This window comes from Nocardioides sp. Arc9.136 (genome assembly GCF_030506255.1).
In the GTDB taxonomy this organism is placed as follows: Bacteria; Actinomycetota; Actinomycetes; order Propionibacteriales; family Nocardioidaceae; genus Nocardioides.
This window is the reverse complement of sequence record NZ_CP113431.1, coordinates 3433926-3490882: the sequence shown is the minus strand read 5'-3', so window position 1 is coordinate 3490882 and position 56957 is coordinate 3433926. Positions and strand designations below refer to the sequence as shown.

Here is a 56957-nt window from a genome sequence, read left to right as displayed (position 1 = left end):
GTGCCATGCCGAGGCGCGCGGCGGCGCGGCCGAAGTGCAGCTCCTCGGCGACCGCGACGAAGTAGCGCAGCTCCCGGGTCTCCACCGGGCTGAGCGTAGTCGCGCGCCCGTGGCATCGATACCGCTCGGGTATCGCCGGTGACCCGGACGGTGTTGGACCGCCCGCTCCACGCCGCGGACGATCGAGGACATGGCAGAGCACAGCGAAGACAGCAGGACCGCCCTGGTCACGGGCGCGAACAAGGGCATCGGCTACGAGATCGCGGCGGGCCTCGGCGCCCTCGGCTGGCAGGTCGGGGTAGGCGCCCGGGACGCCGGTCGACGCGAGCAGGCGGTGACGCGGCTGCGTGCGGCGGGCGTCGACGCGTTCGGGGTGCCCCTCGACGTCACCGACGACGACAGCGTCGCCTCGGCCGCCCGGCTGCTGGAGGAGCGGGCCGGCCGGCTCGACGCCCTGGTCAACAATGCCGGCATCACCGGGGGCCCCGCCCAGCAGCCGTCCACCGCCGACCTCGACGTCATCCGGACCGTCGTGGAGACCAACGTCATCGGCGTCGTCCGGGTCACCAACGCGATGCTCCCGCTGCTGCGGCGCTCCTCCGCCCCGCGGATCGTGAACATGTCCAGCGGCGTGGGCTCGCTCGAGCGGCAGTCGGGCCCGGGCGGGGAGCTCACCACCGGCCCGGTCGCGGTGGCGTACGCGCCGTCGAAGACGTTCCTCAACGCGGTGACGCTGCAGTACGTCAAGGAGCTCGGCGAGACCGGCATCAAGATCAACTGCGCGTGCCCGGGCTTCGTCGCCACCGACCTCAACGGGTTCCGCGGCGTCCGGACCCCGCAGGAGGGCGCCCGGACGGCGATCCGCCTGGCCACGCTCCCGGACGACGGACCTACCGGTGGCTTCTTCGAGGACGCCGGCGTCGTGCCGTGGTGACCGGACGGCCGGGGCGCTGAGCCACGCTGCCGATGCCGGCCCCGGGCACGCCGGTCGACATCAGCCGGGCGCCGCCGTCCGCGATCCACCTGCACGAGCAGGGCCTGCTCAGCCGGCCGAGGTGTTGCTGCGGGTCCGTCGCCGCGTCCGGGCCGAGCGTGGTGGTGCTGAGCGCATGTGCTCACGCGCGGGCTCGAGCACGGCGAAGAGGTCCTCGACCTGCCGGCGCGACAAGGGCTGCAGCAGGAGGTCCTTGATGACCTCGACGTGTCCCGGCAGCACCTGCGCGACGCGCTCGCGTCCGGTGTCGGTGATCGTGACGGTCACCCCGCGCTCGTCGTCGGCGGCAGGGGCGCGCGTGACCAGGCCGGCCTTCTCGAGCAGCCCGGCCTGGTAGGTCATCCCGCTGCGGCTGTAGACGACGCCGTCCGCGAGGTCGGTCATCCGCTCGCTGCCGGTCGCCGAGTCCAGCCCGAGCCGCGCCAGCAGCTGGAACTGGACGTAGCTGAGGTCGCCCTCCTCGCGCAGCTGCTGCTCCACGGCGTGCCGCAGGAGCCCTGCCACCTCGATCAGGGCGAAGTACGCCCCCAGCTCCACCCGGTCGAGGGGCGGGGGCGCACTGGTCGTGCCGTCAGTCGTCATGGCGAACACGCTACTTCACCTTCGAACCACTTGTTTCGAATTCGAAGCGCTGCTACGGTCGCCCTGTACTTCAGATTCGAAGCAACCATCCACAGAGGGAGACCAGTCATGAAGGCGATCGTGTTCCACCAGTACGGCGACCCGGGCGTCCTGCAGTACGAGGACGTCCAGACGCCGACCCCCGGACCCGGCCAGGTCCGCGTGCGGGTCGCTGCGACGACGTTCAACGGCGTCGACGGCAACATCCGCGCCGGCCTGATGCAGGGGCCGATGCCCCTCGAGCTGCCGCACGTGCTCGGCCTGGACGTCGCCGGGACCGTCGACGTCGTCGGCGACGGTGTCGACGGCCTCGCGGTCGGCGACCGGGTCGTGGGCTTCCTGCCGTTCGTCGCCGACGGTGCCGCGGCCGAGCACGTCGTCGTCTCCGCCGAGGCGCTGGCTCCCGCGCCGACCAGCATCCCGCTCACCGACGCCGCCGCCCTGCCGGTCGTGGGGCTCACCGCGTGGCAGGCGCTGTTCGACCACGCCGGCCTGGCCGCGGGCCAGCGGGTCCTCGTGAACGGTGCCAGCGGTGCCGTCGGCGGGTACGCCGTCCAGCTGGCCAGCGCTGCCGGGGCCCACGTGATCGCGACCGGGAGCCCCCGCAGTCGGGACCGGCTCACGGCGCAGGGGGCCGCGGAGGTCGTCGACCACACCGCCACCTCCGTCGCCGATGCCCTCGAGGAGCCGGTCGACGTGCTGCTCAACCTCGCCCCCGTCGACCCGGACGTGCTCACCTCGTTCACCGGGCTCGTCCGCGACGGTGGCGTCGTGGTCAACACCACCGTCTGGATGCCCGCGCCCAGCGACGAGCAGCGCGGTGTGCGCGGCATCGACCTCTACGTCCGCAGCGACGCCGCGCAGCTCGCCGAGCTCGTCGCGCGCGTCGACCGCGGCGAGCTGGCGATCGACATCGCCGAGCGCGTCCCGCTCGCCGACCTGGGCTCGGTCCACGCCCGGGCCGCGACGGGCGCCCTCAGCGGCAAGGTCGTCGTCCTCGCCCCCGGAGCCTGACCCGGCCGCACGACCCCGGTGACCCGCAAGCGACTCCGGGAGCGGCGATCAGCCGACCCCGTGGCGCGCGCCCGGGCCGACGTGCACGCCGGCCAGGAACTCGACCATGGCGTTGAGGTCCCAGCCGGTCCCCGACGGGTACTGGATGCGCACGACGCCCTCGGGGTCCCCGGGTCGTGACCGGGTCGCGACCGTCGTGTGGCCGGCGTCGTCGGTGATCCAGAAGCGGCGTCCGTCGCGGTCGAGGACCCGGCCGTCCGGCGGGTTCGCGTCGAAGAGGATGACGAGCTTGCCGCGGAAGTCGTCGGGCTCCTCGGAGACCGACCCGTCGTCCGGCGCGATCGTCACGGCGGTCGGCTGCTGTGCCTGCACCGACCACCCCGCGGGCGCGAGGTCGAAGGTGTACGGCGCGGCCTCGAACGGCTCGGCCACCAGCTCCACGCCGACGGCGCGCGTGGTCGCGGGACGGGCGGGCCCGCCGTCGCCCTGGAGCACCGTGCCGGCGCCCACGGCGAGCACCGCTGCGGTCGTCGCGCCGCTCAGGGCGAGCCGGAGCCGGCGTCGTGACCGGGCCCGGGCGGCGGAGCGTGCGCGAGCCAGGTCGGCAGCGGGGTCGGCCGCGGGCCGTTCGCCGTCGGCGACGGTCAGCAATGCGCGCTTGAGGTCATCGGTGGACATCAGGACACCCCCAGGGGCAGGTCGAGGCCGGACAGGTGGGCGCGGAGGTGGGCCAGGGCGCGGGCGTTCTGGGACTTCACGGTGCCGGGGGAGCAGCCCAGCACCCGGGCCGTCTCGGCGACGTCCAGGTCGTGCCAGTGCCGCAGCACCACGACCGCGCGTTGCCGTGGGCCGAGCGAGGCCAGGGCGGCCAGCACCAGCTCGCGGAGCTCCGGGTCGCCCGACGGGGCCGCCTGCTCGTCGCCGAGGGAGTCGATCGGCTCGGACACGGTCCGCTCGCGCCGTCGGTGGGCGCGGCGGGTCTCGTCGACGAAGACGTGGGTGAGGCTGCGCCGGGCGTAGGCGAGCGGGCTGTCGGCCCGTCGTACGCGCGCCCACGCGAGGTACAGCCGGGTCAGCGTCGTCTGGACGACGTCCTCGGCGTACGCCTCGTCACCGGCGCACAGCAGCACCGCCGTCCGGACCAGGTCAGCGCGGTGGGCGCTCGTGAACGCCACGAACTCCGCGGCCCTCTCGTCGTCGCGCACATCGCCCCCTCTCGTCCCGTTGACGGGTGCGGCCCGCCGGGAGGTTGCATGCAACCGCACGGACCGCCGGCACCCGTCAACCAGGCGTGAGGACCAAGGTCGCGCTGGGTGCCTGGAGCATCGTCCTGCTCGTGTCGGCGTGCGCCGCCCCGACCGCCCCCACGGCCCGGGACGCCCCGCCGGCACCAGGGTGGGGCGTCGCCGGGTCCCCGGGCCCAGCGGTCGCCGGGACCGGTGCCCTCGACCTCACGCGTCGGTCGACGACCGACCCCGGGAGCACCTGGGTCGTCGTCAACAAGTCGCACCCGCTGCCTGCCGGCTTCCGGCCGGAGCTGGGCCTGGTGCGCGGCTACCAGGTCGCCCTGCCGGCAGTCGGCCCGCTCACCCGGCTGCTCGACGACGGCGACGCGCGCGGCCTGGGCTTCAAGATCGCCAGCGCGTTCCGCTCCTTCGGCTACCAGGAGCAGCTGTACGCCGGCATCGTCTCCAGGAGCGGTCGGGCCGCCGCCGACCGGGTGTCGGCCCGGCCCGGACACAGTGAGCACCAGACCGGGCTGGCGGTCGACCTGGTGACCCCGGCCGACCCCTCCTGCGACCTCGACCCGTGCTTCGCCGGCACCCCCGGCGGTCGCTGGTTGGCGCGCGCAGCGTGGCGCCACGGATTCGTCGTCCGGTACCAGCCGGGCACGGAGGCGATCACGGGCTACCGGGCCGAGCCGTGGCACCTGCGCTACGTCGGCCGCCCCGTGGTCGCTGAGCTGCACCGCACCGGCGTCGCCACCCTGGAAGAGCTCTTCGGGGTGCCCGGCGGCGGCTACCGCTGACCGCGCGGCCGACGCCGCGGAGCGCCGCTGCTCAGCCCCCGAGGGCGGCGAAGATCTGCTCGTACCGCGCCTGCGGGTCGAGGTTGAGGCCGGACTTGACGAGCCTCGCCCACTCGTCCGCCAGCACCTCCTGCGCACCGGACTCGATGGCGTCGAGTGCGGCACGGGCCAGGTCCGACGGTGCGATCTTCGGCGCCTGCACGCCCTTGGCCATGTCGGTGTCGACCAGTCCCATGTGCACGCCGACCACGTGGGTGCCCTGGGCGGCGAGCTCGAGCCGCGTGCTGTCGGTCAGCGCCCAGGCCGCGGCCTTCGACGCGGCGTACGCGCCGGCGGTCGGCGAGGTGAACCACGACAGTGCCGAGATGACGTTGAGGATCGCGCCGCCGCCGTTGGCGCCCAGGACGGGGGCGAAGGCACGGGTCATGCGCAGCGGGCCGTAGAAGTTCGTGTCCATCTCCCGGCGGATCTCGGCCTCGTCGCCCGCGACGAGCGGCGTCCCGGTGGAGATGCCGGCGTTGTTGATGAGCACCTGGACGTCACCCGCCGCGGCGGCGGCCGCCGCGACCTGGCCCGCGTCCGTGATGTCCAGCTCGAGCGCGTCCACGCCCGTGGTGCGGATCGTCGCGGCGTCGCGTGCGGCGGCGTAGACCTTGGCCGCTCCGCGCTCCTTCAGCTGCTCGACGAGCTCGGCGCCGATGCCCCGGTTCGCCCCGGTGACGAGCACCACCGCATTCCTCAGGTCCATGACCCATCCATTCTGTAGCGATCGCTATTGATTGACTCGAGGACCGTAGCACATTCCATAGCGATCGATACGTTATGCTGTGCGGCATGGCTGGCCGACCGCGGAGCTTCGATCGCGACGCCGCTCTGCGCGCGGCTGTCGAGCAGTTCTGGCGCACGGGCTACGAGGAGACCTCCGTCGCGATGCTGACCTCGGCCATGGGGGTGACGCCGCCCAGCCTGTACGCGGCGTTCGGCGACAAGCGCCGCCTGTTCGAGGAGGCCTCGGCGGTCTACTTCGCGCGCACGTGCGAGGAGGTCGACCGGGCCGCCGGGCTTCCGACCGTGCACGAGGCCGTCGCCCGGATGCTGGACGACACCGCACGCGCCCACACGGACCCGGCCACGCCGGCGGGGTGCCTGATGCTGACCGAGCCGCGGCTCGAGGCGCAGCGCGAGGTCCTCCGCCGACGGCTCCAGGAGCGGCTCGACCAGGGCGTGCGGGACCGCGACCTCCCGGCCACGACGGACACCGGTCACCTCGCCTCGTTCCTCGTGGCCGTCATGCGTGGCATGTCCGGCTGCGCCCGCGACGGAGCCACCGCCGAGGACCTCCTGGGCATCGCCGGGACCGCGATGGCCGCCCTCCCCGCGCCGCCGCGCTAGCCGGCGCCCGGGACGGGAGGGCCCGCGCCGGACGTGCGGCGCGGACCCCGCGGCCTACGCCCCGGCCCGCGCCCTCCGGACCCGGTAGACGACCCGGTTGGTCGCCACGTTCCCGGCCGCGTCGGTGGCGGTGGCGGTGACGACCACGCGCGTGCCGCCCGCGGTCCTGGTCGCCCGGTGCCTCAGCCGGCAGGAGTCGAGGCCCGAGAGGCGGTCGGAGGCCCGGCAACGGGCCCGGGGCAGGTCTCCGCGGCGATACGTCGCGCCGTCGCGGACACCCGTGACGGCGACCTTCGGGCCGGTGCCGTCGATGTCGACGCCGCCCACCCGCACGGTGGCCCGCCCGCCGTCCGTGGCCGTGACCGTGCGGCTCACCCCCTGGTCGGCACCGTCGCCGCGGAGGGTGACCGGTGCGGGGCAGCGACCGGCGAGCGGCGCGCTCCCCGGGGCGCAGGTGAACGTCACGGTCACCGGGCCGGTCCACCACCCCGAGGCCGGCCGGGCCGACGAGAGCCGGGCGGCGATCCTCGGGTCGGTGACGACGACGGCGGCGGCGGAGCCGGTCGATCCGGTGAAGTCGCCGTCGCCGGCGTACGTCGCGGTCACGGTCGTCGTGCCGGCGGGCGCCGCACGGTCGAGGGTGGCCACCCCGCCGTCCAGCGCGGCGGTGCCGAGCGGGGCGCCGCCGGCGGTGAAGGTGACCGTGCCGGTGGGTGTCCCGGCGCCCGGGGCGACCGGGAGGACGGTCGCGCGCTGCCTGGTCGCGCCGGTGGTCACCGTGGTCGTCGTGGCCGCCCGGGTGACCGTGACCGTGCGCGTCGCGGAGCCCGGTGCGTACGACGCGGTGCCGGCCTGCCGTGCGGTGACCGTGCAGGTGCCCGGGTCGGTGAAGGTGACCGTCGTACCGGTCACCGTGCAGGTGCCGCCGGCGGCCAGCGTCACCGGGGCGCCCGAGGCGCCGCCCTGGGTCGTGACCGCCCAGGTCTGGCCGACGACCGGGGCGGCCGGCGGCTCGGAGGTGAAGGTCACCGTCTGCGGCTGCGGCGCCGGCGGGGTGGTCGGCGGGGTGGTCGGGGGAGTCGTCGGCGGGGTCGCGACGGTGCAGTCGATCGCGCCGCGGCGCAGCGAGTGCCCGTCGGTGTCGCCGTCGTCGGCCCACAGGACCTCCTTGCGGCCGTCCACGCAGCGCGACTGCGGGGCGATCGCGAAGCCCTCGTTGTTGAGGTTGGGCATCCCGACCGGCCGGTCGTGGGCGGAGTCGACGACGAAGCTGCCCGTGTCGTCGATCGCCAGCTGCGAGGTCCGGCCGTCGTGGGTGTCGTCGGTGACCGCCCACACGCGGCCGCGCTCGGGGTCGAAGGCGACGTCGGCGAGGTGCTCGAAGCCGCTGTCGATGGTGGCGACCTTGTGCGAGGTGGTGCCGTCGCTGTCGAGGGCGAACGCGATGAGGTCGCCGGTGTCCTCGACTGCGACGAACCACAGGCCGCTGCCGTGGGTGGGGTACGTCGCGGGGTCGTACGTCGCGCCGGTGCTCTGGTCCCGGAAGCCGTGGGCGGTCAGGTAGGAGTCCGGCACGAACGCGACGCCCTCGAGCCCGAGGTTGGCGCCGGCGGCCGGGATCTGACGGGTCAGGTCCCACTCGGCGGTGGCGCGGATGGTGGTGCCGGTCGCGGCCGGGTCGTAGCGCAGGATCGACATCCGGCTCACCCCGCTGGCGGCGTTGTTGCGCTCCGAGGCGAGGTAGACGAAGCCGTCGGGGCCGATGGCGATCCCCTCGGTGTCCGGGGCGCCGGTGCCGTCGACGTACACGGGGGTCTTCGGCCAGCCGGACGCCGGCACGAGCTCGGTGCCGCTGCGGGTGAGCTTGAACAGGGTGCCGAGCTTGTTCTGGGCCGCCCACAGCACGTCGGGGTCGGCGGGGTCGAAGGCGAGGCCGGAGAGGTCCTGGGCGAAGGTGCCCGCGAGGTCGGCCGTGGTGACCGTCTGGGCGCCCGGCCACGGGGTGGTGTCCAGGCCCGGGCAGGAGTTGACCGCCCCCTTCGTCGGGGCCTCGGCGTCCCGGAAGTCGCCCAGGCCGTCCTTGCAGCGCGCCCAGGTCCGGGTGGCGGGGGCGGTCCAGGCGTGCTGCTCGACGAGCGTGGTGCCGTCGGCGGCGTACAGGCGCACCGCGTCGGCGTCGTCGAGACCGAACCCGAGGGTGCTCTCCTCGAGCACCAGGTGGCCCTTGGCGGCGATGCTGGTCGAGGCCGGCAGGACGTAGGCGTGCGCCTCGTCGGCGTCCTTGACGACGTAGCCGGAGACGTCGACCGTCGCGGTCGAGATGTTCACCAGCTCGACCCAGTCGCCCGGCGTGCCGCCGGTGCTCTCGACCTCGTTGATGCGGACCGGGCTGCAGGCGTTGGGCAGGCCCCGGGTGGAGGCGGTGGTGTCGCGGAAGTCGCCGGTGCCGTCGGGGCAGCGGCCCCACGTGGTCGCGGCGTGCGCACCCCAGGTGGTGGTGTCGACCTGGGTGGTGCCGTCGGCGAGGAGCAGCGTGACGCTGTCACCGACGCCGAGCCCGAAACCGGGGCTCTGCGCGATCTCGGTGTAGACGGCGCGGTGGCCGCCCGCGGGGATGGTCGTGCCGGCGGGCACGACGACCGGGGTCGCGGCGTGGGCCGGGTCGCCGTCGAGGATCTTCCAGCCGGAGACGTCGACGGGGGAGGCGGAGCGGTTCTTCAGCTCGACCCAGTCGGCGACCTGGTCGCCGTTCGACTCGACCTCGTTGATCACCACGTCCGGCGGCCCGGCCGGGCCACCGCTGCAGGCGTTGGCCGCGCCGAGAGTGTCGGGCACCACGCCGAACGCGCCCGAGCCGTCGGGGCACCGGCCCCAGTTCGCGGCGTGCGTGTCGGCGGGGTACGTCGTGGAGTCGAGCAGGACCGCCCGGTTCGGCGGGTACAGCCGGACCGAGTCGCCCTTGCCCAGGCCGAAGGACGGGTCGACGTCGAAGGTCCGGTGGGCGTGCGCCTCGAGGACCGTGCCGGGCGGGACCGTGAAGACGTGGCTGTCGTCGTTGTCCTGGAGCACGTAGCCGGAGATGTCCACGGCCGCGTCGCCGACGTTCGTCAGCTCCACCAGGTCGCCGGGGTCGGACTGGACCTCGTTGACCTTGATGCTCTCCGCACCTGCCGGAGGGGCGCACCGGTTGGCCGCGCCCCGGGTCGCCGCGGCGGTGACCTCGAACGTCCCGGTGCCGCTCGGGCAGCGGCCCCAGCTCCTCCCGGCCGGCGGGTGCGAGGCGTAGGCGTGGGAGTCCACCGGCGTGGTCGGGTCGGTGTCGCTGAACAGCCGGACCGCGTCGCCTCCGCCCAGGCCGAACGCGAAGTCGACGCCCTCGCCGCTCAGGGTCAGGAGGGCGCCGGCGGCGATCGAGCTGCCGGCCGGGAACGTGTACGGGTTCTCCTCCTTGCTGTCCTTGAGGACCCAGCCCGAGAGGTCGACCGGGCCCGCCCCGGTGTTCACCAGCTCGACGAAGTCGGGGTTGTTCGAGGAGAGCTCGTCGATGCGCACCGCACTGTCGGGGGTGGTGCAGGCGTTCTCGGCGCCGGGAGTCGCGGGGACGACGACGAACGTGCCGCCGGTGACCGGGCAGCGGCTCCAGCTCGAGCCCGCGGCCGGGTGCGCGGCGTAGTCGTGGGCGTCGACCGGGCTCGCGAGGTCGCTGTCGCTGAAGAGCCGTACGGAGTCGCCGTTGCCCAGGCCGAAGGCGAAGTCGACCTTCTCGCCGCGCAGGAGCCGCGTCTCGCCGGCGGCGAGGGAGCTGCCGGCCGGGAACGTGTAGGAGTTGCTCTCGCTGTTGTCCTTGAGCACCCAGCCGGAGAGGTCGACCGCGCTGGCGCCGGTGTTGACCAGCTCGACGAAGTCGGGGTTGTTCGACGAGAGCTCGCTGATCCGCACGTCCGCGTCCGCGGCGTCCGCCGGGGCGGCCACCGTGACCAGGCCCGCGAGGGCGAACGTGACGGAGCCGAGCAGGGCGGTCGGACGGTGCCGGAATCTGGCCACGACGCTTCTTCCTCGAGTGCGCTGCCGAGCCAGCGACGGATGGGGGCGACCGGCAGCCTGGGGGAGGGTGGCGAAGCGGAGGTGAACGGCCCGCGGTGGGCCGCTGAACGTCAGGCTCCCGGTGGGCGCCGAGCGGACCGGCGGGCCGGGGCACGAGGTCAGCCGATCGCGTGGACCTCGCTCTCCCGGGCGCAGGCGGTGGGCCCGCCGAAGACGTGGGCGGCGCGGGCGGTGGCGGCCTCCGGTGTCAGCGTGGGGCCGACGTGGGTCACGAGGAGCCGGCCGGCGCCGGCGCGACGGGCCAGCGCTCCGGCGTCCTCCGGGGTGTGGTGGCCCTGCGGCGCGTCCGAGGTCCACCGGTCCGACTCCGCCTCGCACAGCAGGAGGTTCGCGAGGGAGCCCGGGCCGGCGTCGACCCACACCCGGGTGTCGCCGGCGGTCACGAGGTAGCCGGAGCAGGCCCGGTCGGGGAGGGGGTGCGGGGTGGCGGTCCCGAGCACGGTGAGCGTGAACACGGAACGAACCTGATGTATTGCTATGTGTCGCGCAGCATGGTTATCCAGTGTGGCGTCGTCCCGCGCATGGGACCGGCCGAAGAAGTGCGGCTCCGTCGGCGGGGGCACCGTCCGCCGGGGCCCGTCCGGCCGTACGGTCGACCCATGATCACCCCGCGGATGCTCGCGGACGAGCTCGGCGTCACCGACCGGACCATCCGGCGGTGGCTGCACGCCATGGGGTGGCAGATCACGCCGTACGCCTACTTCCGGCTCACCGAGGCGGAGGCCGAGAAGGTGCGGGCCTACGGGCGCGAGCGCCTCGCGCGGCGCGCGCGGGACTGAGCGGCCGCCACTCCCGCTGCGCGGGCGGCGGCGGAGTGCGTCAGCCGGCGAGGAGCAGGACGACGGTCTCGGCGACGCAGGCGGGCTTGGCCTCGCCCTCGATCTCGACGGTGTAGGCGATGACGGCCTGCTTGCCGGCGGGGATGTCGGTGACCTCGCCGAAGGCGACGTGCCCGCGGACCCGCTTGCCGACGAGCAGCGGGTTCGGGAAGCGGACCTTGTTCACGCCGTAGTTGAGCTTGGCGCCCGGGGTGTCGAGGGCGAAGACCTGGCTGCCCAGCCACGGCACCAGCGACAGGGTGAGGTAGCCGTGGGCGATGGTGCCGCCGAAGGGGCCGTCCTTCGCGCGCTCGACGTCGACGTGGATCCACTGGTGGTCGCCGGTGGCCTCGGCGAAGAGGTCGACGCGTGCCTGGTCGATCTCCACCCAGTCGGTCGAGCCGATGTCGGTACCGGCCGCCTCGGCGACCTCCTCGAAGCTGGAGAACGTGCGCATGGGGGCTCCTCGGGGACGCGTGCGGGAAGGCTGTGGGCGGGGGCTGCGGGGCTCGTGCGGGCTCGCACCAGGCGATGTGGAACTCGGTGACCGGGGTGCTTGGATGGTCGGCATGCAAGATAGTGCCCCCGTCACGCTGACCAGGGAACAGGTGCGCCGGGCGCCGAAGGTCCTCCTCCACGACCACCTCGACGGCGGGCTCCGCCCCCAGACCATCCTCGAGCTCGCCGCGGCGTGCGGCCACGAGCTGCCGGTCGCCGGCAACGCCGAGGAGCTCGGCCGCTGGTTCACCGAGGCGGCCGACTCGGGCTCCCTCGAGCGCTACCTCGAGACCTTCGACCACACCGTCGGCGTGATGCAGACCGCCGACGCGCTCACCCGCGTGGCCCGCGAGTGCGTGGAGGACCTGGCCGAGGACGGCGTGGTGTACGCCGAGATCCGCTACGCCCCCGAGCAGCACGTGCAGGAGGGCCTCAGCCTCGACGACGTGGTCGCCGCCGTGCAGCGGGGCTTCGACGAGGGCTGCTCGGCCGCGGGCGACCGGATCGTCGTCCGGCAGCTGCTCACCGCCATGCGACACCAGGCCCGCTCGATGGAGATCGCCGAGCTCGCGATCGCCTGGCGCGACCGCGGCGTGGCCGGCTTCGACATCGCCGGCGCGGAGGCGGGCTACCCGCCCACCCGCCACCTCGACGCCTTCGAGTACCTCCAGCGCGAGAACTCCCACTTCACCATCCACGCCGGCGAGGCGTTCGGGCTGCCGTCGATCTGGCAGGCCATCCAGTGGTGCGGCGCGGACCGGCTCGGGCACGGCGTCCGGATCATCGACGACATCACCGCGCACGAGGACGGCACCGTCGAGCTCGGCCGGCTGGCGGCGTACGTCCGGGACAAGCGGATCCCGCTCGAGATGTGCCCCGCCTCCAACATCCAGACCGGCGCCGCCGCGTCGATCGCCGAGCACCCGATCGGCCTGCTCAAGAGCCTGCGGTTCCGTGTCACCGTCAACACCGACAACCGGCTGATGAGCGGCACCTCGATGACCGACGAGATGTGGGCGTTGGTCGAGGCGTTCGGGTACGGCGTGCGCGACGTCGAGTGGTTCACGATCAACGCCATGAAGTCGGCGTTCCTGCCCTTCGACCAGCGCCTCGAGCTGATCTCCTCGGTGATCAAGCCCGCGTACGCCGCGCTGGCCGCCGAGCTGGGCGGCTGACCGACCCGGACGTCATGCGGAGGGAGCACCCGCTCCCACGCTCCGGATGACGTCCGCACGCGGGCCGGTTCCTGTCCACAGCGTCCCGCGGGGCGCCGGCGCCCCCAGGGCATCCGCGGAGCGATGGCCCGGGTCCGCCGCTCCGGGGAGCGTGCGTCCGTGCCCGCGACGACTCCCCACGACCTGCCCGTCCTCCTCGCCGCCCGGCGCCTCGCGGCCGACCAGGGCGGTGTGGTGTCGCGGCGGCAGCTCTACGCGCTGGGTGTCACCCGGTGGCAGGTGAGGGGACAGGTCGCCGGCGGCCGCTGGCGACTGGTGGGCGACCAGTCCGTGTGCCTGCACAACAGCACCCTCAGCGAGGCTGGCCACCACTGGGCGGCGGTGTTCCAGGGTGGGCCACGCGCGTGCCTGGACGGGGCGTCGGCCCTGGTGGCCGGCGGCCTGCAGCGGTACGTCGTGGACCGGGTCAGGGTGTCGGTCCCGCGCGGCGCGCGCGTGCGACGGAGCCCGCGGTACGACATCCGGCAGACCCGGCGGTGGAGCGCGACCGACGTCGTGCCGACCGGGGTGCCGCGGACCCGGCCCGCGACGGCGGCGGTCCGCGCGGCGCTGTGGGCCGCGACCGACCGCCAGGCGGCGTACCTGCTGACCCTGACCGTGCAGCAGGGCCTCGCCACCGCCGAGCAGGTGGGCGAGGAGGCGCTGCGCGTGCGGAGGGACCGGCGCCGTGCGCTGGTCCAGCAGGTGGTCGGTGAGCTGCTCGAGGGCGCCCGCACGTTGGACGAGGCGGCGATCGTGCGGGAGCTGGTGCGCCGGGGGCTCCCGGCGCCCGCGCGGCAGGTGGTGCGGCGCGGGCGCAACGGTCGGTACGTCCTGGACCTCTGCTGGCCCGAGCACCGGCTGGTCGTCGAGGTCGACGGCATCCAGCACGCCTGGGTGGACCACGTCGTCGGCGACGCGGTCCGGCAGAACGACCTGGTCCTGTCGGGCGACCGGGTGCTGCGGGTGCCGATGCTGGGGCTGCGGCTGCAGCCCGACACGTTCTACGGGCAGATCGAGCAGGCGCTCCTGCACCGGACGGGCCACGCCTCGGACGTCATGCGGGCCGAGCACCCGCTCCCACGCTCCGGATGACGTCCGGGACCACGGCGAACCACGGCCGGTCCCACCCGGCCACCCGCAGCCGCCCGGCCGCGAACGCCTCCCGGCGGACGACCACGACGTCTCCCCGGGCCGGGTCGTAGAGCCGCAGGCGGTCCGCCTCGACAGCCAGGACCAGCACCACGTGGCGCGGGAGGAGCCGGTTGCCGACGTAGAGCGCGCTGCGTCCCGGCGCCTCCTGCAGGGTCGACCAGCGGGCGCGCCGGACCCGGTGCCGCACACCGGTGACCAGCGCGAGCTCCCGGGCCACCGCCCACGGCGGCGTGCCGAGCGCACGCGGCCAGGGCAGCTGCGCGCGGCCGTCGCGGGACCGGTGGCCGGTCACCCGCCGGTGCAGCGCGAGCACCTCCGCCGGGAACGACGCGGCGGCTCTCGCGGCGTACTCCTCCTCGGCGAGCATCCGCGCGACCACCAGCACCGAGGCGCCGCAGGAGAGCGGGTCGGGCTGGCGCAGCGCGGCGCCCCAGGGGAGCAGGGTCACCCCCGAGTCATAGCAGCCGCCGGAAGCGGGCGCCGGGAGCCGTCGTCGGGACCCCGCGTCAGCGGGCCGCGTCGGCGGTCAGCCGCGCGACCTCGGCGCAGGCCTCGTCGGGCGTGACCGGCCGGCAGCCCTTCGCGACGGCGTCGGCGACGACCTCGCGCTGGGCGCGCATCAGGGCGATGCCCCGCCGGACGAGGACGAGCGGCGGCTTGCGGTGCTCCCGCAGGTCGCGCTGGAGGCGGAGCCAGAAGGTGCGCAGGGGCGACCGGCGGATGCAGTACGCCGCGGCGAGGATCCCCGCCTCACGCGCGGGCCGGACGACGTCGGGGGCGAAGATCCCCTCCGCGACGTAGTACGGGGCACCGTCCAGGTCGAGGGTCTGCCACCCGCAGCGGCCGTCGTGGGCGATGTCGTAGATCGGCACCTCGGCCTTCCCCTCGCGGCACAGCGTCTCCATCGCGGCGAGCGCGTCGTCGGGCAGCCAGGAGTCGGGGTGGTCCCAGTCGATGATGCCGGCGTTCGCGCCGTGCTCGATGCGGGGGAGCGTGGGGTCGCCACCGGACTTGTAGAAGTCGTCGAGGCGCAGCACCGGCAGGCCCATCCGCGCGGCGAGCCGGGACTTGCCCGACCCCGAGGGGCCGGCGAGGACGATTACCCGGGCGCGCACCGGGACATCCTGCCGTGTCCCGGCCCCCGGGGCTCAGTCGACCCGGACCTGGTCGCCCTCGACGTGGGCCTTGCCACGGCGCAGCCGGAGCACCTTGGAGTACGCCGCCACGAACTGGCGGTAGCCCCGGGCCGGGCCGTGGTAGCCCAGGAACCCCTTCGGCCCGTCGACCATGACGCCGGTGCTGACGTCGTACCGGCTCTGGTGCCACGGGCAGACCAGGCACCCGTCCGCGTCGACGTGGCCCTCGCTGAGGTCGGCGAGCTGGTGGCGGCACCGGCGCGAGACCGCGAACGGCTCCCCGGTGCGCGCGGTCGGGTCGGTGGTGTCCGTCGTGCGGCGCAGGCCGACCACCCACTGCCCGACCAGGCGGACCTTGCCGCCGGCCAGCTCGGAGAGGGGGACGCCGGGCTGCTTGTCGTCGCTCATGGGAGGGCCGGTACCCGCTCCGGGCCCTCCGTCTGCGACCGGGTCGCCGACGATGACGGCGACGGCAACAGCGGTCAGTAGCTGCCGGAGCCGGAGGACCCGCCGTCGCCGGCGGCACCGAGGAGCGCGCGGCTGCCGGAGACGCCGAGCCGGGAGGCACCGGCGGCCATCATCGTGCGCGCCTGCTCGAGGGTGCGCACGCCGCCGGAGGCCTTGACCTGCAGCTGCGGGACCGTCTGGGCCATCAGGCGCACGGCGTGCTCGGAGGCCCCGCCGGAGGGGTGGAAGCCGGTGGAGGTCTTGACGAAGTCCGCGCCGGCGGCGGCCGCGGCGCGGCACACGCCGACGATCTCGTCGTCGGACAGGGCGGCGGACTCGATGATCACCTTGAGCACCGTCGGCGCCGGCGCGGCCGCGCGGACCGCGGCGACGTCGGCCTCGACCGCGTCGTACCGGCCCTCCTTGGCGGCACCGATGTCGATGACCATGTCGATCTCGTCGGCGCCGTTCGCGACCGACTCCGCAGCCTCGGCGGCCTTGACCGTGGAGGTGTGCTTGCCGCTGGGGAACCCGCAGACGACGGCGACCTTCAGCCCGCTGCCCTCCGGCACGGCGACGGGCAGCATCGAGGGGGAGACGCACACGGAGTAGGTCCCGAGCTCGACGGCCTCGGCCACCAGCGCCTCGACGTCGGCGCGGGTGGCCTCCGGCTTCAGCAGGGTGTGGTCGATGGCCTGGGCGACCTGGGTGACGGAGGGTTCGCTCACCGGTTCAGCATAGGCTCGACGCCGCGCCCGGCCCGACGGTGGGCTGGGGCACGACCGGACCGAGAGCAGGAGGACGACGCGGTGGGCGAGCAGGGACCCGGCGAGGTCACGGAGAGCTTCCGACCCACCAGCGGACGGGTGAGCGGCGTCCTCGGCCTGCTCGCGGCGCTCGGCGCCGTCGTCCTCGGCGTGACCGAGAGGTACGACGCGGCGGTGGTCGTCGGCGCGGTCTTCTTCGGCGTCCTGGTCTGGGCGGCCACGCTCCGCCCGCGGGTGCTCGTCGCCCACGGCCGGCTGGTGCTGCGCAACATGCTCGAGACGGTCACGATCCCGCTCGCGGCGGTCGAGGAGCTCGGCGTGCGGCAGGTCCTCGCCGTGCGCGCGGGGGAGAAGCGGTACGTCTCGCCGGCCATCGGCCAGACCCTGCGCTCGACGCTCCAGACGCGGGCGAGCTCGACCCCCGGTGGCACCGACCCCGACCTGGGCACCCCCGGCCCGTCGTACGCCGACATCGTCGAGATGCGGATCCGTCAGCTCGTCGACGAGGACCGCACCGCCCGCGGCATCCGCCGCTCCTCCCCGGAGGTCACCGCGCTGGCCGCCGAGGTGCGCCGCACCCCGGCCTGGGCCGAGATCGTCCTCCTGGCGGTCACCTTCGTCGGGTTCCTGGTCACGCTGGTCCTCTGAGGAGGCCTGCTCGACTGGTCCGGAGGTCAGCGCATCGTCTCGCGGAAGGTGCGCAGCAGGGAGCCGACCACCTCGGTGTGGCTGTCGTCGCCGGTGGCAGGGTCGTCGCGTCCGCGGAGGAAGTCGGTGAAGCCGTCCTCGCGCTCCAGGTCGACGCCGCTGACGTCGCGGAACCCCATCGACCAGTCGGGGAAGGCCCGCTGCTCGATCCGGTCGCGCAACAGCACGATCACCCCGCGGTGGCGGGGGTCGCGCTCGATGTCGGCGAAGGTCTGCTCGACCTCCTCCTCCGGGCCCTCGAGCACCTGGATGATGTTGCCGTCGCGGTAGAGCAGCACGCCGCTGAGGCCGCGCTCGTGGTTGCGCGGCCGGCTGGTCTCGAGGAGGCGGACCAGGGCGTCGGCGTCGAGCAGCTCGGTGGCGGAGCTGACGTAGGTCAGGGAGAGCACGGCGTCCGGGTACCCAGTCGTCCGGCGGGTCTGCCGCTCAGATCCCGGCCGCGGACTTGATGTCCGAGCGCAGGGCGTCGAGCCGGCCGGCGGCGTGGATCCGCGCCGCGTCGACGCCGTCCTCGCGGTCGACCGGCACGACGACCTCGAGGTAGCACTTCAGCTTCGGCTCCGTCCCGCTCGGTCGTACGACGACGCGCGCGCCGCCCGCGAGGGCGTAGCGCAGCCCCTCGGTCGGCGGGAGGTCCGCGGAGCCGGTGCTCAGGTCGTCGACCCGCTCGACGGCGAGGCCGCCCAGCGCGGCGGGCGGGGTCGCGCGCAGCCGCTCCATCGCGGCGCCGATCTCGGCCAGGTCGGTGACCCGCACGGAGAGCTGGTCGGTCGCGTGCAGGCCGTGCTCCAGCGCGATGTCGTCGAGGACGTCGGGCAGGCCGCGGCCCTCGGCCTTGGCCCGGGCGGCGAGCTCGCACAGCAGCAGCAGCGCGGAGACGCCGTCCTTGTCCCGGACGTGCTCGGGGTCGACGCAGTAGCCCAGCGCCTCCTCGTAGCCGAACGCGAGCCCCTCGACCCGGCCGATCCACTTGAAGCCGGTGAGCGTCTCGGCGTACGGCTGGCCGGCCTTCGCGGCCATCTTCCCGAGCAGGGAGGAGGAGACGATCGAGGTGGCGTAGGTGCCCTGCTTGCCGGAGCTGAGCAGGGCGTGGGCGAGCAGCGCGCCGACCTCGTCGCCGCGCAGCATCCGCCACCCGTGCGGGCCCGGCACCGCCGCGGCGCAGCGGTCGGCGTCGGGGTCGTTGGCGACCACGAGGTCCGCGCCGTGCTGCTCGGCGAGCGCCATCGCGAGGTCCATGGCACCGGGCTCCTCGGGGTTCGGGAACGCGACCGTGGGGAAGTCCGGGTCGGGCTGCTCCTGCTGCTCGACGACCCGCGGCTGGGAGAACCCGGCGGACTCCAGCACCTGCAGCACCGACGTGCCGCCGACGCCGTGCAGCGGGGTGTAGACGAGGTCGAGGTCGCGGGGGCCGTCCTCGGCGAGGCCGGCGACGGTGTCGAGGTAGCGGTCGACGATGCCCTCGTCGAGCACCGCGCCGCCGTTCCCGCGGGGCACGTCGGCGACCGGGCCGACCGCCGCGATCCGGGCGGCGATCTCGGCGTCGGCCGGCGGCACGATCTGGCTGCCGTCGCCGAGGTAGACCTTGTAGCCGTTGTCCTGCGGCGGGTTGTGGCTCGCGGTCACCATCACGCCGGCCGAGCAGCCCAGCTCCCGGATGGCGTAGGCCAGCAGCGGCGTCGGGAGCGGCCGCGGCAGGAGGTGGGCGGCGAACCCGGCGCCGGTCACCACCTCCGCGGTGTCGCGGGCGTAGACGTCGCTGTCGTGGCGCGCGTCGTACCCGATGACCACGGGGCCGGTGGCGCCGGTGTCGCGCAGGTACGCCGCCAGGCCGGCGGCGGCGCGGGTGACGACGACCCGGTTCATCCGGTTCGGGCCGGCGCCGATCGCGCCCCGCAGGCCCGCCGTGCCGAACTCCAGCGTCCCGGCGAACCGGTCCGCCAGGTCGGCCGTCGCGGCCGCGTCCCCGGCCTCGACGCGGGCGACGACCGCCTCGAGCTCCTCGCGGGTGCGCGGGTCGGGGTCCTCGGCGGTCCAGGCGCGGGCGGCGGCGAGCAGGGAGGGAACGTCGGTGTTCGTCACCGGTCCACCCTACGAGCCGCCGACCCCGCGCCCGGCCGCGCCTCAGGCCTCGATCGAGGACATGTCGCCGTACCGGTCGCCCACGACGGCGTCGCGCGGCACGGCCTCCTCCAGGCGGCGCAGGTCCCCGGCGTCCAGCGGCACGTCCAGGGCGCCGACGTTCTCCTCGAGGTAGGCCACCCGCTTGGTGCCCGGGATCGGCGCCACGTCGTCGCCCTGGGCCAGCACCCAGGCGAGGGCGAGCTGGCCGGGGGTGCAGTCCTTCTCGGCGGCGAGCTCGCGGATCTTGTCCACCAGGCGGAGGTTGGCGCGCAGGCCCTCGCCGTTGAGGCGGGGGAAGTACGCCGAGCGGCGGGAGTCGTCCTCGGCCAAGGACTCCTCCGAGGTGATCGCGCCGGTGAGGATGCCGCGGCCGAGCGGGGAGTACGGCACGAGCCCGATCCCCAGCTCGCGGATGGTCGGCAGGATCTCGTCCTCGAGGTCGCGGGTGAACAGCGAGTACTCCGTCTGCAGCGCGGTGATCGGGTGGGTCGCGTGGGCGCGGCGGATGGTGGCGGCCGACGCCTCGGAGAGCCCGAGGTGGCCGACCTTGCCGGCGGCCACCAGCTCGGCCATCGCCCCGACGGTCTCCTCGATCGGGACCGACCGGTCCACGCGGTGCTGGTAGTAGAGGTCGATGTGGTCGACGCCGAGCCGCGAGAGCGAGGCGTCGCAGGCGGCCCGGACGTACTCCGGGCGGCCGTTGATGCCGACGCGGGTGCCGTCGGGCAGGCGCTCGTTGCCGAACTTGGTCGCCAGCTGCACCTCGTCGCGGCGGTCCTTGATCGCCGCGCCGACCAGCTGCTCGTTGGTGAACGGGCCGTACATGTCGGCGGTGTCGAGGAACGTCACGCCCAGGTCGAGCGCCCGGTGGATCGTCGCGGTCGCCGTCGCCTCGTCTGCGGTCCCGTAGAACTCCGACATCCCCATGCAGCCGAGGCCGAGGGCGGACACGGTGAGGGACGAGGCGGTGCCGAGGGTGCGCTTCTGCGTCACGGAAGAGGTCATGCCCCCAGCAAAGACCTCTGCTCCAAGCCGTGCCAGGTCCTGGTGGGGCCAGGCTCGGGTGGTCGGTTTCCCCGGGGCCCCGGGGAAACCGGCACCTCTCAGGGGTTGCATCCCCTGAGGAGTGCCGGTTTCCCCTGAGGAGTCGGGGCGAAGGGTGGCTCAGGAGCGGTTGAGGGCGGGCCGCTCGAACGTCGGCGTGGCGTACGGGCCGCCGACGTGCGCGGCGTCCCAGTCGTCCTCGGGGGAGGGCTGGATCCGGTCGGCCCAGGCCTCGGCGTCGTCCTGCGGGTCGTAGCCCAGCGCGCGACCCGGCTCGAGGTCCCACCAGGCCCGGGTGTTGGCGGAGATGCCGTACAGCACCGCGAAGCCCGGGGCCGTGGCGGTGAGGCCGGCCTCGACCATGCGGACGCAGTCGTCGTGGGAGAGCCAGGTGGAGAGGTTGCGGACCGTCTCGGGCTCGGGGAGGAACGAGCCGATCCGGCAGGCGACCGCGTCGATGCCGTACCGGTCGACGTAGAGGCTCAGCAGCGCCTCGGCGGCCACCTTGCTGACGCCGTAGAACGTGTCGGGCCGCGGCCGGGCGTCGACGCCGACCAGGTCCCGGCGCGGGGTGCGGCCCACGGCGTGGTTGGAGGAGGCGTAGACGATGCGGCGCACGTCGTGGGCGACCATCGCGTCGAGCAGCGCGCCCGTGGTCACCACGTGGGAGGCCAGCGAGTCCGGGAGGTTCGCCTCGCCGGGGTGCCCGGCCAGGTGGACGACCGCGTCGAGGGACTGCTCGACGAAGACGGCGTCGACGGCGTCGGGGTCGGTGCAGTCGACGGTGTACCAGGCGCCGTCCTCGCCCGAGGGCTGCGGCAGCCGGTCGAGGCCGACGACCTCGTGCCCCCGGTCGGCGAGGCCCAGCGAGACCACCCGGCCGATGCTGCCGGCGGCGCCGGTGACCAGGACCCTCATGCGGACGCGCCCCGGACGCCGCGGCGGTCGTGGGAGCCGGCGGGGCCGGTGTCAGTCCTGGCGTGCCGGGCGGCGGTAGGCATCGATGCGTTCTCCGAGCTCGGTGAAGAGGGCCTGGTTCAGCCGGAACGCTACCTTCACCTCCTCGACCACCCGGTCCACCCCGGCGCCGTCGAGGCCCAGTGCGTCGAGGCGGGCGCGGTAGGCGTCCTTGTACGGCTTCGGCTTGGGGACCGCGGGGAACGCGTAGAACGCCGTCCCGGCCCCGTCCAGCTCGAAGGCCCGGTCGAGCACCCGGCCGATCGCCTGGCCGCCGGACAGGTCACCGAGGTAGCGGGTGTAGTGGTGGGCCACCAGCGCGCCGCCCCAGGACGCCCCACGGAGCCGGTCGCAGTACGTCGCCGCCGCCGGTGACTCGCCGGGCGCGAGGTCGTGGTCGGCGCCGGGCGCCCAGTGGTCCAGGTCGGCGTCGATCGCGGCGAGCCGCTCCAGGGCCGGGTCGTGGACGGCGGCCACGAGGGGGTCGCCCGAGCGCTCCCGCACGACGGTCTCCATGGCGGCGTACACGGCGCGGAGCCGGCGCAGGTACGCGGCGTACCCCTCCTCGGAGATGCGGCCGTCGAGCAGCTCCGACATGAACGTCGACCCCTCGGCGTCCTCGTGCTCCGCGCGGGAGCCCTCGCGCATCGCGACCGACAGGGCGGGTGTGGTGGGGCCGGCGTCGAGCACGGTCATGAGTCTCTCCTGCGGCTGTTGCGTCGCTGTGACGGGGGCTGGAGCGGGGGCTGGAGCGGGGCTGCGCCATCGAAGCGCGGTCCGGACGCGCTGTCAAAAACATCCTGACACACTGTCAGATCGGTCTGGACATTTGGTGAGGCTTACCTAACTTAGGTGTACCTTACTCGGCGTGCTGCCCCCGTCCTCCTCCGTCCGCCTGCTGGTCCCGTCGATCGCCGGGCTGGTGGTCGCGCTGCTGCTGGCCGGCTGCGGGATCTCCACCGGCGAGCGGGCCGTCGGCTCCGACGCCGACCCCTCGGCCCTGCGGACGGCGCCACCGCTGGCCGACGTGGAGCCGCTTGAGGACGTCCGCGCCTGGGACGGCGAGGCCGTCGTGGCGGCCGACGACGCGATCGACCCCGTCGCGGAGGCGCCCGAGCAGCACCTGCCGGTGACGCTGACCGACGCCCAGGGGACCGAGGTGCGGGTCGAGGACGCCAGCCGCGTGCTGGCGCTCGACGTGCACGGGACGCTCGCGCGCACCGTCGCCGAGCTGGGCCTGGCCGACGTGCTCGTCGGCCGCGACGTGTCCACCCAGGTCGCGGGGCTCGACGACCTGCCGCTGGTCACCCAGGACGGGCACGACCTCGTCGCCGAGGCGATCCTCGAGCTCGATCCCACGCTGGTCGTCACCGACACCTCCCTCGGTCCCTGGGACGTCGTGCTGCAGGTGCGGGACGCCGGCATCCCCGTCGTCGTGCTCGAGCCCGAGCGCACCCTCGAGAACGTCGGAGGACTGGTCCACGGCGTCGCCGAGGCGCTCGGCGTCCCGGAGGAGGGCGCGGCGCTCGCCGAGCGGACCCGGCGGGAGATCGACGCGGTCACCGCCGAGGTCGCGCGCGTCGCGCCGGCGGACGAGGGCGAGCGGCTGCGGATGGTGTTCCTCTACGTGCGCGGGCAGAGCGGCGTCTACTACATGTTCGGCGAGGGGTCGGGCGCGGACTCGCTCATCGACGCGATCGGCGGGTACGACGTCGCCGAGGAGATCGGCTGGAACGGCATGAAGCCGCTCACCGACGAGGGCCTGGTCGCCGCGCAGCCCGACCTGGTGCTGATGATGTCCGGGGGCCTGGAGTCCGCGGGCGGGGTCGACGGCCTGCTCGAGCGGCTGCCCGCGCTGGCCGAGACCCCCGCGGGCCGGCACCGCCGGTTCGTGGCGATGGACGACGCGGCCGTCCTCGGCTTCGGCCCCGCGACCGCCTCGGTCCTCGAGGCCCTCACCGTCGCGGCGTACGCACCGGGCGAGCTGTCGTGACCGCCACCCCCACCGCCGCCCCTCCCGCCGCCGGCCGCACCGCCCCGGCGACCCCGCGGACCGCCGCCCGCGTGCTCGCGGGCCGGGTCGGCCTGCTCGGCGGGCTGGGCGTCGCCCTGCTCGTGGCACTCGTCCTCGGGGCCGGCCACGGCCAGCTCGACGTGCCCCCGAACGAGGTCGTCGGGTCGGTGCTGCACCGCCTCGGGCTGGACTGGGGCCCCGTCCCGTCCCACCCCCAGGGCGAGAGCACCCTGTGGCAGGTCCGGTTCCCGCGCGTGGCCATGGCCGCCCTCGCGGGCGCCGCGCTCGCCACTGCGGGCGCCCTGATGCAGGGCGTCTTCGGCAACCCCCTGGCCGAGCCCGGCGTCGTGGGGGTCTCCTCCGGGGCCGCCGTCGCGGCGGCCTCGGTGATCGTGCTCGACCTGACCTTCGCCGGCACCTGGACGGTCGCGGTGTGCGCCTTCCTCGGCGGGCTGGTGACCACCGTGCTGGTCTACGTGATGTCGCGCGACGGGGGCCGCACCGAGGTGGTCACGCTGGTGCTGACCGGCATCGCGCTCAACGCGGTGACCAGCGCCGGGCTGGCCTTCCTGATGTTCCTGGGCGACACCCAGGCGCGCGAGGAGATCGTCTTCTGGCAGCTCGGCAGCCTCAACGGGTCGCGCTGGGAGCAGGTCGGCGTCGTCGCGCCGCTCGCCGTCGGCGGGATCCTCGTCGCCCTCCTCCTCGCGCCCCGGCTGGACCTGCTCGCGCTCGGCGACCGCGCCGCCCGCCACGTCGGTGTCGACGTCGAGCGGCTGCGGATGACCACGATCGTGGCGGTCGCCGTGCTCACCGCCGCGGCGGTGTCCTTCTGCGGGATCATCGCGTTCGTCGGGCTGGTCGTGCCGCACCTGGTGCGGCTGGTGGCCGGTCCCGGCCACCGGCTGCTCGTGCCCGCCAGTGCGCTCGGCGGTGCCGTCCTCCTCGTCGTCGCGGACCTGTGGGCCCGCACCGCGATCGAGTACGCCGACCTGCCGATCGGGATGCTGACCTCCCTGGTCGGCGGCCCCTTCTTCTTCTGGCTGCTGCGCCGGGCCCGTCGTACGGCGGGGGGCTGGGCGTGACGGCCCCCGGCGCGACGGTCCGCGCACGCGGCGTCGGCGTGGCCGTCGACGGCCACCGCATCCTCGACGGGGTCGACGTCGACGTCCGGCCCGGGGAGCTGCTGGCCCTGGTCGGGCCGAACGGCGCCGGCAAGTCCACGCTGCTCGGCGTCCTCTCCGGTGACACGGTGCCGACGACGGGCACGGTCGAGCTCGGCGGGCGCGAGCTGCGCCGGCACGCCGCCCGCGACCTGGCCCGGGTGCGCGGGGTGCAGCTGCAGCAGCAGGGCCTCGCGTTCGGGTTCCGCGTCGAGGACGTCGTGCGCATGGGCCGCTCCCCGTGGCACCGGACCCCGGCCGAGGACGACGACGAGCGCGTCGTCGCCGAGGCCATGGAGCGGGCGGACGTGACCGCTCTCGCGCAGCGGCTCTTCCCCACGCTCTCGGGCGGCGAGCAGGCGCGCACGTCGTTCGCCCGGCTGCTCGCCCAGGCCACCCCCGTGCTGATGCTCGACGAGCCGACCGCGGCCCTCGACATCCGCCACCAGGAGGCGCTGCTCGACGTGCTGCGCCGCACCGTCCGGGCCGGTGCCGCCGCCGTTGTCGTGCTGCACGACCTCTCGCTCGCCGCGGCGTACGCCGACCGCGTCTGCGTCCTCGCCGACGGCCGGGTCCGCGCCGACGGCCCGCCCGCCGAGGTGCTGACCGGGGCGCTGCTGAGCGAGGTCTACGGCCACCCGGTCGACGTCGTCGAGCACGCCGGTCACCTCCTCGTCGTCCCCGTCCGCACCCCGTCCCCGCTCCAGGAGGTCCTGTGAGGTCCCGGCTCCTCGCCGCGCTGCTGCTCGCGGCCACCTGCTCGCTCGCCGTGCCCGCAGCCCCGGCCGCCGCGGCCTCGCGGGTCACCGTCGCGAACCCCGACGGCGACGCGGCCGTCGACCCGACGTACGCCACGACCCTGCAGGTGCGGGGGAGCGGCTTCCAGTCGATCCGCGGCGGGCACGGGGGGATCTACGTCTTCTTCGGTGCCGTCGACGGCACCTGGCAGCCCAGCCGCGGGGGCGCGACCGGTGAGGACTACTGGTACGTCCCGGACAGCGAGGCGCGCGACAATCAGGGCTTCCAGAAGTACGTCGCGTTCCCCGGCTCCGACACCGCGGGCTCCGCCAACGGCGGCACCATGTCGGCGAAGGGCACGTGGTCCACGACGGTCGTCGTGCCCGGCGCGACGTTCCGGGCCTACGACCGCGACGACTCGGTGCGGACCATCGACTGCCGGAGGCTGACCTGCGGCGTGATCACCGTCGGTGCCCACGGCGTGAAGAACGCCCGCAACGAGACCTTCACCCCCGTGCGGGTCGCCTCGCTGCAGCAGGCGGCGCCGACCGACCCGACCGACCCCTCGGACCCGGCCGCGCCCGCGGCCGGGGCGGACACCGGCGCACCGGTCGCGCCCTCCGGTCCCGTGGCCGGGGCCGTGCCGGAGGGATCCGTGCCGAGCGGCGCCCAGACGCCCGCCGCGGGCGAGGTGCCCGGTGCCGGCGCCGCGGCGAGCACGCCCACGCTCGAGGTCGACCGCGCCTCGGCCGTCGCCGGCAACGTGCTCGCCTTCACCGCCGCCGGCCTCCCGCCGGGCCGCCAGGTCACCGTCGTCCTCGACGACGGTGCGGCGGGTGCCGGGCCGTTCCTCGTCGGCGCCGACGGCGGCACCGCCGGGGTGCTGGCCCTGCCCGAGGACGCCGCGGCCGGCACCCACGAGCTGCGTGTCCACGGCGTCGACGGGGCCCCCGCGGTCTCCTTCGCGATCACCGGGACCGACGCGGTGGCCGCGCCGGCCCGCCCGGGCTCCGAGCGGGCCGGCCTGCTCGTCGCCGGCGCGGCGGGCCTGGTGCTCCTCGCGGCGGTCGGCCGCGCGGCGTACCCCCTCCTGCGCACGCGGCGGGTGCGTCGTGCGGCCTGACCGGCGACGGCACGGCATCGCCGCCGCGCTCGCCTCGGCCGCCGTCGTCGCCCTGCTCGGCGGGACGTCCGGCGGGGTGCTCGGGGCGGCGCCCGCCGGTGCCGAGGAGCCCGCCGAGGACCCCACGACCCGGGTCGAGCTGGACGGGGCCGTGCTCCGGTGGGGGATCAACCACGAGTCGAGCAACCGGGCGCACGCGCCGGACACCTACAACTTCCTCTCCGCCGGCCGGGTCCCCGACCCGGGCCGGGGCGGCACGACGCTGCCGCGGTCGTCCTGGCAGCAGCGCGAGGGCGACGTCCGCATCCAGAAGTGGGACGGCCGCCGGTGGCGCCCGGCGACCTGGAAGGGGCTGTCCACCGATACCGCCGGGAAGCCGCTCGGCCCACCCGCGAGCGGGTCGACGAGCGGTCTGCGGTTCACGATCGCCTCGGGCGAGGGGTACGTCGACCCCGCCGCCGGCACGGCCCACGTCGCGTGGGACGGCGACCTCACGGTCGTCTACTACTCCGGGATGTCGATGTTCCACGTCAGCGACCCCGTGCTGGACGTGGCCGACGGGCGGGGCACCCTCACCGCGACGGTGAGCGGGTACGCCTCCTCGGTCGACGACCCCGGGTCCTGGGCCCCCGTGCCGGGGGAGACCGTCACGCTCGCCGACCTGCCGGACGTCGACCTCGGCGACGCCGGACCTGGCGGCGGGCTGAGCGTCGAGCCGGCGTACCGGGGCGTGACCGTCGACGGCCTCGGCCAGACGACGGGGGAGGAGTGGTCGGGCTCCTTCCCGGGGGCCTTCGTGGCGTACATGGACCGCCTCGGCACCGCCGCCTTCTGGTTCTCCAGCGGCTCCTCGACCGACCCGTTCAAGGTCCCGCAGCCGCTCGCCGTGTCCTACGACGCCACGGGCACCGACCCCGCCCCGACCCCGACCGCGCCGCCCACGCAGCCGGTCATCGTCAACCCGACGGTCGCGCCGCCGACCGCGGACCCGGCGCCCGGTCCCGCGCCGGTGGCCCCCGCCCCGGTGGCCGCCCCGGCCCCGGCCCCGGTGGCCCCCGCCGTGCCGACGGTGCCGGCCGCCCCCGCCGTGCCGACGGTGCCGGCCGCACCGGTCGCCGCCGCACCGGTCGCCGCCGCGCCGGCCGCGCTCCCGGCCAGCACGCAGCTGGTCGCCGCGGCGCCCACCCCGGCCGTGCCCGGCCCCGCACCGTCCTGGCCCTGGTGGCTGGCCGGTGCCCTCCTGCTCGCCGCGGCCGTCGTGCTGCTGCTGCCCGTGCCCCGACGCGCCCGCGTCGCCTGAGAGAGGAACGCCATGATCCGCCCCACCCGCTGGGTCGCCTCGGCGGCCGCCACGACGCTCGCGGCCTCCGGCCTCGCGCTCGTCGCAGCCGCCGCGCCGGCCCCCGCCGCGCCACCGGCCCCCGTGCTGACCTGGGAGATCTCCCAGCAGTTCGACGACCACCTCTCGAGCCACGTCCTGGGCGGTGGCGCCACCGAGACCACCGAGGGTGTCGTCACCTTCCCGGACGGCGTGGGGACCTACGACCCGGCGACCGGTGCGGGGTCGGTGTCCTACGCCGGCTCCGTGGCGGGCTCGTTCGCCTTCGGCGGCTCGCCGTTCTACACGGTCACGATCGCGAACCCCACGGTCACCGTGGACGCCGACGGCGAGGGCACCGTGACGGCCAAGGTGTCCGCCTCCAACGTCGGCAGCGGCCAGGCGCCCGCCGCGTCGACGGATCCCGAGCGGGTCACCGTCACCACCTTCGACGCGCCGGCCTGGACGGTCGCGGACGGCCTCGGGTCCGTCACCGCCACGCCCGACTGGGACGGCGTGCTCCCGGAGGGCCCGGAGTCGGTTGCGCTCGGCATCAAGGCCGGCCAGCCGGTCGCCGGCCGGTCCTGGCACCCTGCGTTCCTCGGCCAGCTGACCCCCGGGGTCCGCGCCCACTTCCACGCCTCGGGCGCGAGCAGCGACGCCAAGAAGGCACCCGCACCCTTCACCGCCCAGGCCACCCCGGCCGCGGCGCCGGTCGCCACGCCCGCGCTCGAGGTGACCACCACCTCCGCGTCGTACGCCGACGGCCTCGCGCTGTCGGTGACCGGGACCGGCTTCGACCCCGACGCGAAGGTGCAGCGCGCGCCGGACGGCGTGTACGTCGGCGTCGCGCCCAGCGGCGGCATCCTCGGCCTGACGGACGCCGGCTTCGCGGCGGCCACGCACGTCGGCAGGGCGAAGCTGGTCAGCGGGTCGTTCACCGCCGCGCTGGTCGTGCCGACCGCGAAGCTCGACCCCGCGAGGTCGTGGTCGGTCTACACCTGGAGCGCCCACGGCAACCCGGTCGCGGACGACTCGCAGGCCGTCGAGAAGGCCCTCGCCGTCGACTGGTCGAAGCTGGCGCAGCCCGACCCCGGGACCGACCCCGGGCCGGGCACCGGTCCCGAGGTTCCGGCGAGCAACCCCCGGACGACCGCGTCCGTGACGGCCGCGTCGTACGCCGGCGGGGTGCAGGTGGCCGTCTCCGGCACCGGCTTCCGGGCGGTCACCAACGCGGGCGACAACGGCGTCTACGTCGGCCTGGCGCCCGCGGGCGGGATGCCGAGCACCGGCTCGCAGACCGACCAGGCCGCGTTCGCGGCGGCGGCCTGGGTCATGCCGCAGCAGATGCCCGGCGGCGCCTTCAGTACCACGCTGCTCGCTCCGACCGCGAAGCTCGATCCCACCAGGAGCTACGCGGTCTACACGTGGCAGGCCCACACCCACTCCAACACCAGCCAGGACACCCAGACGCCCGTCACCATCGACTGGTCCAGGCTCGCGCCGCCCGCCGGTGGGCCCGGCGGGGGCAGCGGCCCCGAGCAGCCCGAGCAGCCCGGCGAGGAGCCCGAGCAGCCGGGTGAGGAGCCCGAGCAGCCCGCGGCGGTCGGGGTCACCGGCCCCGCCCAGGCGGCCTTCGGCCGGTCGGGCTCGATCTCGGCCGTGATCACGGTCGGCGGCGAGCCGGCGTCCGGCACCGCGGTCCTGACCGGCCTCGGCGCCGAGCAGACCAGCGAGCTCGTCGACGGCCGCGCGACGTTCCGCATCCCGGCCCGCCTGGGCGCGGGCCGCCACACCGCATGGATCTCCTTCGGCGGTGTGGTCGTCGCCGAGCACGTGGTGGTCGTCGAGAAGGCGTCGCCGGTCGTCACCGCGCGCTGGTCGCGCCAGCCCACCGCTACCGCGGCGGGCCGGCTGACCACGGTCGTCCGCGGAGCGGCTGCCGTCGGCGACCCCGCCGGCCGGGTGCGGCTGCGGCTCTACCGCGACGGGAAGCTCCGGCGCACGATCGCGCCGGTCGCCCTCGAGGACGGCCGGGCCACGTTCGCGGTCGCCCGGCTCGGTGCCGGCACCTGGAAGGTCCGGGTGCGCTACCTCGGCGCCCGCAACTACGTCGGCGACACCACGGTCCTCGACCTGCGCGTCCGCTGAACCACGGCGGGGGCGCACCCGCGCGCCCCCGCCGCCACCCCGTACCGAGAGGAAGCACCATGATCCGCCCGACCCGCTGGGCCGCCTCGGCCGCAGCGACCACGATGGCCGCCTCCGGCCTGGCCCTGGTCGCCACGGCCGCCCCGGCCACGGCCGCCCCGGCCACCGCCGCGGCCGCGCCGTCCCTGACCTGGGAGATCTCCCAGCAGTTCGACGACCACCTGTCGAGCCACGAGCTCGCCGGCGGGGCCACCGAGGCCGCCGACGGGGTGGTCACCTTCCCGGACGGCGTGGGGAGCTACGACCCGGCGACCGGTGCGGGGTCGGTGTCCTACGCCGGCTCCGTGGCGGGCACGTTCAAGATCCCGATGGTCGGCACGGCCGTCTACACGGTCACGTTCGCCCAGCCGCGGGTGACCGTCGAGGCCGACGGCGACGGCACGATCAGCGCGCTCGTCTCGGCGAAGGTCAACGGCGGCATGGGCCAGCCGGCGAGCGACGTCGCCCCGGCGCGGGTCACGGTCACCACGTTCGACGCGCCGGCCTGGACGGTCGCGGACGGCCTCGGCTCGATCACCGCCACCCCCGCCTGGGACGGCGTGCTCCCGGAGGGCCCGGGGTCGGCGGCGCTCGGGATCCCCGCCGGCCAGCCGGTCGACGGGAAGGCCTGGGCCGCCGACCTCCTGGGCCACCTGCCGTCGGGGCTGCGCGCCCACTTCCACGCCTCCGGCGCGAGCAGCGACGCCAAGAAGGCGCCGGCGGCGCTCACCGCCCGGGCCACCCCGGCCGCCGCGGCCGCGCCCGCGGTCTCCCACACCGCGACCACCTCGCGCAGCGGAGTCGCGTTCACCGTCTCCGGCACCGGTTTCGACGGCACCACCAACCCCGGCGACAACGGCGTGTACGTCGGTCTCGCGGAGGCCGGTGGCCTGCCCGAGACCGACGACATGGCCGACCAGTCGGAGTTCGTGGCGGCGGCCTGGGTGCCCGCTGCGCAGGTCGTGGGCGGTGCCTTCACCACGTCGCTCACCGCGCCGGCGGCCAAGCTGGAGCGCGGCACGTCGTACTCCCTCTACACCTGGCAGGCGCACACCCACTCCAACACCTCCCAGGACACCGAGACCCCGGTGACCATCGACTGGGCCGCGCTGGGCGGCAAGACCGAGCCGCGCGCGACCGTCGCGGTCACCAAGAAGCCGACGTCCGTCCGGGCCGGCAGGCTCCGCGTCGCCTACACCGGTGACGCCGGCACGGTCGGCGGCAAGGTCACCGTCCGCATCGCCAGGGCGGCGACGTCGGGGCGGACCGGCAAGGTCGTGGCCACCCGCACCGCGAGGCTGGCCGGGGGCAGGGCCACCGTCGCCCTGCCGAGGCTCGCGAAGGGCGGCTACCGGATCAAGGTCGTGTACGCCGGCTCGTCGGCCTACGAGCGCGTGGCGCGGACCGTGGCGCTGAAGGTCGCCCGCTGACCCCTCAGCCCGCGGAGCCCCCGGCCCCGACCGCGCGCAGGACGAACGACTCGATCGTCCGCGCCGGGAGGTGCCGGGGGCTCAGGCACGCATGGACGAGGGGGAGCGTGGCCTCGACGTCCTCGACCACCATCCGCCCGGAGTCTCGCCCCGCGACCAGGACCGAGCGCAGGACGTCCTCGACCGCGACGACGTGCCCGCGGATCTCCCGGCGGGCCTCGTCGCTCAGCATCGCGAACAGCCGCGGCCCCAGGCCGAGGTGGAACTCCTCGTCCGCGGCGAGGTGGTGGCGCACGTAGGTGCGCAGCTGCTCGACCGGGTCGTCGGTGACGCCGAGGACCTCGGTCAGCCGGGCGACGTACCGCTCGGTCTCGTCGCTGGCGAAGGCGACGACGACGGCGGCCTTGTCGGGGAAGTGGTGGTAGATCGCGGTGCGGCCGATGCCTGCTCGCTCGGCGATCGCGGCCATGGTGACGGCGTCGTAGGACCGCTCGCCGACCAGCTCGGCGAAGGCGTCGAAGACCCGGCGTCGCAGGTCGGCGCGGTGCTCCTGCAGCGAACCGGCGCTGATGCGCGGCACGCGGCCACGCTACCGGTCGGTCGGCAGCGGCGCGGGGACCGGCGCGGGGACCGGTGCGGTCACCATCGCGGTGGCCATCAGCACGAGGTTCTGCACGAACCGCTCGGTCGGCAGCTCCTCGCGGCCGCTCGGCGGCAGCTCGCCGGCGCGGGCGCGCGCGGCCACCGAGTGCATGACGAACGCCGTCATCAGTGCCAGCCGCTCGTTCTCCAGCGACTGGTCCATCGCCATCGGCGCGAGCCGCTCCCGCATCAGCCCGAACAGCTCGTAGCCCCCGGTGCGGGCGAACGCGGCCTGGACGTCCGGTCCCAGGGGCGTGATGTCCTGCTGGACCAGCTCGCCGACGATGACGATGTAGCACCGCCCGCGCCAGCCCATCTCCGAGACCTCCGTGACGGGCCGCACGATCGCCTCGACGACCGAGGCGATGTCGTCGGCGGGGTGCTGCCGCGCGAGGTCGAGCAGCTCGACCTCGCGGCGGCCGATGTCGTCGGCGTGCTGCTCCAGGACGGCGGCGATCAGGCCCTCGCGGCTGCCGAAGTGGTAGTGGACCGCGCCCCGGTTGCGCTGCCCGGCCTGGCGGGTGATCTCGAGGAGCGAGGCGTTGTGCACGCCGTGCTCGGCGAAGGCCCGCAGGGCGGCGTCGACGAGCAGCTGCCGGGTGCTGCCCGCCGCGGTGTCCATGTCCGGGCTCAGATCCTGGGGACGATCCGGCCGAGGAGGTCACCCATGCGCGTGGCGGCGGCGCGCCCGGCCTCGAGCACCTCCGCGTGGTTGAGCGGCTCGCCGGTGATGCCCGCGGCGAGGTTCGTGACCAGGCTGATGCCCAGCACCTCCATGCCGGCCTCACGGGCGGCGATCGCCTCCAGCGTCGTGCTCATGCCCACCAGGTGACCGCCGATCGCCCGGGCCATGCCGATCTCGGCCGGGGTCTCGTAGTGGGGGCCGGGGAACTGCACGTAGACGCCCTCGTCGAGGGTCGGGTCGACCTCGCGGCACATCGCCCGCAGCCGGCTGGAGTAGAGGTCGGTGAGGTCGACGAAGTTCGCGCCGACGATGGGGGACCGGCCGGTCAGGTTGATGTGGTCGGAGATCAGGACGGGGGTGCCCGGCGTCCAGGTCTCCTTGAGCCCGCCGCAGCCGTTGGTGAGGACGACGGTGGAGCAGCCGGCCGCGGCGGCGGTCCGGACGCCGTGCACGACGGCGGCGACGCCGCGACCCTCGTAGTAGTGGGTGCGGGAGAGGAACGCCAGGACGTTCTTCTCGCCGACCTTGAGCGACCGGATCTTCCCCGAGTGGCCGGCGACGGCCGCGGCGCTGAAGCCCGGCAGGTCGGTGGTGTCGATCTCGGCGGTGGCCCCGCCGAGGGCGTCGACGGCCGGCAGCCAGCCGGAGCCGAGGACGAGCGCGAGGTCGTGGCGCTCGACGCCGGTCAGGTCGGCGAGGGCGGTGGCCGCCTCCTGCGCCAGGGCGTACGGGTCGGGGGAGCTGGTCTCGGTCACGGCGGAACTGTAGGTCAGGTCCGCCGCCCGGTCAGAGTCCTGTCGACCGGCAGGGGCGGCGCCTGAGGGCCGCGACGTAGTCGGCGGGGGCATCGGCGGCCTCGGCCGCGTCGGCCAGGACACCGAGGTACGACGCGGAGGGCAGCCCGCCCTCGTAGGCGTCGAGCACGTAGGTCCACACGACGACCTCGCCGTCCATGGTGGAGACCCGGACCTTGGTCTTGCGGTACAGCCCAGAGTCCGCGGCCTCCCAGCCGTCGAGGTGCTTCTCGTCCTCGCGGGTGATGTCGTAGACCGCGACGAAGACCTGCTCGAAGGGGTCCTGGACGATCGTGGAGAGCGCGCCGTCCCAGCCGTGCTCCTCGCCGCCGAACGTCAGCCGCCACCCGCTGAGCCACCCGGTGGTGCGCATCGGGGAGTGCGGGCAGCGCTCGCCCATCCGGGCGGGATCGAGGTTGGTCCCGTAGGCGGCGTAGAGCGTCACGTCCGCAGGCTACTGGTCGGTGGGCGACCCGGTCGGGGTGACCTGCGCGACAGAAGTAGGCTGGCGACCGTGACGAACCACTTCGATGTCCTCGTCCTCGGCGCCGGTCCCGGGGGCTACGTCGCGGCGATCCGCGCCGCCCAGCTCGGCAAGACGGTCGCCGTGGTGGAGGAGAAGTACTGGGGCGGTGTGTGCCTCAACGTCGGGTGCATCCCGTCGAAGGCGCTGCTCAAGAATGCCGAGCTCGCCCACGTCCTGACCCACGAGAAGGACAAGTTCGGCATCGAGGGCGACGCCACGATGTCGTTCGGACCGACCCACAAGCGCAGCCGCCAGGTCTCGGCCGGCATCGTCAAGGGCGTCCACTTCCTCATGAAGAAGAACAAGATCACCGAGATCGACGGCTGGGGCACCCTCACCGGCCCGACGTCGGTCGACGTGACCAAGGACGGCGAGACCACGTCGTACACCTGCGACGACCTGATCATCGCGACCGGCGCGCGGACCCGGCTCATCCCCGGCACCGAGCTCTCGGACCGCGTCGTGACCTACGAGGAGCAGATCCTCACCGACCAGCTCCCCGGCTCGATCATCATCGCCGGGTCCGGCGCGATCGGCGTCGAGTTCGCCTACGTCATGAAGAACTTCGGCGTCGACGTGACGATCGTGGAGTTCCTCGACCGGATGGTGCCCACCGAGGACGCCGACGTGTCCAAGGAGCTGCTCAAGCACTACAAGAAGCTCGGCGTGAAGGTGCTGCTGTCGACCAAGGTCGAGGGCATCGACGACTCCGGCGACAAGGTCAAGGTCACCGTCTCCAAGGACGGCGAGCAGCAGGTGCTCGAGGCCGACAAGGTCCTGCAGGCGATCGGCTTCCAGCCGCGCACCGAGGGCTACGGCCTCGAGGCGGCCGGTGTCGAGCTCACCGAGCGCGGCGCCATCGCCGTCGACGGCCGTGGGCGCACCAACGTCGACCACGTCTACGCCATCGGCGACGTCACCGGGAAGATGATGCTCGCCCACGCCGCCGAGGCGATGGGCATCGTGGCCGCGGAGACGATCTCCGGCGCGGAGACGATGGAGATCGACTTCGACATGATCCCGCGGGCGACGTACTGCCAGCCCCAGATCGGCTCGTTCGGGTACACCGAGCAGCAGGCCAAGGACAAGGGGTACGACGTCAAGACGGCGACGTTCCCGTTCTCGGCCAACGGCAAGGCCCAGGGCCTCGGCGACGCGGTCGGCTTCGTCAAGGTCGTCGCCGACGCCGAGCACAACGAGATCCTCGGCGCCCACATGATCGGCCCGGACGTCACCGAGCAGCTGCCGGTGCTGACCCTGGCCCAGCAGTGGGACCTCACCGCCGACGAGGTGTCGCGCAACGTCTTCGCCCACCCGACGCTGTCCGAGGCCGTGAAGGAAGCCGTCCACGGCATCGCCGGCCACATGATCAACTTCTGATGGCCACCGACCGCGTCGTCATCGTCGGGGGCGGGCCCGGCGGCTACGAGGCCGCGCACGTCGCCGCCCAGCTGGGCGCCGAGGTGACGGTCGTCGACACCGACGGGGTCGGTGGCTCGGCGGTCCTCACCGACTGCGTCCCGAGCAAGACCCTGATCGCGACCGCGGAGGTTATGGACGAGCTGGCCGGCGCGGCCGAGCTCGGCGTGATCTTCACCGACACCGAGGGCGACGCCGCGGAGACCATCCGCGTCGACCTGGCCCGGGTCAACGCCCGGGTCAAGCAGCTCGCCGCCGACCAGTCCGCCGACATCGCCCGCCGCCTGGCCAAGGACGGCGTGCGCGTCGTCGAGGCGCGCGGCCGGCTCGACGGGCCGGGCCGCGTCGTCGCGACCGCGGCCGACGGCTCCGAGCAGACCCTCGAGGCCGACGCGGTGCTCATCGCCACCGGTGCGGCCCCGCGCACGCTGCCGACCGCGCAGCCCGACGGCGAGCGCATCCTCACCTGGGAGCAGGTCTACGACCTCACCGAGGTGCCGACCGAGCTGATCGTGGTCGGGTCGGGCGTGACCGGCGCGGAGTTCGCCAGCGCCTACCTCAACCTCGGCATCCCGGTCACCCTGGTCTCCTCCCGCGACCGGGTGCTGCCGGGCGAGGACGCCGACGCGGCCACCGTGCTCGAGGACGTCCTGCGCCGCCGCGGCATGACCGTGCTGCCGAAGTCGCGGATGGAGTCGGTCACCCGCGACGGCGACGTCGTCACCGTCGCGCTCACCGACGGCCGCACGGTCCAGGGCTCGCACTGCATCCTGGCGCTCGGCTCGGTCCCGAACACCACGGACATGGGCCTCGAGGAGGCCGGCGTCGTCCTCAAGGACGGCGGCTTCGTCAACGTCGACCGGGTCTCGCGCACCTCGGCGCGCGGCGTCTACTCCGCCGGCGACTGCACCGGCGTCTTCATGCTGGCCTCGGTCGCCGCGATGCAGGGCCGGATCGCGATGTGGCACTTCCTCGGCGACGCGGTGCACCCGCTGGACCTGAAGAAGGTCTCCTCCAACGTCTTCACCTCCCCGGAGATCGCGACGGTCGGCTGGTCGCAGCAGGCCGTCGACGCCGGCGAGATGCAGGCCGAGGTCGTCACGCTGCCGATGTCGGGGAACCCGCGCGCGAAGATGCAAGGGGTCCGCGACGGCTTCGTGAAGCTGCTGTGCCGCCCGGGCACGGGCATCGTCGTCGGAGGCGTCGTCGTCGGCCCGCGCGCCAGCGAGCTGATCCACCCGGTCTCCGTCGCCGTCGCCGAGTCGCTCACCGCCGACCAGCTCGCCCAGGCGTTCACGGTCTACCCGTCGATGTCCGGCTCGATCGCCGAGGCCGCCCGGAGGCTGCACCACTTCTGAGCCTCCCGGCCCCCGTCCGCGATCCCACCGGCCCAGCAGTCACACCCCGCGCTGACCGGCGCTGACCTGCGGAAACTACAGATCTGTAGTTCACTCGCACCGATTGCGGGACTCCTGTGACAGGTGGTGCCATTGGTGCATGCGTCTGTTCTCGACCCTGGCGGCCTGCGCCCTCGTGCTGCCGGTCGCCCTGCTCCCGGGGGCGGCGCAGGCGGCTCCCGCCCGTGCCGCCGCGTCCACGGTCGACGACTGGGCGGTGCCGCGCACGGCGACCGTGACCATCACCGGTCGCGGCTACGGGCACGGCCACGGCATGTCGCAGTACGGCGCCGAGGGCGCGGCCCGGCAGGGCCTGGGCCACCGGGAGATCGTGAAGTTCTACTATCCCGGCACCCAGTGGGGGACGAGCCGGGGCCGGGTCACCGTGGCGCTGTCCACCGATCCCGGTGACGACGTCGTGGTCCGGCCGCGCCGCGGGCTGACGGTCCGGGACCTCGCCGGCGGCGACCGGCTGCGGCTGCCCGAGAACGGCGCGAAGCAGTGGCGCATCGCCGAGGCCGGGACGGGGAGGCTGCGGGTCGCCTACCGGACCGACAAGTGGCGCAAGTGGCGTGACCTCGCCGGCAACGGCGAGTTCTACGCCGGGGGAGCGCCGGTCACGCTGGTGACGCCGGTGGGCGACAGGCCCTACCGCGGCCGGCTCCGCGCCGCCCGCGTCGGCACCGGCGTCGAGACCGTCAACGACCTGAGGCTCGACAGCTACCTCAAGGGCGTCGTGCCCCTCGAGATCCCGGCGACCTGGAGCCCCGCCGCCGTGCGGGCGCAGGCCGTCGCGGCGCGTACGTACGCGTCGTACGAGCGTGCCCACCCGCGGGCCTCGGCCTACCAGCTGTGCGACACGACCTCCTGCCAGGTGTACGGCGGCGTGGCCGCCGAGCACCCCGCCTCCAACGCCGCGGTCGACGCGACCGCCGGGCAGGTGCTGACCGCCGGCGGGGAACCCGCCTTCACCCAGTTCGCCTCGAGCAGCGGCGGGTGGACCTCGGCCGGGTCGGTGCCCTACCTCACCGCGCAGAAGGACCCGTACGACGGCTGGGCCGGCAACCCGGTGCACCGGTGGAGCACGACGGTCGACGACGGCCGCATCGAGCGCGCCTGGCCCGCGGTCGGCGACCTGCGGCGGATCGTGGTCGCCTCGCGCGACGGCAACGGCCAGTGGGGCGGGCGCGTCGCCAGCGTCCGGCTGGTCGGCTCGCGCGGCTCGGTCACGGTGTCCGGCGACACGCTGCGGTCGGTGCTGGGGCTGCGCTCGACGTACCTCACCTTCAAGGTCGCCTCCCGCTGACGGCGGCGCGGTCGCACGGGGGGATGATTCCGCCCGTGAACCCGCCTGACGCCGCGCCCACGTCCGTCGCCGAGGTCGAGCGGCTGCTCGCCCGGATCGCCGAGGTCGACCCGGTCGTCCGCGCGGTCTGCACGGTCCACCCCGACGCCCTCGGCCAGGCCCGGGCGCGCGACGCCGAGTCCGCGGCCGGCCGCAGCCGCGGTCCGCTGCACGGGCGGGCCGTGCTGGTCAAGGACAACGTCGACACCCTCGACCTGCCCACGACCGCGGGCTCCCTGGTGCTCGCGGAGCGGCCGAACCCGGTCCAGGACGCCGCGCTGGTCGCCCGCCTGCGCGAGGCCGGGATGGTCGTGCTCGGCAAGACCAACCTCTCGGAGTGGGCGAACATCCGCGACTACGAGTCCACCTCGGGCTGGAGCGCGTACGGCGGGCTCACCCGCAACCCCTACGCGCTCGACCGGTCGGCGGGCGGGTCGAGCTCCGGCAGCGGCGCGGCCGTCGCCGCCGGCCTGGCGGCCTTCGCGGTCGGCACGGAGACCGACGGCTCGATCAGCTGCCCCGCGGCGTACAACGGCTGCGTGGGGCTCAAGCCGACCGTCGGCCTGGTGCCCACCACCGGGGTCGTGCCGATCGCCTCCTCCCAGGACTCGCCCGGACCGATGGCCACGACGGTGCGCGACGCCGCGGCGCTGCTGTCGGTGCTCGCCGGGGACGGCGTGGCCTACGCGGCGCACGCCGTCGAGGGTCGGTTGGCCGGGAAGCGGATCGGCGTGCCGCGCGGGCCCTACTGGGGCTACTCGGCCGAGGCCGACGCCGCCGCCGAGCGCGCGATCGCGGCGCTGTCGGCCGCCGGGGCCGTCGTCGTCGACGGCACCGACCTGCCGACGATGCCGGCCTCGCTCTACGACGACGAGCTGCTGGTGATGCTCGCCGAGCTGCGCACGGAGCTGGCGGCGTACCTCGCCGGCCGCCCGGGCGACGGCCCGCGCGACCTCGCGGAGGTCGTGGAGTTCAACCGGCGCCACGCCGACGTCGAGCTCGAGCACTTCGGCCAGGTCTGCCTCGAGGAGGCGCTGGCGGGCCCCGGCACCGACTCCGAGGAGTACGCCGCCGCGCGGGCGCGCTGCGTGGCCGCCACCCGCGAGGGCGGCATCGACCGGGTGCTGCGCGAGCACGCGCTGGACGTGCTGATGACCCCGTCCTACCCCCGCGCCCACCGGATCCGGCTCGACGGTCCCGAGGAGGTGATCGGTTCCTGCACCGGGGTGCCGGCGATGGCCGGCTACCCGCTGCTCACCGTGCCGACCGGGCTCGCCGACGGGCTGCCGGTCGCGGTGTCGTTCTGGGGCACCGCCGGCAGCGAGCGGACGCTGGTGGAGGTCGCCCACGGCTACGAGTCGCTGCGCCACCCGCTCCCCGCGCCGACGTTGGCGCCGTCCGTGGGCTGAGGCCGGCCTGGGCCGTGGTCGCGGCCACCCGGATCGTTCAATTGCACGATCGCGGTGGCGTGGGAGCGCTTCCTCGGTCGTGGCACCACCCGGATCGTTCAATTGCGCGATCGCGATCGCGGTGGCGGCCCGAGCCCCAGCCCGGGCCATCCCGGACCGAGCCGACGCCGACGCGGCGGACTCAGCCGCGGGCGCGGAGGAGCGGGCGGAGCGCGAGGCCGGCGAGGAGCGCCCAGAACGCCGAGCCGACGCCGAGGACGGTGACGCCGGAGGCGGCGACGAGGAAGCAGACGGCGGCGGCCTCCCGGCCGTCCTCGTCGGCGAGCGCGCCGGAGAGCGAGGCGGCGAGGGTGCCGAGGAGCGCCAGGCCGGCGGCGGCCTGGACGACGTCGCCGGGCGCGGCGACGACGACGGCGGTGAGCGCGGAGCCGGCCGCGGCGAGGACGAGGTAGGAGACCGCCGCGCTGGTGCCGGCCAGCCAGCGCCGGGAGCGGTCGGGGCCGGCCAGCGGACCCGCGGCCATTGCGGCGGTGATCGCGGCGAGGTTGACGGCGTGCCCGCCGAGCGGTGCGGCGAGCAGCGTCCCGAGGCCGGTGACCGCCATCGACTCGCGCCACGGCACGGCGTACCCGTGGCTGGCCATGACCGCGACGCCGGGGACGTTCTGCGAGGCCATCGTCACGACGTACAGGGGGAGCGCGATGGAGACCAGGGCCGGCAGGGTCCACTCCGGCGTCGTCCAGGCGAGGGTGGGCAGCAGGCGGTCGGTGTCGACCGTGTCGCCGGCCTCGAGCAGCACGACGGTGAGCGCGACGACCAGCGCGGCCGGCACCGCCCACCGCCGGAAGAGCAGCTGCCCGACGACCCAGGTGAGCACCACGGGACCGACCAGGCCGGGGGAGTCCGCCAGCCCGGTCACCGGAGCCAGGCACAACGGCATCAGCACCCCGGCCAGCATCGCGCGCGCCAGCGAGGCGGGGATGCGGCCCACCAGGTCGCCCAGCCAGGGCACCAGGCCGGTCAGGCCGATGAGGAGGGCGGTCACCACGAAGGCGCCCACCGCGGCCGGCCAGCCGCCCTCGACGGCACCGGTGGAGACCAGGAGGGCCGCACCCGGGGTCGACCAGGCGAGCGTGAGCGGGGTGCGGTGGCGCAGCCCCAGCCAGAGCATCCCGAGCGCCTGGGCCAGGCAGAGCGCGACCAGCCCCGACGCCGCCTCGGCCGAGGAGGCGCCCACGGCGGCGAGGCCTGCGAGGACGACGACGAAGGAGCTGCTGAACCCCACCACCGCCGTGACCACCCCCGCCACGACGGGGGTGGACCGGCCGGCGGCCAGGTGGGCGCCGGCCGCGCTCACCCGGCGCTCACCCGGCGCTCACCCGGCGCTCACCCGGCGCCACCCGCGCCACGAGCGGCTCACCGGCGCGTCACTCGGCCAGGACGAGCACCAGGTCGCCGCCCTCGACGGCCTGGGTGCCGCCGACGGCGACCCGCTCGACGCGGCCGGCGACGGGGGCGGTGATCGAGGCCTCCATCTTCATCGCCTCGATCGTGGCGACGGTGTCACCGGCGGCCACGGTGTCGCCCTCGGCGACCACGACCGTGACCACGCCGCCGAACGGCGCCGCGACCTGGCCGGGCCGGGAGGTGTCGGCCTTCTCCGCCGCGGCCACCTCGGAGGCCACGGACCGGTCCCGCACCGCGATGGGCCGCATCTGGCCGTTGATCGTGGCCATGACGGTCCGGAAGCCGCGCTCGTCGGGCTCGCTGATGGCCTGCAGGCCCAGGATCAGCCGGATGCCCTCGGCGAGGTCGACCTGGTGCTCGACGCCGGTGCGGAGGCCGTAGAGGTACTCGACCGTCGGCAGCACCGAGACGTCGCCGTAGGTCTGGCGCTTCTCCAGGAAGTCCTTGGTCGGCCCGGGGAACAGCAGCTGGTTCAGCGCACGCTGCCGGGGCGGTCCGGCCTGCGCGAGCGCGGCGCGCTGGTCCTCGGTGAGGTCCTGGTCGGGTGCCTGCCAGGTGCGACCCTCGAGCGCCTTGGTGCGGAACGGCTCGGGCCAGCCGCCCGGCGGGTCGCCGAGCTCGCCGTTGAGGAAGCCGATCACCGAGTCGGGGACGTCGAAGCGGCCCGGGTCCTCGGCGAACTCCGCCGGGTCGGCGCCGATGCCCACGAGCGAGAGCGCGAGGTCGCCGATGACCTTGGAGGACGGGGTCACCTTGGGGACGTTGCCGAGGATGTCGTTCGCCGCGGCGTACATGTCCTCGACCTGCTCGAACTTCTCGCCGAGGCCCAGCGCGATGGCCTGCTGGCGTAGGTTCGACAGCTGCCCGCCGGGGATCTCGTGGCGGTAGACGCGACCGGTCGGCGAGGCGAGGCCGGACTCGAACGGCGCGTAGACGCGGCGGGTGGCCTCCCAGTACGGCTCCAGCGCGTTGACCGCCGCCAGCGACAGCCCGGTCTCCCGCTCGGAGTGGTCGGTGGAGGCGACCAGCGCCGAGAGCGGCGGCTGCGAGGTGGTGCCGGCCATCGACGAGGTCGCGGCGTCGACGGCGTCGACCCCCGCCTCGATCGCCGCGGTCAGCGTCGCGAGCTGGCCGCCGGTGGTGTCGTGGGTGTGCAGGTGCACCGGCAGGTCGAACCGCTCGCGCAGCGCGGTCACCAGCGTCCGCGCCGCCGGGGCGCGCAGCAGGCCGGCCATGTCCTTGATCGCCAGCACGTGCGCGCCGGCCTCGACGATCCGCTCGGCCAGGCGCAGGTAGTAGTCGAGCGTGTAGAGCTGCTCGCCCGGGTCGGACAGGTCGCCGGTGTAGCACAGCGCCACCTCGGCGACGGTGGTCCCGGTCGCGCGCACCGCCTCGATCGCCGGGCGCATCTGCTCGACGTCGTTGAGGGCGTCGAAGATCCGGAAGACGTCGATGCCGGTGGCGGCCGCCTCCTCGACGAAGGCGTCGGTCACGGCGGTGGGGTACGGCGTGTAGCCGACGGTGTTGCGGCCGCGCAGCAGCATCTGCAGGGCGATGTTCGGCACGGCCTGGCGCAGCTGGGCCAGCCGCTCCCACGGGTCCTCGGCGAGGAAGCGCAGCGCCACGTCGTACGTCGCGCCGCCCCACGCCTCGAGCGACCACAGCTCCGGGGTGGTCCGGGCGACGTGCGGGGCGACCGTCAGCAGGTCGCGGGTGCGCACGCGGGTGGCGAGGAGGGACTGGTGGGCGTCGCGGAAGGTCGTGTCGGTGACGGCCACCCGGGACTGCTCGCGCAGCCGGCGGGCGAACTCCTCGGGCCCGACCTTGAGCAGCAGCTGGCGGGTGCCGTCCGGCGCCGGGACCTGCAGGTCGGTCGGCGGGAGCTTGCTCGCGGGGTCGACCGAGACCTTCGCCTCGCCGTGCGGCTGGTTGACGGTGACGTCGGCGAGGTAGGTCAGCAGCTTGCTGCCCCGGTCGCCGCTGCCGCGCGCCTGGAGCAGCTGCGGGTGGGTCTCGATGAACGACGTCGTGACGTTGCCGGAGGCGAAGTCGGGGTCGTCGAGCACCGCCTGCAGGAACGGGATGTTCGTCGACACGCCGCGGATGCGGAACTCCGCGACCGCCCGCCGGGCCTTCTCGACCGCCTTGTCGAAGGTCCGGCCGCGGCAGGTCAGCTTGGCCAGCATCGAGTCGAAGTGCGCAGAGACCTCGGCGCCGGTGTAGACGGTGCCGCCGTCGAGCCGGATGCCGCCGCCGCCGGGGGAGCGGTACGTCGTGATCACGCCGGTGTCGGGGCGGAAGCCGTTCGCGGGGTCCTCGGTGGTGATCCGGCACTGCAGCGCGGCGCCGCGCAGCACGATGCCCTCCTGGGAGAGGCCGAGGTCGGCGAGGGTGTCGCCGGAGGCGATCCGCAGCTGGGACTGCACCAGGTCGACGTCGGTGACCTCCTCGGTCACGGTGTGCTCGACCTGGATCCGGGGGTTCATCTCGATGAAGACGTAGTTGCCCTGCGGGTCGAGCAGGAACTCCACCGTGCCGGCGTTGCGGTAGCCGATCTCGCGGGCGAAGCGCACGGCGTCCGCGCAGATCCGGTCCCGCAGCTCGGGATCGAGGTTCGGCGCCGGCGCGATCTCGACGACCTTCTGGTGGCGCCGCTGCACCGAGCAGTCGCGCTCGAAGAGGTGGATGACGTTGCCCTCGCCGTCGGCGAGGATCTGCACCTCGATGTGGCGCGGGTCGACGACGGCCTGCTCGATGAAGACCGTCGGGTCGCCGAAGGCCGCCTCGGCCTCCCGCATGCAGGTCTCGACCGCCTCGCGGAGGTGCTGGTGGTCCGGGCCGGGCTCGTCGACCTTGCGCATGCCGCGGCCGCCACCGCCGGCGACGGCCTTGACGAAGAGGGGGTAGGGCATCTCCGAGGCCGACGCGACCAGCGCGTCGACGTCGGTGGAGGGCTCGACGCTGGCGAGGGTCGGCACGCCGGCCGCCTTGGCCGCGGCGATCGCGCGCGCCTTGTTGCCGGTGAGCTCCAGCACCTCGGACGTCGGCCCGATGAAGGTGATGCCGGCCTCGGCGCACGCCTCGGCGAGCGCGGGGTTCTCCGAGAGGAACCCGTAGCCGGGGTAGACCGCGTCCGCGCCGGCGCGCACCGCCGTGGCGACGATCGCCTCGGGGTCGAGGTAGGCCCGCACCGGGTGCCCGCGCTCGCCGATCTCGTAGGCCTCGTCGGCCTTGAGCCGGTGCTCGGACCACCGGTCCTCGTAGGGGAAGACCGCCACCGTCTTCGCGCCCACCTCGTAGGCGGCGCGGAACGCACGGACCGCGATCTCGCCGCGGTTGGCCACGAGCACCTTGGAGAACATGGCGGACAGGCTAGGGGTCCACGGCCGTCACCGCCGTGGCGGAGGCCACGCGCGAGACGACCGGCGGCACGGGACCGGCCCGGGACCGGCCCGGGACCGGCCCGGGACCGTCGCCGCCGGGCCGCCGCTACACCGGCCGGTTGCGGAACCGGCGTCCGGTCAGCAGGCGCACGAACCCCAGCAGGACCCAGCAGCCGAGCACGATCGGGAGGCCGAAGAAGAGGCCGGCAGCGATCCCTCCGCCGGTGCCGCCCCAGTAGTCGCCCTCCTGCCGCACGAGCGGGTCGGCAGGGAGCTGCTCGAGCCACTCGGGGATGCGCAGCGCCGCGTCGCCGAGGTACGACGGCTCGTCCTCCGCCTCGCCCCAGTCCTCGGCGTACCGGTCCATCGTCCAGCCCGGCGAGACCTGCGTCGTGCTGGCCTCGGGGCCCTGCCAGAGCACCAGCACGCCCGGCTCGTCGAGCCGGTGGAGGACCTGCTCGGCGGCCTGGATGTAGTGGTCGTAGCCCGCGAACCAGCTGTCGCGCCAGACCAGGACGTAGACCGGGAGGTCCCGCTCGGCGACGAGGTCGGCGATCTCCTCCTCGGCGGCCTCGTCGAGCATGGCCCGCCCGTCCGCGGTCACGTGCACGTGGTCGTCGCGCAGACCCTCCGCCGCGGCCACCACCCGGTCGCCTGCTGCGAAGGCCTCGTCGGGACTCTCGTCGAGCCGGTGGTCGACCACCAGGGCGGCGCCGGCGCCCAGCACGAGCGCGGCCACGCCGCAGGCCAGCCGTCCCAGCGCCGTCACCGCGACCGCCGCAGGTCGGCGGCGACGTGCTGCCACAGGTCGTCGACGAACGCGCCGTACCCGGTGCGGGCCCAGACGGTGTCGAGCTCGTACCAGGGCCGGGCGCGCCCGAGCAGCCCGCCGCGGACCACCATCGGCGCCAGCGCCGTGCCGGTGGCGCGGGTGCACCGCGGGCACGCCGGCACGGTCAGCTCGCGGTCCCCGACGGGGACGGTGCGGCGTGCGGTGCCCTCGCCGTGGCGGGGGTCGAAGAAGCACGGGCGGTACGGCGCTGGTGCCTGAGCCTGTTCCTGGGCCTGTTCCTGGGCTTGTCCCCGTGCCGACCGGCGCGAGCGCTTCCGCGTGCCCGCGGCCCGGGTGGCGACCCGGACGAGGACCAGCGCCCCGAGCAGGTCGTCGAGGTCGGCGGGATCGGTGCCGGTGCGCTCGAGCAGCGAGCGGGCGGTGTCGTAGGACCCGTCCACCAGCTCCCGCTGCTCCGGTCCGAGCGGCCGGCCCGCACCGCGGGCGAGCAGCCGCGACAGGGACTCCAGCTCGCGCTCGGCGGTGGCGCGGACCTCCGCCGGGCCGGGCGCGGGCGCCGGGGCGTCGCCTCGGGCGGCACGACGCTGCTCCGACGAGCGGGTCCGTCCCGTCCGGCGGGCGGCCGCCACCGGGCCGGCGGCGGGGGCCGTCTCGCGCCACCGGAATGCCGTGCGCAGCAGCAGGTAGGAGCAGCCGGCGACCGCGACGAGCGCCAGGGTGCTGCCCATCGCGTAGGTGCCGGAGGTCGGCACGTCGTAGTCGAGGTCCCACTCGGCCGGCTCCTGGAAGACCGTCCGCCCCGACCAGGAGTCGAAGCGGTCCTCGGAGACCTCCTCGCCCCGGTCGACGGCGTCGAGGACGTCGAGCGTGCGTGCGGCGATGCCCGCGGGGGCCAGCCCGGCGTTCGCGCCGCCCTCGGGCCGCAGGCCGGTCTCGACCTCGTAGCGCAGGGTCGCCTCGGGCACGTCGCCGAACGAGGCGAACGTCAGGGCGTGGCTCTTGGGGTCGGTCTGCACGACGTAGAGCCCGTCCCCGCCGATCCGCTCGTGCAGGCGGGTCGCGAGGTCGCGGCCGGGGTCGGTCCCGGAGAGGCCCTCGGGACCCGGCGCCAGCACGACGTACGCCGGGTAGCCGAGGCCGTCGACGACCTCGGTCAGCGCCGCGTCGACCTCTTCGGTGCGGCCGTTGCCGAAGAGCGGGTCGACGAGGACGTGGTCCTCGGCCAGCGACCCGGCCAGCGACTCCAGGTCGGTGACGCCCGGCGTCGCGTCGGCCGTCACCGGCGACCACCGCGGTGCAGGCGCCGGACCAGGTCGGGCTCGAGCGCCCCGAAGCCGGTGGAGGCCCACGGCTCGCGGTCGGTCTCGAAGTAGTGCTGGGGCCTGCCGCGGACGACCACCTCGAGGATGTCGGGCCGGCGCCCCGCCTGGAGGTCGCGGCGGCAGGCCGCGCAGATCGGCGCCTCGACGCGGCGGCCGTCGTGCTCGAGGGCGTGGTCACGCGACGCGCGGCCGTGCAGCGGGTTGAGGAAGCAGCGGGTGGAGGGCTCGAACGGCCGGCCGCGGCGGGCGGCGGCGAGCGCCTCCTCGCCACGCCCCGCGAGCACGACGGCGCCCACGGCGTCGAGCGGGTCGACCTCGGCGGTCGGCTCGTCGGGGAGCAGCCGCCCGGCGGCGTCGTAGTGGTCGAGCGCCGCCGCCCAGGCGCTTGCGCCCGAGCCGCCGAGGTCGGCGGCGTCGATCCGCTCGCCGAGGGCCAGCACGTCGGCGCGGGCGCGGCGGGCCAGCTCGGCGTCGCCGGCCTCGCGGACCCGGTCCAGCACGGAGTCGGGCAGCGCGAACGTCCGCGCCCCGCGACGGGCACGCACCCGCCGCCCCACGGCCGCGGCGCCGAGGCCGAGGGCCGCGAGGAGGACCAGGACGGTCACGCCGCCGACCACGGCGTCCGAGGTGTCGCCCTCGTCGGCGTACGACGTGGAGGACCCGGTCGAGCCGCCCGACTCGCGCTCCGCCTCGTACCGCGCGGAACGGCCGTCGCTCGCCGCGGCGGCGGCGGCCTCGTAGGTCCCGTCGTCGAGGTGCCGGACCAGGGACAGCAGCGCGTCGGCGAGGGGCTGGGCGTCGCCGTCCGCGTCGGACACGAGCAGGGACTCGGCGTCCCGGGCGACGTCGGGACTGCCCGCCACGTCGCCCCACTGCTGGACCGCCGGACGCACCTCGCGGCCGCCGGGGATGGTGGGGTACGACGCCGGCTCGCCCTCGGCGACCGCCCACTCGCTGTTGGCGCCGACGTAGAGCCCGTCGGGTCCGCCGGCGTCGTGGACACGCGCGAGCAGGTCGTCACCGGCGTAGATGCCGCTGTCCTCGGGCGGGCGGACCAGCACGACGTGGACCGGCACGTCGGCCTCCGCCAGGGCCTTCCGCACCGCCGCGACCTCGGCCTCCGTCATCCAGGTCTCGGTGCCCGGCCCGAGGTGCAGGCCGGAGGTCGTCAGGTCCTCGACGATGGCGTCGATGTCGTCGGCCACGGCGTGCTCCTCCCGGTCGCCGGGCGATCGTAGAGGAACGGCTCGACCAGCCCGGGGGTAGCCGCGGCGGCGAGGGCGACCGCGTCCGCCTCGGGCACGTCGAGCAGCGTCACCGCCTGACGACCGCCCGCCGTCGTGGCGACCAGCGAGACCAGCCCCACGCGGCGCTGGAACCAGGTGGCACGGAGGTTCCAGCCGATCACCGCGTCCACGTCGAGCACGTCGCGCCGGCGGTAGAGGCTGCCCGACCGGCTCACGACGTACCCCTCGACCAGCGCGTGCCCGAGCGAGCGCGACCGGTCGGCCGCCAGGGCGCAGGCGACCACCGGCGCCACCACGGCCAGGACCAGCAGCCAGGTGGAGGCCAAGCCGGCCCGGGCCGCGAGGACCAGGCAGGCGGCGGCGACCCCCAGGGCGGGCACCAGCGCCCGGGTCCACCGCCGGCGGGTGGCGGCCGGACCGTGCCGGCGCAGGGGTACGTCGACGGGCCCGGCGACGCCGAGCACCCGCCGCGCGGTCGCCTGGACCACGCCGCGCGGCGCGGGCGGCACGAGCACCGAGGAGGACTCCTGGCCGTCGCCGAGGCCCGTGACGATCGCGGCGAGCCGGCCGCCCCCGGTGGCGCGCAGCCCGAGCGGCTCGCCGAGGGTCACGCCCGCCAGCCGGGCGTCGTCGAGGCTGGTCTCGCGGGTGGTGAGCAGGCCGCGCGACAGGTGCCAGGCCCGGTCGGCGTGGCCGAGGGTGAACCCCCAGTTGGCGAACAGGTAGCCGCCGACCGCCAGCACCGAGGTCACCACGCCGACAGCCAGGACGGCGGCCACCGCGGCCAGCAGCACCGGCGCGCCCGCGGCGCGGTCGGCCCACGAGGAGACGTCGAGGCGGCGGGTCCCGCCCACCGCCTCCAGCAGCTGCACGCCGCCGCCGAGGACGCCGGCGCCGAGCACGACGCCGGTCGAGGTCAGCGGGGCGAAGCGCGCCCAGGCGGGGTCGAAGGTGAGCACCGGCGGGGGAGCGGTCGGCGCGGGACCCGCCTCGCCCGGGTCGAGGGCTCCGCCGGGCCCGGGAGCGGCCCGGAGCAGCTCCTCGCGCAGCCGGCGCGCCCGCTCGACCGGCAGCCCGTCGAGGTCGAGCTGCTCGTCGTCGCTGGTCGAGGCGGTGCCGGTGCCGACCCGCACGGTCGTGAGGCCGAGCAGGCGGTGGATGGGGGAGGCGGTCAGGTCGACGGTGCGCACGCGGTCGACCGGGGTCGAGAGCACGTGCCGCTCGAGGAGCCCGCGGCGCAGCTCGACCCGGCCGCCGGCGACGCGGTAGCTGGTGGTCAGGTACCGGAGCAGGCCGAGCGCGACGGGCACCAGGATCCCGAGCAGCTGCCAACCACGGGCGCCCGACGCCGTGCCCGCGACGAGCAGGCCGAGCAGCACCGGGGCGAGCTTCGCGGTCTCCCGGACCGGGTGCACCAGGAGCATCCGCGGGTCGAGCCGCTGCCAGTCCTCCGGGGCGCCGGGCAGGCTCACGTCGCGTCGCCGTCGACGGCGTCGGCGCGCGCGGTCAGCTCCGCGACGAGGTCCCGGGCCAGGGCCCGGTCGAGGCCCTCGATCTCGAGGGCGCCGGCGGCCGAGGCCGTGGTCACGGTGACCGTCGCCAGGCCGAAGAGCCGCGCCACCGCGCCCTCGGCGCGGTCGACGGTCTGGATGCGCGAGAGCGGCGCGATCCGCTGCTCGCGCGCCCACCACCCCCGCTGGGTGTGGACGGCGGTGTCGGTCACCTCCCAGCGGTGCACGGCGTAGCGCCACTGCGGCACCACCGCCACCCACCCGAGCACCGCCGCCCCGGCGAGCGCCACCGCCCACCAGGGCACGTCGACGGCGTCCACGGTGAGGTCGACGACGAGCACGACGCCGATGGTCACCACGCCCTCGACCAGGGCGGTGACCTGCCACATCAGGCGGGCTCGGGGACTCACCCGGTGGCGCGGCTCGCGCAGGACGGTCGTCACGCGGACACGCTAGCCAGCCGCCCGCCGGCGGCCGGGAGTCGCGTCAGTCCTTGACCTCGCAGATGACCGCGCCGTTGGTGACGGTCTGCCCGACCTCGGCCTGCAGGCCGGTGACGGTGCCGGCCTTGTGCGCCTTGAGCGGCTGCTCCATCTTCATCGCCTCGATGACCACCACGGTGTCGCCCTCGGCGACCTCCTGGCCCTCCTCGACGACGACCTTGACGACCGTGCCCTGCATCGGGCTGGTGACCGCGTCGCCGCTGGCCGCCGCACCGCTGCCGCCGCCCTTCTTTCGCTTGGGCTTCTTCGCAGCCGCACCGGCGCCGCCGCCGGCGGAGATGCCGCCCAGCCCGGCCGGGAGGACGACCTCGAGGCGCTTGCCGCCGACCTCGACGACGACGCTCTGCCGCTCCTCGGGCTCGTCGGCCTCGGCGGCGTCACCGGAGTAGGGCTCGATCCGGTTGTCGAACTCGGTCTCGATCCACTGCGTGTAGACGTCGAAGGAGCCCTCGCCCGAGGGCGTCGAGGCGCCGACGTACGCGGGGTCGGAGACGACCGCGCGGTGGAAGGGGATGACGGTCGGCATGCCGTCGACGACGAACTCGTCCAGCGCGCGGCGCGAGCGCTCCAGCGCCTGGGTGCGGTCCCGGCCGGTGACGATCAGCTTGGCGATCAGGGAGTCGAACGAGCCGGGGATGGTCTCGCCGTTCTCGTAGCCGCCGTCGAGTCGCACGCCCGGGCCGCTCGGCGGGCTCCAGGCCGACAGGGTGCCGGGCGCCGGCATGAAGTTGCGGCCGCCGTCCTCGGCGTTGATCCGGAACTCGATGGAGTGGCCGCGGATCTCCGGGTCGTCGTAGCCGAGCTCCTCGCCGGCCGCGATGCGGAACATCTCGCGGACCAGGTCGATCCCGGTGACCTCCTCGGAGACGCAGTGCTCGACCTGCAGGCGGGTGTTGACCTCGAGGAAGGAGATGGTGCCGTCCTGGGCGACGAGGAACTCGCACGTGCCGGCGCCGTGGTAGCCGGCCTCGCGCAGGATGCGCTTGGAGGACTCGTAGAGCTCGGCCAGCTGCTCGTCGGACAGGAACGGCGCGGGCGCCTCCTCGACGAGCTTCTGGTTGCGGCGCTGGAGCGAGCAGTCGCGGGTCGAGACGACCACGACGTTGCCGTGCTGGTCGGCCAGGCACTGGGTCTCGACGTGGCGCGGCTTGTCGAGGAACTTCTCGACTAGGCACTCGCCGCGGCCGAAGGCGGTGACCGCCTCGCGGACGGCGGACTCGTAGGCGTCGGGGATCTCCTCGAGCGTGCGGGCGACCTTGAGGCCGCGGCCGCCGCCGCCGAAGACCGCCTTGATGGCGACCGGGAGGCCGTTGGCCTTCGCGAACTCCACGACCTCGTCGGCGTCCTTGACCGGGTCCTTGGTGCCCGGCGCGAGCGGGGCGTTCGCCTTGTCGGCGATGTGCTTGGCCCGGGCCTTGTCGCCGAGGGCCTCGATGGCGGCGGGCGGGGGGCCGATCCAGGTCAGCCCGGCGTCGATGACGGCCTGGGCGAAGTCGGCGTTCTCGGCGAGGAAGCCGTAGCCGGGGTGGACCGAGTCCGCGCCGGACTTCTCGGCCACCGCGATGATCTTGGCGATGTCGAGGTAGGAGTCGGCCGGGGTGGCGCCGCCCAGGGAGTGGGCCTCGTCGGCCAGCCGGACGTGCATGGCGTCGCGGTCGGGCTCGGCGTACACCGCGACGCTGCCGATGCCCGCGTCCTTGCAGGCGCGGATGACCCGCACCGCGATCTCGCCTCGGTTGGCGATCAGGACCTTCGTGAGGGGCTTGCTCTCCGGCACCGTGGGCACTCCTGGCTCTCTCGGACGCTCGTTCGACGGACGGGTCGGGCGACCCGGCGGGCAGGTTATCGCCCCCTGTCCAGGGGGGTCCGGGTGGTCTCAGTCGCGAGACGGCGATCCGACGGCCGCTGGTGGTTAACAACCATTAACCTCTGCGTCTAGCATGCCGTGCATGACGTCGTTCGAGCTGTCCCGCGAGCACGAGGAGTTCCGCCGCAGCGTCCGCGAGTTCGCGGAGGCCGAGATCGCGCCGCACGCGGCGCGGTGGGACCGCGAGCACCACTTCCCGGTGGAGGTGGTGCAGAAGATGGGTGCGCTCGGCCTCTTCGGCCTCACCGCGCCGGAGGAGTACGGCGGCGCCGGTGACGACGGCGACTTCACGAGCCTGTGCGTGGCGATCGAGGAGATCGGCCGCGTCGACCAGTCGATGGGGATCACCCTGCAGGCCGGGGTCGGTCTCGGGATCAACCCGATCCTGACCTACGGCACGCTCGAGCAGCGCGAGCGCTGGCTGCCGGCGCTGGTGGCCGGTGAGCGGCTCGCCGGGTTCGGCCTCACCGAGCCCGGTGCCGGCTCCGACGCCGGGGCCACCCGCACGAAGGCCGAGCTGGTCGGTGACGAGTGGGTCGTCGACGGGTCGAAGCAGTTCATCACCAACTCCGGCTCCACGATCACGTCGGTCGTGACGGTCACCGCCCGCACCGGCACGCGGGAGGGCGGCAAGCCGGAGATCTCCGCGATCATGGTCCCCGCCGGGACGCCCGGCTTCACCGTCGAGAAGGCCTACGACAAGCTCGGCTGGCACGCCTCCGACACCCACCCGCTGTCCTTCGCCGACGCCCGGGTGCCCGCCGACCACCTGCTCGGCGAGCGGGGCCGCGGGTACGCCCAGTTCCTCGCCACCCTCGACGACGGCCGGGTCGCGATCTCGGCGCTGTCGGTCGGGTGCATCCAGGCATGCCTGGACATGGCGGTCGCCTACGCGGGGGAGCGGCAGACCTTCGGCGGCCCGATCGGTCGCAAGCAGGGCGTCGCCTTCCAGGTCGCCGACCTCGAGGTGATGCTGCACGCCAGCCGGATGCTGACCTACCGCGCGGCGGCGATCAAGGACTCCATGGCGGCCGGCGGCGCGACGTACCGGGAGTTCAAGCAGGCGGCGGCGGTCGCCAAGCTCTACTCCACCGAGTCCGCGGTGACCGCGACCCGGATCGCGACGCAGGTCTTCGGCGGCTACGGCTTCATGGAGGAGTACCCGGTCGCTCGCTTCTACCGCGACGCGAAGGTGCTCGAGGTCGGTGAGGGCACCTCGGAGGTCCAGCGGATGCTCATCGCGAGGGGGCTCGGACTGCCCGTCGAGTGAGGAGCGTCATGGTGCGCCTGTCACGATGAGGCATGGCTGCTGACCGGGTGCTCGCGATCGTCCAGGCCGGAGGCGCCGGCGGGCGCATGGACGTGCTGACCCGGGAACGGGCCAAGCCGGCGCTGCCGTTCGTCGGGGTCTACCAGCTGCTCGACTTCCCGCTGTCCAACCTCGCGCACTCCGGCGTGACCGACGTGTGGCTCTCGGTGCAGTTCCAGGGCGGGACGCTCGAGGAGCAGGTCGCCAACGGCCGGCCCTGGGACCTGGACCGCAACACCGGCGGCCTGCGCCTGCTGATGCCCCAGGAGGGGACCGGGAGCCTGGACGAGGACGGCTTCGCCAAGGGGAACGCCGACGAGCTGTTCCGCATCCGCGACCAGGTGCAGGCCTTCGACCCCGACGTGCTGCTGGTGATGAGCGCCGACCACGTCTACCGCTTCGACTACCGCGACGCGATCGCCACGCACCGCGAGCACGGCGCCGAGTGCACCGTCGTCACCTCCGAGGTGCCGATCGAGCAGGCCTCCAACCACGCCACCGTCGAGCACGACGAGGACGGCCGGGTCACGGCGTTCGACTACAAGCCCGAGGAGCCCACGACGGGGACGGTCGCGACGGAGATCTTCGTCTACGACCCGGCGGTGCTGGTCGAGGAGCTCGGCCGGCTGCACCAGGAGCTGAGCGGCGACAGCCCCGCGGGCGACACCGGCCTCGAGGACTTCGGCGACCACCTGCTGCCCCGGCTCGTCGAGCGGGGCAAGGTCGTCGCCCACCCGATGCCCGGCTACTGGCGCGACCTCGGCCAGCCCCACCTCTACCTCAAGGCGCACGAGGAGTTCCTCACCGAGGACCAGGACGTCGTCGGCGTGCGCGGCTGGGACATCCTGACCCGCCAGCCCCAGCGTCAGCCCGCCCGCGTGCTGGCCTCGGCCACGGTCGCCGACAGCATGGTGAGCCCCGGCTGCCGGGTCGCCGGCGAGGTGGTGCGGAGCGTGCTCGGCCCCGGTGTGGTGGTCGAGGAGGGCGCGGTCGTCGCGGACAGCGTGGTGTTCAGGGACAGCGTCGTACGACGCGGCGCGCAGGTGCACTGCTCGATCGTCGACAGCGGCTGCGAGATCGCCGCCGGCGCCCGCGTCGGCGACCCGGACGCACCGGCCACCGAGGACCCCGACGCGGTGACGATCGTCGGGCGGCACAGTGTCGTCGGCGAGGGCGTCGTCCTGGCGGCCGGCAGCCGGCTCGAGCCGGGCACCACCGCCTGAGCGGCGCTCGCGGGGGCGGCGGTCGCGCCGAGGCGGGGAAGCGGACCGACGTTCGTTAGCCTGGGCACCATGTCGAACCGGCGCTTCCTCGGTGAGGCCGGTCGGTTCGTCGCCGTCGGCGGCCTGGCCACCGTCGTGGCGCTGTTCATCTTCAACCTGCTGTTGCACGGCTACAACACCGGCGAGCACGCGCTGCTGCCCGACCAGCCGATCCTGGCGTACGTCATCGCCAACACGGTGGGCATGTTCGTCAGCTACCGCGGGAGCCGGACCTGGGCCTTCCGGGACCGCCCGCCGCGGCAGGCCGACGGCGGCCTGACGGCGTTCGTCGGCATCAACGCGGTCACCATGCTCTTCCCGATCGCGTGCCTGAAGATCAGCCGCGACGTGCTGGGGCTCAGCGACCCGATCTCGGACAACATCGCGGCCAACGTGATCGGGCTGGTGCTCGGCCTGGTCTCGCGGTTCTACCTCTTCCGGCGCTTCGTCTTCCGCCGGCCGATCCACCTCACCGAGATGTACGACCCGGCCGAGCCGGTGCTCCCCGCGGAGCCGGACCACCTCGGTGAGTCGACCGACCCCGACGGCACCGCGCTGCCAGGCGGTCCGGTCAGCGAGTCCAGAGATCCGTCCACGAGTGGCCCAGGTCGCTCACCAGCGTCCGGAGCAGGGGAAGGCTGACGCCGACCACGTTGTGGTGGTCGCCCTCGATCCCGGTCACGAACGCGCCGCCGAGGCCGTCGACGGTGAAGGCGCCCGCCACGTGCAGCGGCTCGCCCGTCGCAACGTACGCCGCGACCTCCTCGTCGCCGACGTCGGCGAAGTGCACGGTGGTCGACGCCGTGGCGGCGACGACCCGGTCGCTGGCGGTGTCCCGGAGCGAGTGACCGGTGCGGAGCACGCCGGACCTGCCGCGCATCGAGCGCCACCGCTCCACGGCCTCCTCGGCGTCGGCCGGCTTGCCCAGCGCCTGGCCGTCCAGCTCGAGGACGGAGTCGCAGCCGAGGACCAGGGCGCCGGCGGGCACCTCGGGGCGACCGGCGACCGCCGCGCACTTCAGCTCGGCCAGCTGCAGCGCCAGCTCGGCCGGCGGCACGCCGACCACCTGGGACTCGTCGACCCCGGAGACGACCACCAACGGGTCGAGGCCGGCGTTGCGCAGCGTCGTGAGGCGGGCGGGGGAGGCGGAGGCGAGGACGAACGTGACCACCGGCCCAGCATCGCGCACCGCCCGGGAGGCACAATGACCGCGTGCCCCTCGACCCTCCCGGCCGCACGGACGAGCCCTCCCGTTCCGGTCTGCCCCGGGTGCTCCTGGTGGCCGCCGTCGCCGTCGTGGCGCTCGCCGTCGGCGGTGTCCTGGTGGCCCGCGCCCAGCACCTGGGGCCGTTCGAGCTCGGGCCGCAGGAGACCAACCCGTTCGCCGAGCGGCCGCAGTACGCCGACCCCGACTCCCGCACCGCGCAGGCGGCCCGGCAGGCCGAGGCCGACGGCCGTGCCGAGGAGGCCGCGGCGTTCGCCGAGCTCGTCGAGGTGCCGCAGGGCATCTGGCTGACGCCGGAGGAGCGCCCGCCCGGCGACGTCGGGGGCTACGTCCAGTCGGTCGTGACCGCCGCGGACGAGGCGGGTCGCGTGCCGCTGCTGGTGGTGTACGGCATCCCCGACCGCGACTGCACGGGCGGCTACTCCAGCGGCGGGCTCGACGCCGAGACCTACGTGCCGTGGGTCCAGGAGATCGCGACCGCCGCCGCCGGGTACGACGCCGCGGTGGTGCTCGAGCCGGACGCGCTGGCCTCCGCGGTCGACTGCGACCGCCGCGCGGAGCGGGTGGACCTGCTGGCGCGGGCCGTCGACGTCCTCGTCGAGGCCGGCGTGACGACGTACATCGACGGCGGCCACTCCGGCTGGGTCGCCCCCCGCCAGGTCGCCGCGCTGCTGCGCGAGGTGGGCGTCGCGGACGTGCGGGGCTTCGCGACCAACGTGTCGAACTACCAGACCGACCCCGCCGAGGTGGCGTACGCCGAGAAGGTCAGCGAGCTGGTCGGCGGCGCTCACTACGTCGTTGACAGCGGACGCAACGGCGTCGGCTCGGGCGACGAGTGGTGCAACCCGCCCGGGCAGTCGCTCGGCCAGCGGCCCGGGTACGTCGACGACGGCACCGGGCTGGACGCGTTCTTGTGGATCAAGCCGCCGGGGGAGAGCGACGGGGAGTGCAACGGCGGCCCGCCGGCGGGCGAGTTCTGGCCCCAGCGCGCCGCCGAGCTGCTCGCCGCACGCTGACCGCGCACCTGGACGGGGCAGCCGTTGTTAGGGTTCGTGCCATGCAGGGGGATGCGTGGACCGCGGTCATCATCGAGGACGACCCGGACGTCCGCGATCTCATCGACATCGTCCTGACCCAGTCCGGATTCTCGACGGTCGTCGCACCCGACGGTCCGTCGGGCGTCGAGGCGGTCCGCACGCACAACCCGCTGATCACCACCCTCGACGTGAACATGCCCGGGATGGACGGCTTCGCCGTGGCCCGGCGGCTGCGCGAGTTCAGCAACACCTACCTGATCATGATCACCGCGCTGGCCGACGAGATCGACGTGGTGCAGGGCTTCGAGGCCGGCGCCGACGACTACCTCGTCAAGCCCTTCCGCCCGCGTGAGCTGCGTGCCCGCGCCGACTCGATGCTGCGCCGCCCCCGGGTGCGTGCGGACCAGCCCGTCGGCTGGGCCGAGGAGGTCGAGGCCGGTGCTCCGGCCGCCGAGCCGGAGCCGCCGAAGGAGTCGTGGGCCGCGGCCGCCGCCCGCGACCTGGTCCAGAACTCGCCGCTCCGGCTCGTCCGCACCGACGACCCCGTGCAGCCGGCACCGCCGCAGCAGCCGCAGCCCATCGCCCCGCCGCCGCAGCCGACCTACGAGCCCCACCACCAGCCGCCGCCCCCGGCGCCGGCGCCCTCCCCGGCCCCGTCCTACGAGCGGCCCGCCTACCAGCAGCCGGTCCACGAGCAGCCGGTCGCCGAGCCGCCGGTCGCGGAGCCGCCGACCTACCAGCCGACGACGTACCAGCAGCCGGTGCAGCAGCAGCCGGTGTACGAGCAGCCCGCCGCGCCGCTCCCCCCGGCCGCGC

At 74.8% G+C, this 56957-nt stretch carries 54 protein-coding genes (2 of these 54 cut by a window edge); 24 read left to right on the top strand and 30 right to left on the bottom strand.

The features are described from left to right. A protein-coding gene (locus OSR43_RS16915; RefSeq protein WP_302267884.1) for a LysR family transcriptional regulator crosses the window boundary here: on the bottom strand, positions 1–85 show its beginning. The gene continues 764 nt to the left of window position 1, outside the view; the window shows 85 of its 849 coding nt (coding positions 1–85); the start codon lies at positions 83–85; the stop codon falls past the left edge of the window. A gap of 105 nt (positions 86–190) precedes the next feature. Between OSR43_RS16915 and OSR43_RS16910 the strand changes: the two genes are divergently transcribed. After that, on the top strand, positions 191–934 hold the full coding sequence (locus tag OSR43_RS16910) for an SDR family oxidoreductase (protein ID WP_302267882.1): 744 nt from the start codon (positions 191–193) through the stop codon (positions 932–934). Between the two features lie 108 nt (positions 935–1042). Here the strand turns inward: OSR43_RS16910 and OSR43_RS16905 are convergent, their stop codons facing one another. Then, on the bottom strand, positions 1043–1576 hold the full coding sequence (locus OSR43_RS16905; RefSeq protein ID WP_302267880.1) for a MarR family winged helix-turn-helix transcriptional regulator: 534 nt from the start codon (positions 1574–1576) through the stop codon (positions 1043–1045). A 108-nt stretch (positions 1577–1684) separates the two neighbouring features. Between OSR43_RS16905 and OSR43_RS16900 the strand changes: the two genes are divergently transcribed. Then, entirely contained in the window at positions 1685–2629 is a 945-nt protein-coding gene (locus OSR43_RS16900; protein ID WP_302267878.1) for an NADP-dependent oxidoreductase, read from the top strand. 48 nt (positions 2630–2677) lie between these two features. Here the strand turns inward: OSR43_RS16900 and OSR43_RS16895 are convergent, their stop codons facing one another. Beyond that, the gene (locus tag OSR43_RS16895; protein WP_302267877.1) at positions 2678–3307 is read right to left on the bottom strand and encodes a hypothetical protein; all 630 of its coding nucleotides are present in this window, start codon (positions 3305–3307) and stop codon (positions 2678–2680) included. Further along, a complete protein-coding gene (locus tag OSR43_RS16890) occupies positions 3307–3834 on the bottom strand; it encodes a SigE family RNA polymerase sigma factor (protein WP_302267876.1) in 528 nt (175 codons plus the stop codon). Before OSR43_RS16890 ends, OSR43_RS16895 begins: the two co-directional genes overlap by 1 nt. Positions 3835–3920: 86 nt before the next feature. Here OSR43_RS16890 and OSR43_RS16885 point away from each other — a divergent pair, with 86 nt between their 5' ends. Continuing rightward, on the top strand, positions 3921–4658 hold the full coding sequence (locus tag OSR43_RS16885) for a M15 family metallopeptidase (protein WP_302267874.1): 738 nt from the start codon (positions 3921–3923) through the stop codon (positions 4656–4658). A 31-nt stretch (positions 4659–4689) separates the two neighbouring features. Here OSR43_RS16885 and OSR43_RS16880 read toward each other — a convergent pair whose 3' ends face one another. Further along, on the bottom strand, positions 4690–5406 hold the full coding sequence (locus tag OSR43_RS16880) for an SDR family oxidoreductase (protein ID WP_302267872.1): 717 nt from the start codon (positions 5404–5406) through the stop codon (positions 4690–4692). An 86-nt stretch (positions 5407–5492) separates the two neighbouring features. Between OSR43_RS16880 and OSR43_RS16875 the strand changes: the two genes are divergently transcribed. After that, positions 5493–6050: a TetR/AcrR family transcriptional regulator gene (locus tag OSR43_RS16875; protein WP_302267870.1), complete on the top strand. Its 558-nt coding sequence runs from the start codon at positions 5493–5495 to the stop codon at positions 6048–6050. Between the two features lie 54 nt (positions 6051–6104). On the opposite strand, the gene OSR43_RS16870 is transcribed toward OSR43_RS16875, so the two are convergent. Continuing rightward, on the bottom strand, positions 6105–10094 hold the full coding sequence (locus OSR43_RS16870; protein ID WP_302267868.1) for a lamin tail domain-containing protein: 3990 nt from the start codon (positions 10092–10094) through the stop codon (positions 6105–6107). 158 nt (positions 10095–10252) lie between these two features. After that, a complete protein-coding gene (locus OSR43_RS16865) occupies positions 10253–10609 on the bottom strand; it encodes a hypothetical protein (protein ID WP_302267866.1) in 357 nt (118 codons plus the stop codon). A gap of 144 nt (positions 10610–10753) precedes the next feature. Between OSR43_RS16865 and OSR43_RS16860 the strand changes: the two genes are divergently transcribed. After that, positions 10754–10933, top strand: coding sequence for a hypothetical protein (locus tag OSR43_RS16860; RefSeq protein ID WP_302267864.1), 180 nt, complete (start codon positions 10754–10756; stop codon positions 10931–10933). Positions 10934–10973: 40 nt separating this feature from the next. Here the strand turns inward: OSR43_RS16860 and OSR43_RS16855 are convergent, their stop codons facing one another. After that, positions 10974–11429, bottom strand: a complete 456-nt coding sequence (locus OSR43_RS16855) for a MaoC family dehydratase (protein WP_302267863.1) — start codon at positions 11427–11429, stop codon at positions 10974–10976. Between the two features lie 112 nt (positions 11430–11541). Between OSR43_RS16855 and OSR43_RS16850 the strand changes: the two genes are divergently transcribed. Together OSR43_RS16850 and OSR43_RS16845 are read left to right on the top strand one after the other, a co-directional pair. Then, positions 11542–12645, top strand: a complete 1104-nt coding sequence (locus OSR43_RS16850) for an adenosine deaminase (protein ID WP_302267862.1) — start codon at positions 11542–11544, stop codon at positions 12643–12645. A 159-nt stretch (positions 12646–12804) separates the two neighbouring features. Further along, positions 12805–13779: a DUF559 domain-containing protein gene (locus OSR43_RS16845; RefSeq protein WP_302267861.1), complete on the top strand. Its 975-nt coding sequence runs from the start codon at positions 12805–12807 to the stop codon at positions 13777–13779. Here the strand turns inward: OSR43_RS16845 and OSR43_RS16840 are convergent. From OSR43_RS16840 to deoC, 4 genes are all read right to left on the bottom strand, one after another. Continuing rightward, positions 13742–14287, bottom strand: coding sequence for a hypothetical protein (locus tag OSR43_RS16840; RefSeq protein WP_302267860.1), 546 nt, complete (start codon positions 14285–14287; stop codon positions 13742–13744). The two genes, OSR43_RS16845 and OSR43_RS16840, sit on opposite strands and share 38 nt — an antisense overlap. 58 nt (positions 14288–14345) lie before the next feature. Continuing rightward, positions 14346–14954, bottom strand: coding sequence for an ATP-binding protein (locus OSR43_RS16835; protein WP_302267859.1), 609 nt, complete (start codon positions 14952–14954; stop codon positions 14346–14348). Between the two features lie 33 nt (positions 14955–14987). After that, positions 14988–15383, bottom strand: a complete 396-nt coding sequence (locus tag OSR43_RS16830; protein ID WP_302267858.1) for a Rieske (2Fe-2S) protein — start codon at positions 15381–15383, stop codon at positions 14988–14990. Between the two features lie 74 nt (positions 15384–15457). Then, positions 15458–16150 (bottom strand): deoxyribose-phosphate aldolase, encoded by a 693-nt coding sequence (gene deoC / locus OSR43_RS16825; RefSeq protein WP_302267857.1) that lies wholly within the window; start codon positions 16148–16150, stop codon positions 15458–15460. A gap of 81 nt (positions 16151–16231) precedes the next feature. Here deoC and OSR43_RS16820 point away from each other — a divergent pair, with 81 nt between their 5' ends. Then, positions 16232–16837 carry a hypothetical protein gene (locus tag OSR43_RS16820; RefSeq protein WP_302267856.1) on the top strand — a complete coding sequence of 202 codons (606 nt, stop codon included), beginning with the start codon at positions 16232–16234 and terminating at the stop codon, positions 16835–16837. A 26-nt stretch (positions 16838–16863) separates the two neighbouring features. Here OSR43_RS16820 and OSR43_RS16815 read toward each other — a convergent pair whose 3' ends face one another. The 5 genes from OSR43_RS16815 to OSR43_RS16795 form a co-directional block, all read right to left on the bottom strand. Continuing rightward, positions 16864–17286, bottom strand: coding sequence for a BLUF domain-containing protein (locus OSR43_RS16815; RefSeq protein ID WP_302267855.1), 423 nt, complete (start codon positions 17284–17286; stop codon positions 16864–16866). A gap of 37 nt (positions 17287–17323) precedes the next feature. Next, on the bottom strand, positions 17324–18979 hold the full coding sequence (locus tag OSR43_RS16810; protein ID WP_302267854.1) for a phospho-sugar mutase: 1656 nt from the start codon (positions 18977–18979) through the stop codon (positions 17324–17326). A 42-nt stretch (positions 18980–19021) separates the two neighbouring features. Continuing rightward, positions 19022–20026 (bottom strand): aldo/keto reductase, encoded by a 1005-nt coding sequence (locus OSR43_RS16805; protein ID WP_302267853.1) that lies wholly within the window; start codon positions 20024–20026, stop codon positions 19022–19024. Positions 20027–20185: 159 nt separating this feature from the next. Then, a complete protein-coding gene (locus OSR43_RS16800) occupies positions 20186–20983 on the bottom strand; it encodes an NAD(P)-dependent oxidoreductase (RefSeq protein ID WP_302267852.1) in 798 nt (265 codons plus the stop codon). A 51-nt stretch (positions 20984–21034) separates the two neighbouring features. Continuing rightward, the gene (locus OSR43_RS16795) at positions 21035–21718 is read right to left on the bottom strand and encodes a heme oxygenase (biliverdin-producing) (RefSeq protein ID WP_302267851.1); all 684 of its coding nucleotides are present in this window, start codon (positions 21716–21718) and stop codon (positions 21035–21037) included. 172 nt (positions 21719–21890) lie between these two features. Between OSR43_RS16795 and OSR43_RS16790 the strand changes: the two genes are divergently transcribed. From OSR43_RS16790 to OSR43_RS16760, 7 genes are read left to right on the top strand one after another with little or no spacing between them, the layout of a single operon-like run. Continuing rightward, entirely contained in the window at positions 21891–23015 is a 1125-nt protein-coding gene (locus tag OSR43_RS16790; RefSeq protein WP_302267850.1) for a hemin ABC transporter substrate-binding protein, read from the top strand. After that, positions 23012–24121, top strand: coding sequence for an iron ABC transporter permease (locus OSR43_RS16785; protein WP_302267849.1), 1110 nt, complete (start codon positions 23012–23014; stop codon positions 24119–24121). The genes OSR43_RS16790 and OSR43_RS16785 overlap by 4 nt, the downstream gene beginning before the upstream one ends. Next, positions 24118–24918, top strand: coding sequence for a heme ABC transporter ATP-binding protein (locus tag OSR43_RS16780; RefSeq protein WP_302267848.1), 801 nt, complete (start codon positions 24118–24120; stop codon positions 24916–24918). Before OSR43_RS16785 ends, OSR43_RS16780 begins: the two co-directional genes overlap by 4 nt. Beyond that, a complete protein-coding gene (locus OSR43_RS16775; RefSeq protein ID WP_302267847.1) occupies positions 24915–26060 on the top strand; it encodes a hypothetical protein in 1146 nt (381 codons plus the stop codon). Before OSR43_RS16780 ends, OSR43_RS16775 begins: the two co-directional genes overlap by 4 nt. Continuing rightward, positions 26050–27360 (top strand): hypothetical protein, encoded by a 1311-nt coding sequence (locus OSR43_RS16770; RefSeq protein ID WP_302267846.1) that lies wholly within the window; start codon positions 26050–26052, stop codon positions 27358–27360. The genes OSR43_RS16775 and OSR43_RS16770 overlap by 11 nt, the downstream gene beginning before the upstream one ends. Positions 27361–27372: 12 nt before the next feature. Next, entirely contained in the window at positions 27373–29529 is a 2157-nt protein-coding gene (locus tag OSR43_RS16765) for an HtaA domain-containing protein (protein WP_302267845.1), read from the top strand. A 59-nt stretch (positions 29530–29588) separates the two neighbouring features. Next, positions 29589–30998 carry an HtaA domain-containing protein gene (locus OSR43_RS16760; RefSeq protein ID WP_302267844.1) on the top strand — a complete coding sequence of 470 codons (1410 nt, stop codon included), beginning with the start codon at positions 29589–29591 and terminating at the stop codon, positions 30996–30998. Between the two features lie 4 nt (positions 30999–31002). On the opposite strand, the gene OSR43_RS16755 is transcribed toward OSR43_RS16760, so the two are convergent. From OSR43_RS16755 to OSR43_RS16740, 4 genes are read right to left on the bottom strand one after another with little or no spacing between them, the layout of a single operon-like run. After that, positions 31003–31578 (bottom strand): TetR/AcrR family transcriptional regulator, encoded by a 576-nt coding sequence (locus OSR43_RS16755; protein WP_302267843.1) that lies wholly within the window; start codon positions 31576–31578, stop codon positions 31003–31005. 9 nt (positions 31579–31587) lie between these two features. Continuing rightward, a complete protein-coding gene (locus OSR43_RS16750; protein WP_302267842.1) occupies positions 31588–32262 on the bottom strand; it encodes a TetR/AcrR family transcriptional regulator in 675 nt (224 codons plus the stop codon). A gap of 8 nt (positions 32263–32270) precedes the next feature. Continuing rightward, the gene (locus OSR43_RS16745) at positions 32271–33080 is read right to left on the bottom strand and encodes a purine-nucleoside phosphorylase (protein ID WP_302267841.1); all 810 of its coding nucleotides are present in this window, start codon (positions 33078–33080) and stop codon (positions 32271–32273) included. Between the two features lie 31 nt (positions 33081–33111). Continuing rightward, a complete protein-coding gene (locus OSR43_RS16740; protein ID WP_302267840.1) occupies positions 33112–33564 on the bottom strand; it encodes a gamma-glutamylcyclotransferase in 453 nt (150 codons plus the stop codon). A gap of 69 nt (positions 33565–33633) precedes the next feature. Between OSR43_RS16740 and lpdA the strand changes: the two genes are divergently transcribed. From lpdA to OSR43_RS16720, 4 genes are all read left to right on the top strand, one after another. Further along, positions 33634–35025: a dihydrolipoyl dehydrogenase gene (gene lpdA, locus OSR43_RS16735; RefSeq protein ID WP_302267839.1), complete on the top strand. Its 1392-nt coding sequence runs from the start codon at positions 33634–33636 to the stop codon at positions 35023–35025. Continuing rightward, positions 35025–36422, top strand: coding sequence for an NAD(P)H-quinone dehydrogenase (locus tag OSR43_RS16730; protein ID WP_302267838.1), 1398 nt, complete (start codon positions 35025–35027; stop codon positions 36420–36422). The genes lpdA and OSR43_RS16730 overlap by 1 nt, the downstream gene beginning before the upstream one ends. Positions 36423–36561: 139 nt before the next feature. Then, positions 36562–37767 (top strand): SpoIID/LytB domain-containing protein, encoded by a 1206-nt coding sequence (locus OSR43_RS16725; protein ID WP_302267837.1) that lies wholly within the window; start codon positions 36562–36564, stop codon positions 37765–37767. A 35-nt stretch (positions 37768–37802) separates the two neighbouring features. Next, entirely contained in the window at positions 37803–39215 is a 1413-nt protein-coding gene (locus OSR43_RS16720; protein WP_302267835.1) for an amidase family protein, read from the top strand. 181 nt (positions 39216–39396) lie between these two features. Here the strand turns inward: OSR43_RS16720 and OSR43_RS16715 are convergent, their stop codons facing one another. From OSR43_RS16715 to OSR43_RS16680, 8 genes are all read right to left on the bottom strand, one after another. Then, on the bottom strand, positions 39397–40572 hold the full coding sequence (locus tag OSR43_RS16715) for a benzoate/H(+) symporter BenE family transporter (RefSeq protein ID WP_302267834.1): 1176 nt from the start codon (positions 40570–40572) through the stop codon (positions 39397–39399). Positions 40573–40642: 70 nt separating this feature from the next. Beyond that, positions 40643–44044 (bottom strand): pyruvate carboxylase, encoded by a 3402-nt coding sequence (locus OSR43_RS16710; RefSeq protein WP_302267833.1) that lies wholly within the window; start codon positions 44042–44044, stop codon positions 40643–40645. A gap of 127 nt (positions 44045–44171) precedes the next feature. Then, on the bottom strand, positions 44172–44834 hold the full coding sequence (locus OSR43_RS16705) for a hypothetical protein (RefSeq protein ID WP_302267832.1): 663 nt from the start codon (positions 44832–44834) through the stop codon (positions 44172–44174). Then, on the bottom strand, positions 44831–46138 hold the full coding sequence (locus tag OSR43_RS16700) for a hypothetical protein (RefSeq protein ID WP_302267831.1): 1308 nt from the start codon (positions 46136–46138) through the stop codon (positions 44831–44833). Before OSR43_RS16700 ends, OSR43_RS16705 begins: the two co-directional genes overlap by 4 nt. After that, on the bottom strand, positions 46135–47385 hold the full coding sequence (locus OSR43_RS16695; protein ID WP_302267830.1) for a hypothetical protein: 1251 nt from the start codon (positions 47383–47385) through the stop codon (positions 46135–46137). The genes OSR43_RS16700 and OSR43_RS16695 overlap by 4 nt, the downstream gene beginning before the upstream one ends. Then, positions 47349–48899, bottom strand: a complete 1551-nt coding sequence (locus tag OSR43_RS16690) for a PH domain-containing protein (RefSeq protein ID WP_302267828.1) — start codon at positions 48897–48899, stop codon at positions 47349–47351. The genes OSR43_RS16695 and OSR43_RS16690 overlap by 37 nt, the downstream gene beginning before the upstream one ends. Beyond that, positions 48896–49381, bottom strand: coding sequence for a PH domain-containing protein (locus OSR43_RS16685; RefSeq protein WP_302267826.1), 486 nt, complete (start codon positions 49379–49381; stop codon positions 48896–48898). The genes OSR43_RS16690 and OSR43_RS16685 overlap by 4 nt, the downstream gene beginning before the upstream one ends. A 43-nt stretch (positions 49382–49424) precedes the next feature. Next, the gene (locus OSR43_RS16680) at positions 49425–51218 is read right to left on the bottom strand and encodes a biotin carboxylase N-terminal domain-containing protein (RefSeq protein ID WP_302267825.1); all 1794 of its coding nucleotides are present in this window, start codon (positions 51216–51218) and stop codon (positions 49425–49427) included. A 172-nt stretch (positions 51219–51390) separates the two neighbouring features. Here OSR43_RS16680 and OSR43_RS16675 point away from each other — a divergent pair, with 172 nt between their 5' ends. The 3 genes from OSR43_RS16675 (at position 51391) to OSR43_RS16665 (ending at position 54521) form a co-directional block, all read left to right on the top strand. Next, positions 51391–52578 (top strand): acyl-CoA dehydrogenase family protein, encoded by a 1188-nt coding sequence (locus OSR43_RS16675; RefSeq protein ID WP_302267823.1) that lies wholly within the window; start codon positions 51391–51393, stop codon positions 52576–52578. Positions 52579–52610: 32 nt separating this feature from the next. Further along, on the top strand, positions 52611–53840 hold the full coding sequence (locus OSR43_RS16670; protein ID WP_302267822.1) for a glucose-1-phosphate adenylyltransferase family protein: 1230 nt from the start codon (positions 52611–52613) through the stop codon (positions 53838–53840). A 69-nt stretch (positions 53841–53909) separates the two neighbouring features. Further along, on the top strand, positions 53910–54521 hold the full coding sequence (locus tag OSR43_RS16665; protein WP_302267820.1) for a GtrA family protein: 612 nt from the start codon (positions 53910–53912) through the stop codon (positions 54519–54521). Here OSR43_RS16665 and OSR43_RS16660 read toward each other — a convergent pair. After that, positions 54451–55050 (bottom strand): nucleoside triphosphate pyrophosphatase, encoded by a 600-nt coding sequence (locus tag OSR43_RS16660; RefSeq protein WP_302267819.1) that lies wholly within the window; start codon positions 55048–55050, stop codon positions 54451–54453. The two genes, OSR43_RS16665 and OSR43_RS16660, sit on opposite strands and share 71 nt — an antisense overlap. Positions 55051–55091: 41 nt before the next feature. Between OSR43_RS16660 and OSR43_RS16655 the strand changes: the two genes are divergently transcribed. Together OSR43_RS16655 and OSR43_RS16650 are read left to right on the top strand one after the other, a co-directional pair. Beyond that, positions 55092–56120, top strand: a complete 1029-nt coding sequence (locus tag OSR43_RS16655) for a glycoside hydrolase family 6 protein (protein ID WP_302267818.1) — start codon at positions 55092–55094, stop codon at positions 56118–56120. A gap of 41 nt (positions 56121–56161) precedes the next feature. Continuing rightward, positions 56162–56957 carry the 5' portion of a response regulator transcription factor gene (locus tag OSR43_RS16650; protein WP_302267817.1) on the top strand. 446 nt of this gene lie beyond the right edge of the window, so the window shows 796 of its 1242 coding nt (coding positions 1–796); it begins with the start codon at positions 56162–56164; the stop codon falls past the right edge of the window.

Excerpts from the sequence above, each read along its gene's own strand:
- OSR43_RS16880 (WP_302267872.1), bottom strand. The coding sequence starts at position 5,406 with ATGGACCTGAGGAATGCGGTGGTGCTCGTCACCGGGGCGAACCGGGGC.
- OSR43_RS16665 (WP_302267820.1), top strand. The coding sequence starts at position 53,910 with ATGTCGAACCGGCGCTTCCTCGGTGAGGCCGGTCGGTTCGTCGCCGTC.
- OSR43_RS16750 (WP_302267842.1), bottom strand. The coding sequence starts at position 32,262 with ATGGACACCGCGGCGGGCAGCACCCGGCAGCTGCTCGTCGACGCCGCC.
- OSR43_RS16850 (WP_302267862.1), top strand. The coding sequence starts at position 11,542 with ATGCAAGATAGTGCCCCCGTCACGCTGACCAGGGAACAGGTGCGCCGG.
- OSR43_RS16805 (WP_302267853.1), bottom strand. The coding sequence starts at position 20,026 with ATGACCTCTTCCGTGACGCAGAAGCGCACCCTCGGCACCGCCTCGTCC.
- OSR43_RS16800 (WP_302267852.1), bottom strand. The coding sequence starts at position 20,983 with ATGAGGGTCCTGGTCACCGGCGCCGCCGGCAGCATCGGCCGGGTGGTC.
- OSR43_RS16830 (WP_302267858.1), bottom strand. The coding sequence starts at position 15,383 with ATGAGCGACGACAAGCAGCCCGGCGTCCCCCTCTCCGAGCTGGCCGGC.
- OSR43_RS16900 (WP_302267878.1), top strand. The coding sequence starts at position 1,685 with ATGAAGGCGATCGTGTTCCACCAGTACGGCGACCCGGGCGTCCTGCAG.
- OSR43_RS16875 (WP_302267870.1), top strand. The coding sequence starts at position 5,493 with ATGGCTGGCCGACCGCGGAGCTTCGATCGCGACGCCGCTCTGCGCGCG.
- OSR43_RS16895 (WP_302267877.1), bottom strand. The coding sequence starts at position 3,307 with ATGTCCACCGATGACCTCAAGCGCGCATTGCTGACCGTCGCCGACGGC.
- OSR43_RS16730 (WP_302267838.1), top strand. The coding sequence starts at position 35,025 with ATGGCCACCGACCGCGTCGTCATCGTCGGGGGCGGGCCCGGCGGCTAC.
- OSR43_RS16760 (WP_302267844.1), top strand. The coding sequence starts at position 29,589 with ATGATCCGCCCGACCCGCTGGGCCGCCTCGGCCGCAGCGACCACGATG.
- OSR43_RS16675 (WP_302267823.1), top strand. The coding sequence starts at position 51,391 with ATGACGTCGTTCGAGCTGTCCCGCGAGCACGAGGAGTTCCGCCGCAGC.
- OSR43_RS16670 (WP_302267822.1), top strand. The coding sequence starts at position 52,611 with ATGGCTGCTGACCGGGTGCTCGCGATCGTCCAGGCCGGAGGCGCCGGC.
- OSR43_RS16860 (WP_302267864.1), top strand. The coding sequence starts at position 10,754 with ATGATCACCCCGCGGATGCTCGCGGACGAGCTCGGCGTCACCGACCGG.
- OSR43_RS16765 (WP_302267845.1), top strand. The coding sequence starts at position 27,373 with ATGATCCGCCCCACCCGCTGGGTCGCCTCGGCGGCCGCCACGACGCTC.
- OSR43_RS16725 (WP_302267837.1), top strand. The coding sequence starts at position 36,562 with ATGCGTCTGTTCTCGACCCTGGCGGCCTGCGCCCTCGTGCTGCCGGTC.
- OSR43_RS16910 (WP_302267882.1), top strand. The coding sequence starts at position 191 with ATGGCAGAGCACAGCGAAGACAGCAGGACCGCCCTGGTCACGGGCGCG.
- OSR43_RS16795 (WP_302267851.1), bottom strand. The coding sequence starts at position 21,718 with ATGACCGTGCTCGACGCCGGCCCCACCACACCCGCCCTGTCGGTCGCG.
- OSR43_RS16905 (WP_302267880.1), bottom strand. The coding sequence starts at position 1,576 with ATGACGACTGACGGCACGACCAGTGCGCCCCCGCCCCTCGACCGGGTG.
- OSR43_RS16855 (WP_302267863.1), bottom strand. The coding sequence starts at position 11,429 with ATGCGCACGTTCTCCAGCTTCGAGGAGGTCGCCGAGGCGGCCGGTACC.
- OSR43_RS16710 (WP_302267833.1), bottom strand. The coding sequence starts at position 44,044 with ATGTTCTCCAAGGTGCTCGTGGCCAACCGCGGCGAGATCGCGGTCCGT.